This window comes from Acinetobacter pragensis, assembly GCF_001605895.1.
Classification (GTDB): Bacteria; Pseudomonadota; Gammaproteobacteria; order Pseudomonadales; family Moraxellaceae; genus Acinetobacter; species Acinetobacter pragensis.
This window is the reverse complement of the sequence record NZ_LUAW01000024.1, coordinates 1-57,029: the sequence shown is the minus strand read 5'-3', so window position 1 is coordinate 57,029 and position 57,029 is coordinate 1. Positions and strand designations below refer to the sequence as shown.

59 protein-coding genes and 2 pseudogenes (1 of these 61 running past the window's edge) are annotated in these 57,029 nt (G+C 46.9%); 22 read left to right on the top strand and 39 right to left on the bottom strand.

From position 1 onward, the window contains the following. The 17 genes and pseudogenes from AZH43_RS11465 to cysM all read right to left on the bottom strand — a co-directional run. Positions 1-700, bottom strand: the 5' portion of a protein-coding gene (locus tag AZH43_RS11465) for an NAD(P)/FAD-dependent oxidoreductase (protein ID WP_067669805.1). Its footprint begins 599 nt before the window's first position; only the first 700 of its 1,299 coding nucleotides appear in the window; its start codon is at positions 698-700; its stop codon lies beyond the left edge, outside the window. Between the two features lie 18 nt (positions 701-718). Next, entirely contained in the window at positions 719-3,043 is a 2,325-nt protein-coding gene (locus AZH43_RS11460) for an MMPL family transporter (RefSeq protein WP_067669803.1), read from the bottom strand. Beyond that, positions 3,018-3,599 (bottom strand): LolA family protein, encoded by a 582-nt coding sequence (locus tag AZH43_RS11455; protein WP_406564623.1) that lies wholly within the window; start codon positions 3,597-3,599, stop codon positions 3,018-3,020. The genes AZH43_RS11460 and AZH43_RS11455 overlap by 26 nt, the downstream gene beginning before the upstream one ends. Before the next feature lie 57 nt (positions 3,600-3,656). Next, entirely contained in the window at positions 3,657-4,076 is a 420-nt protein-coding gene (locus AZH43_RS11450) for an acyl-CoA thioesterase (RefSeq protein WP_067669801.1), read from the bottom strand. Between the two features lie 15 nt (positions 4,077-4,091). Next, entirely contained in the window at positions 4,092-5,615 is a 1,524-nt protein-coding gene (locus AZH43_RS11445; RefSeq protein WP_067669799.1) for an HAL/PAL/TAL family ammonia-lyase, read from the bottom strand. A 5-nt stretch (positions 5,616-5,620) separates the two neighbouring features. Then, positions 5,621-6,535, bottom strand: coding sequence for an LpxL/LpxP family acyltransferase (locus AZH43_RS11440; protein WP_067669852.1), 915 nt, complete (start codon positions 6,533-6,535; stop codon positions 5,621-5,623). A gap of 17 nt (positions 6,536-6,552) precedes the next feature. Next, positions 6,553-7,287, bottom strand: a complete 735-nt coding sequence (locus AZH43_RS11435) for a glycosyltransferase family 2 protein (protein ID WP_067669797.1) — start codon at positions 7,285-7,287, stop codon at positions 6,553-6,555. 15 nt (positions 7,288-7,302) lie between these two features. Then, positions 7,303-8,964, bottom strand: coding sequence for an AMP-binding protein (locus AZH43_RS11430; RefSeq protein WP_067669795.1), 1,662 nt, complete (start codon positions 8,962-8,964; stop codon positions 7,303-7,305). 57 nt (positions 8,965-9,021) lie between these two features. Beyond that, positions 9,022-9,576 carry a COG4648 family protein gene (locus AZH43_RS11425; RefSeq protein ID WP_067669793.1) on the bottom strand — a complete coding sequence of 185 codons (555 nt, stop codon included), beginning with the start codon at positions 9,574-9,576 and terminating at the stop codon, positions 9,022-9,024. Further along, a complete protein-coding gene (locus AZH43_RS11420) occupies positions 9,573-9,821 on the bottom strand; it encodes an acyl carrier protein (protein ID WP_067669791.1) in 249 nt (82 codons plus the stop codon). The genes AZH43_RS11425 and AZH43_RS11420 overlap by 4 nt, the downstream gene beginning before the upstream one ends. Positions 9,822-9,830: 9 nt before the next feature. Continuing rightward, entirely contained in the window at positions 9,831-10,091 is a 261-nt protein-coding gene (locus AZH43_RS11415; protein ID WP_067669789.1) for a phosphopantetheine-binding protein, read from the bottom strand. Further along, positions 10,075-10,888 (bottom strand): annotated as a pseudogene (locus AZH43_RS11410) (lysophospholipid acyltransferase family protein). Before AZH43_RS11410 ends, AZH43_RS11415 begins: the two are co-directional and overlap by 17 nt. Beyond that, entirely contained in the window at positions 10,882-11,505 is a 624-nt protein-coding gene (locus AZH43_RS11405) for a beta-ketoacyl synthase chain length factor (protein ID WP_067669785.1), read from the bottom strand. Before AZH43_RS11405 ends, AZH43_RS11410 begins: the two are co-directional and overlap by 7 nt. 194 nt (positions 11,506-11,699) lie before the next feature. Then, positions 11,700-14,003 (bottom strand): RelA/SpoT family protein, encoded by a 2,304-nt coding sequence (locus AZH43_RS11400; protein WP_067669783.1) that lies wholly within the window; start codon positions 14,001-14,003, stop codon positions 11,700-11,702. A 27-nt stretch (positions 14,004-14,030) separates the two neighbouring features. Further along, positions 14,031-15,428, bottom strand: a complete 1,398-nt coding sequence (gene rlmD, locus AZH43_RS11395) for a 23S rRNA (uracil(1939)-C(5))-methyltransferase RlmD (protein WP_067669781.1) — start codon at positions 15,426-15,428, stop codon at positions 14,031-14,033. Between the two features lie 6 nt (positions 15,429-15,434). After that, positions 15,435-16,253 carry a 3'-5' exonuclease gene (locus AZH43_RS11390; protein WP_067669779.1) on the bottom strand — a complete coding sequence of 273 codons (819 nt, stop codon included), beginning with the start codon at positions 16,251-16,253 and terminating at the stop codon, positions 15,435-15,437. 35 nt (positions 16,254-16,288) lie between these two features. Next, entirely contained in the window at positions 16,289-17,209 is a 921-nt protein-coding gene (cysM, locus tag AZH43_RS11385) for a cysteine synthase CysM (RefSeq protein ID WP_067669777.1), read from the bottom strand. A gap of 154 nt (positions 17,210-17,363) precedes the next feature. Between cysM and AZH43_RS11380 the strand changes: the two genes are divergently transcribed. The 5 genes from AZH43_RS11380 (at position 17,364) to rsfS (ending at position 23,368) form a co-directional block, all read left to right on the top strand. Then, complete coding sequence (locus AZH43_RS11380; protein WP_067669766.1) at positions 17,364-20,174, top strand: GacS-like sensor histidine kinase; 2,811 nt, start codon at positions 17,364-17,366, stop codon at positions 20,172-20,174. A 132-nt stretch (positions 20,175-20,306) separates the two neighbouring features. Beyond that, complete coding sequence (locus tag AZH43_RS11375; RefSeq protein ID WP_067669764.1) at positions 20,307-21,095, top strand: crotonase/enoyl-CoA hydratase family protein; 789 nt, start codon at positions 20,307-20,309, stop codon at positions 21,093-21,095. Positions 21,096-21,182: 87 nt separating this feature from the next. Then, positions 21,183-22,058: an NAD(P)-dependent oxidoreductase gene (locus AZH43_RS11370; RefSeq protein ID WP_067669762.1), complete on the top strand. Its 876-nt coding sequence runs from the start codon at positions 21,183-21,185 to the stop codon at positions 22,056-22,058. Between the two features lie 38 nt (positions 22,059-22,096). After that, the gene (locus AZH43_RS11365) at positions 22,097-22,876 is read left to right on the top strand and encodes a hydroxypyruvate isomerase family protein (RefSeq protein ID WP_067669759.1); all 780 of its coding nucleotides are present in this window, start codon (positions 22,097-22,099) and stop codon (positions 22,874-22,876) included. A 90-nt stretch (positions 22,877-22,966) separates the two neighbouring features. Then, a complete protein-coding gene (gene rsfS, locus AZH43_RS11360; protein ID WP_067669757.1) occupies positions 22,967-23,368 on the top strand; it encodes a ribosome silencing factor in 402 nt (133 codons plus the stop codon). 56 nt (positions 23,369-23,424) lie between these two features. Here the strand turns inward: rsfS and AZH43_RS11355 are convergent, their stop codons facing one another. From AZH43_RS11355 to AZH43_RS11330, 6 genes and pseudogenes are all read right to left on the bottom strand, one after another. Continuing rightward, the gene (locus tag AZH43_RS11355) at positions 23,425-24,045 is read right to left on the bottom strand and encodes a hypothetical protein (RefSeq protein WP_067669851.1); all 621 of its coding nucleotides are present in this window, start codon (positions 24,043-24,045) and stop codon (positions 23,425-23,427) included. A 27-nt stretch (positions 24,046-24,072) separates the two neighbouring features. Beyond that, entirely contained in the window at positions 24,073-25,386 is a 1,314-nt protein-coding gene (locus tag AZH43_RS11350) for an ammonium transporter (protein ID WP_406564622.1), read from the bottom strand. A gap of 334 nt (positions 25,387-25,720) precedes the next feature. Then, positions 25,721-26,113: pseudogene (locus AZH43_RS11345) on the bottom strand (MFS transporter); the annotation flags it as partial. 197 nt (positions 26,114-26,310) lie between these two features. Then, positions 26,311-27,765 (bottom strand): NAD(P)(+) transhydrogenase (Re/Si-specific) subunit beta, encoded by a 1,455-nt coding sequence (locus tag AZH43_RS11340; protein ID WP_067669751.1) that lies wholly within the window; start codon positions 27,763-27,765, stop codon positions 26,311-26,313. Positions 27,766-27,768: 3 nt separating this feature from the next. Beyond that, complete coding sequence (locus AZH43_RS11335) at positions 27,769-28,089, bottom strand: proton-translocating transhydrogenase family protein (protein ID WP_005012553.1); 321 nt, start codon at positions 28,087-28,089, stop codon at positions 27,769-27,771. A gap of 11 nt (positions 28,090-28,100) precedes the next feature. After that, on the bottom strand, positions 28,101-29,228 hold the full coding sequence (locus AZH43_RS11330) for a Re/Si-specific NAD(P)(+) transhydrogenase subunit alpha (protein ID WP_067669749.1): 1,128 nt from the start codon (positions 29,226-29,228) through the stop codon (positions 28,101-28,103). Between the two features lie 923 nt (positions 29,229-30,151). On the opposite strand from AZH43_RS11330, the gene AZH43_RS11325 reads away from it, so the two are divergent. Next, a complete protein-coding gene (locus AZH43_RS11325; protein WP_067669748.1) occupies positions 30,152-31,078 on the top strand; it encodes a DMT family transporter in 927 nt (308 codons plus the stop codon). Positions 31,079-31,106: 28 nt separating this feature from the next. On the opposite strand, the gene soxR is transcribed toward AZH43_RS11325, so the two are convergent. After that, positions 31,107-31,595 carry a redox-sensitive transcriptional activator SoxR gene (gene soxR / locus AZH43_RS11320; RefSeq protein WP_067669746.1) on the bottom strand — a complete coding sequence of 163 codons (489 nt, stop codon included), beginning with the start codon at positions 31,593-31,595 and terminating at the stop codon, positions 31,107-31,109. Positions 31,596-31,686: 91 nt separating this feature from the next. Between soxR and AZH43_RS11315 the strand changes: the two genes are divergently transcribed. Beyond that, positions 31,687-32,112, top strand: coding sequence for a RidA family protein (locus AZH43_RS11315; RefSeq protein ID WP_067669744.1), 426 nt, complete (start codon positions 31,687-31,689; stop codon positions 32,110-32,112). 1 nt (position 32,113) lies between these two features. After that, a complete protein-coding gene (locus AZH43_RS11310) occupies positions 32,114-33,313 on the top strand; it encodes an MFS transporter (RefSeq protein ID WP_067669742.1) in 1,200 nt (399 codons plus the stop codon). Between the two features lie 9 nt (positions 33,314-33,322). On the opposite strand, the gene AZH43_RS11305 is transcribed toward AZH43_RS11310, so the two are convergent. The 3 genes from AZH43_RS11305 to AZH43_RS11295 all read right to left on the bottom strand — a co-directional run bounded on the left by AZH43_RS11305 (position 33,323) and on the right by AZH43_RS11295 (position 35,678). Next, positions 33,323-33,961, bottom strand: coding sequence for a hypothetical protein (locus AZH43_RS11305; RefSeq protein ID WP_067669740.1), 639 nt, complete (start codon positions 33,959-33,961; stop codon positions 33,323-33,325). Between the two features lie 360 nt (positions 33,962-34,321). Further along, the gene (arsB, locus tag AZH43_RS11300; protein WP_067669738.1) at positions 34,322-35,356 is read right to left on the bottom strand and encodes an ACR3 family arsenite efflux transporter; all 1,035 of its coding nucleotides are present in this window, start codon (positions 35,354-35,356) and stop codon (positions 34,322-34,324) included. 1 nt (position 35,357) lies between these two features. Next, the gene (locus tag AZH43_RS11295) at positions 35,358-35,678 is read right to left on the bottom strand and encodes a metalloregulator ArsR/SmtB family transcription factor (RefSeq protein WP_067669736.1); all 321 of its coding nucleotides are present in this window, start codon (positions 35,676-35,678) and stop codon (positions 35,358-35,360) included. An 82-nt stretch (positions 35,679-35,760) separates the two neighbouring features. Here AZH43_RS11295 and arsC point away from each other — a divergent pair, with 82 nt between their 5' ends. Beyond that, complete coding sequence (gene arsC, locus AZH43_RS11290; protein WP_067669849.1) at positions 35,761-36,189, top strand: arsenate reductase (glutaredoxin); 429 nt, start codon at positions 35,761-35,763, stop codon at positions 36,187-36,189. A gap of 65 nt (positions 36,190-36,254) precedes the next feature. On the opposite strand, the gene AZH43_RS11285 is transcribed toward arsC, so the two are convergent. The 4 genes from AZH43_RS11285 to AZH43_RS11270 form a co-directional block, all read right to left on the bottom strand. Continuing rightward, the gene (locus tag AZH43_RS11285; RefSeq protein ID WP_067669734.1) at positions 36,255-36,929 is read right to left on the bottom strand and encodes a hypothetical protein; all 675 of its coding nucleotides are present in this window, start codon (positions 36,927-36,929) and stop codon (positions 36,255-36,257) included. Between the two features lie 50 nt (positions 36,930-36,979). Then, positions 36,980-37,591: a TetR/AcrR family transcriptional regulator gene (locus tag AZH43_RS11280; protein ID WP_067669732.1), complete on the bottom strand. Its 612-nt coding sequence runs from the start codon at positions 37,589-37,591 to the stop codon at positions 36,980-36,982. Between the two features lie 236 nt (positions 37,592-37,827). After that, complete coding sequence (locus AZH43_RS11275; RefSeq protein ID WP_067669730.1) at positions 37,828-38,238, bottom strand: hypothetical protein; 411 nt, start codon at positions 38,236-38,238, stop codon at positions 37,828-37,830. Positions 38,239-38,444: 206 nt separating this feature from the next. After that, the gene (locus AZH43_RS11270) at positions 38,445-39,845 is read right to left on the bottom strand and encodes a methylenetetrahydrofolate reductase C-terminal domain-containing protein (protein ID WP_067669728.1); all 1,401 of its coding nucleotides are present in this window, start codon (positions 39,843-39,845) and stop codon (positions 38,445-38,447) included. Positions 39,846-40,189: 344 nt separating this feature from the next. On the opposite strand from AZH43_RS11270, the gene dusA reads away from it, so the two are divergent. Then, positions 40,190-41,212 carry a tRNA dihydrouridine(20/20a) synthase DusA gene (dusA, locus tag AZH43_RS11265; RefSeq protein ID WP_067669725.1) on the top strand — a complete coding sequence of 341 codons (1,023 nt, stop codon included), beginning with the start codon at positions 40,190-40,192 and terminating at the stop codon, positions 41,210-41,212. 142 nt (positions 41,213-41,354) lie between these two features. Here dusA and AZH43_RS11260 read toward each other — a convergent pair whose 3' ends face one another. Both AZH43_RS11260 and coaBC read right to left on the bottom strand, forming a co-directional pair. Further along, positions 41,355-41,732 carry a cytochrome b562 gene (locus tag AZH43_RS11260; protein ID WP_067669847.1) on the bottom strand — a complete coding sequence of 126 codons (378 nt, stop codon included), beginning with the start codon at positions 41,730-41,732 and terminating at the stop codon, positions 41,355-41,357. 160 nt (positions 41,733-41,892) lie between these two features. Further along, positions 41,893-43,167 carry a bifunctional phosphopantothenoylcysteine decarboxylase/phosphopantothenate--cysteine ligase CoaBC gene (coaBC, locus tag AZH43_RS11255; RefSeq protein WP_067669724.1) on the bottom strand — a complete coding sequence of 425 codons (1,275 nt, stop codon included), beginning with the start codon at positions 43,165-43,167 and terminating at the stop codon, positions 41,893-41,895. Between the two features lie 112 nt (positions 43,168-43,279). On the opposite strand from coaBC, the gene radC reads away from it, so the two are divergent. After that, positions 43,280-43,981 (top strand): RadC family protein, encoded by a 702-nt coding sequence (gene radC / locus AZH43_RS11250; RefSeq protein ID WP_067669722.1) that lies wholly within the window; start codon positions 43,280-43,282, stop codon positions 43,979-43,981. Between the two features lie 69 nt (positions 43,982-44,050). Next, positions 44,051-44,962 (top strand): bestrophin family protein, encoded by a 912-nt coding sequence (locus AZH43_RS11245; protein ID WP_067669720.1) that lies wholly within the window; start codon positions 44,051-44,053, stop codon positions 44,960-44,962. A 105-nt stretch (positions 44,963-45,067) separates the two neighbouring features. On the opposite strand, the gene AZH43_RS11240 is transcribed toward AZH43_RS11245, so the two are convergent. After that, positions 45,068-45,919 (bottom strand): PHP domain-containing protein, encoded by an 852-nt coding sequence (locus AZH43_RS11240; protein ID WP_067669718.1) that lies wholly within the window; start codon positions 45,917-45,919, stop codon positions 45,068-45,070. 46 nt (positions 45,920-45,965) lie between these two features. On the opposite strand from AZH43_RS11240, the gene AZH43_RS11235 reads away from it, so the two are divergent. From AZH43_RS11235 to mnmC, 4 genes are read left to right on the top strand one after another with little or no spacing between them, the layout of a single operon-like run. Beyond that, positions 45,966-46,577 carry an inner membrane-spanning protein YciB gene (locus tag AZH43_RS11235; RefSeq protein WP_067669716.1) on the top strand — a complete coding sequence of 204 codons (612 nt, stop codon included), beginning with the start codon at positions 45,966-45,968 and terminating at the stop codon, positions 46,575-46,577. A gap of 28 nt (positions 46,578-46,605) precedes the next feature. Then, positions 46,606-46,908 (top strand): YciI family protein, encoded by a 303-nt coding sequence (locus tag AZH43_RS11230; protein WP_067669711.1) that lies wholly within the window; start codon positions 46,606-46,608, stop codon positions 46,906-46,908. 5 nt (positions 46,909-46,913) lie between these two features. Further along, positions 46,914-47,405, top strand: a complete 492-nt coding sequence (locus tag AZH43_RS11225) for a hypothetical protein (protein ID WP_067669709.1) — start codon at positions 46,914-46,916, stop codon at positions 47,403-47,405. Positions 47,406-47,456: 51 nt separating this feature from the next. Further along, entirely contained in the window at positions 47,457-49,373 is a 1,917-nt protein-coding gene (mnmC, locus tag AZH43_RS11220; protein ID WP_067669707.1) for an FAD-dependent 5-carboxymethylaminomethyl-2-thiouridine(34) oxidoreductase MnmC, read from the top strand. A gap of 70 nt (positions 49,374-49,443) precedes the next feature. Here mnmC and AZH43_RS11215 read toward each other — a convergent pair whose 3' ends face one another. After that, positions 49,444-49,758, bottom strand: a complete 315-nt coding sequence (locus tag AZH43_RS11215; RefSeq protein ID WP_067669705.1) for a rhodanese-like domain-containing protein — start codon at positions 49,756-49,758, stop codon at positions 49,444-49,446. A 91-nt stretch (positions 49,759-49,849) separates the two neighbouring features. On the opposite strand from AZH43_RS11215, the gene AZH43_RS11210 reads away from it, so the two are divergent. From AZH43_RS11210 to AZH43_RS11200, 3 genes are all read left to right on the top strand, one after another. Further along, entirely contained in the window at positions 49,850-50,338 is a 489-nt protein-coding gene (locus AZH43_RS11210; protein WP_067669703.1) for a YajQ family cyclic di-GMP-binding protein, read from the top strand. 30 nt (positions 50,339-50,368) lie between these two features. Beyond that, positions 50,369-50,878, top strand: a complete 510-nt coding sequence (locus AZH43_RS11205; RefSeq protein ID WP_067669701.1) for a DUF4442 domain-containing protein — start codon at positions 50,369-50,371, stop codon at positions 50,876-50,878. A 156-nt stretch (positions 50,879-51,034) separates the two neighbouring features. Further along, entirely contained in the window at positions 51,035-51,526 is a 492-nt protein-coding gene (locus AZH43_RS11200; RefSeq protein WP_067669699.1) for a nuclear transport factor 2 family protein, read from the top strand. A 100-nt stretch (positions 51,527-51,626) separates the two neighbouring features. Here the strand turns inward: AZH43_RS11200 and AZH43_RS11195 are convergent, their stop codons facing one another. The 3 genes from AZH43_RS11195 to AZH43_RS11185 form a co-directional block, all read right to left on the bottom strand. Beyond that, positions 51,627-51,992, bottom strand: coding sequence for an acyl-CoA thioesterase (locus tag AZH43_RS11195; RefSeq protein ID WP_406564621.1), 366 nt, complete (start codon positions 51,990-51,992; stop codon positions 51,627-51,629). Positions 51,993-52,064: 72 nt separating this feature from the next. Continuing rightward, positions 52,065-52,496 carry a thioredoxin TrxC gene (trxC, locus tag AZH43_RS11190; RefSeq protein ID WP_067669695.1) on the bottom strand — a complete coding sequence of 144 codons (432 nt, stop codon included), beginning with the start codon at positions 52,494-52,496 and terminating at the stop codon, positions 52,065-52,067. Beyond that, a complete protein-coding gene (locus AZH43_RS11185) occupies positions 52,497-53,399 on the bottom strand; it encodes an alpha/beta hydrolase (RefSeq protein WP_067669693.1) in 903 nt (300 codons plus the stop codon). Between the two features lie 123 nt (positions 53,400-53,522). On the opposite strand from AZH43_RS11185, the gene AZH43_RS11180 reads away from it, so the two are divergent. Both AZH43_RS11180 and AZH43_RS11175 read left to right on the top strand, forming a co-directional pair. Beyond that, positions 53,523-53,858 (top strand): TIGR01244 family sulfur transferase, encoded by a 336-nt coding sequence (locus tag AZH43_RS11180; RefSeq protein WP_067669691.1) that lies wholly within the window; start codon positions 53,523-53,525, stop codon positions 53,856-53,858. Then, complete coding sequence (locus tag AZH43_RS11175) at positions 53,851-54,273, top strand: beta-lactamase hydrolase domain-containing protein (RefSeq protein ID WP_067669687.1); 423 nt, start codon at positions 53,851-53,853, stop codon at positions 54,271-54,273. Before AZH43_RS11180 ends, AZH43_RS11175 begins: the two co-directional genes overlap by 8 nt. Before the next feature lie 154 nt (positions 54,274-54,427). Here AZH43_RS11175 and AZH43_RS11170 read toward each other — a convergent pair whose 3' ends face one another. Further along, on the bottom strand, positions 54,428-56,110 hold the full coding sequence (locus AZH43_RS11170) for a hypothetical protein (RefSeq protein ID WP_067669682.1): 1,683 nt from the start codon (positions 56,108-56,110) through the stop codon (positions 54,428-54,430). Positions 56,111-56,255: 145 nt separating this feature from the next. On the opposite strand from AZH43_RS11170, the gene AZH43_RS11165 reads away from it, so the two are divergent. Then, on the top strand, positions 56,256-57,029 hold a 774-nt coding region (locus AZH43_RS11165; protein ID WP_148660148.1), incomplete at its 3' end, for an FAD-dependent oxidoreductase.

Sequence of the window (57,029 nt, the reverse complement as noted above, 5' to 3'; positions counted from 1 at the left end):
ATGAACGGCCATCAGCAAACGGAATCAGCCAATACCAAGCGCGCGGATCTTTTTCATGCACTGCAATTAAGATTTTTTCGCGGTCAAATTCAGGATCATCTAAAATGCCGTCTTCAATATGGGTGAACACTGCACGGCGCACCGGAAAATCTGACGGGCTCTCCAAGTCTAAAAATTTCGGCAAAATCCGGCCAAAACCGCTGGCATCCAGCAAAAATTTGGCCTGAATTTGATAGTCTTGACCCTGCTCATTTTTTACCGTTAATACGGGATGCGCTGATTCCACATCCACAGCGCTGACTTCATGGCCGAAATGGACATCTGCACCCATTTTCTGCGCTTGCTGCGCCAGCAGATGATCAAAGTCGGCACGGCGCACTTGCCATGTTGTGCCCGGCCCTTCTGAAAATTTTTGAGTAAAATCGTAGAAACTGCGCTGCTTGCCTTTTAAAAAGGATGCGCCATTTTTAAACTGAAAGGCGCATTCATCGACATGCGTACGGACCGTTTCCAATAAGCCCGCTTCTTCCAAAAAGACCATACTTTGCGGCAATAATGATTCGCCAATTGAAAACCGCGGAAAATACTGTTTTTCAATCACCGTAACCTGATAGCCCTTTTGGCGAAGCAGCGCTGCTGCTGAACTGCCTGATGGCCCTGCACCGATAATCAAAACGTCTGTTTGCTGGATAGCGCCCATTGCACTGTACCTTCTTCTTCAGCGCTTTGGCTGATATTGCTGAACCACAGCATGCTTTGCATCAGAGGATGTAAACAGTGTGGCGTAAATAAATGAAAAAATGACGCCCAGCAGCACGGTTAAGCCAAAGCTGTGTATGGCGTAAGTATGGCTGAATGACAGTAAGCCAAATCCGAAAAATGTCGACATCATGCACAGGAACAGCGCCATGCCGACCACTTGCGGATGATCATGCCCGTGACGGTAAAAAATCGCATAGTCCACCCCAATTCCGATAATCAGAAAAGTGCCCATGATGCTGAACAGATTAATCTCGACACCCAGCCATACCTGAATCGCAAAGGCCGTCATCAGCGCCATGCTAACCGGCAGCACCAGCGGGAAGATGGATTTTTTCCCATACATCAGGCCTAAGCCAATGGCTAAAATGACCAAAGCAATGATCAAGAGGCGCTGCGCATGTTCCCGATGCTGCTTAAACAGTTCAGAGAGCTGATTCACGGGGCGCAGCAGCTGCGCATTGGCATGGCTGAGCTGCTGTACTGCATTCACATCATGCACATTCTGCAGCATCACCAGACGTTCGGTTGGGCTCATTTGCAAAAAGCTTAAGGGATGATGCTTAAACAGCGCATCCGTCAGTACAGGCTGATCTTTTAAGCTGGCTTGCCAACGCAGCACATCCGCTGGATGCAGCTGCAGGGCGTTTGCATATTCGGTTAATGCTGTCTGAGGTATGGCCTGCAGCATTGCAATATCCTGCTTTTGCTGCTGTACCGGCGGCAGCCATTGGCCTAAAGCCTGAACGCCATCCAGCTTGCCATTTTGCTGCAAAACAGAAAGCTGCGTCAGCAGCTGCTGTTCATTGCGCTGTAATTCGGCCGGAGTTTGGCCGCGCACGACAAAATAGTCACTGCCCTGCTGCTGCATAAAACGGGAGCGTACATATTGATCTTCCTGCTTTAAGGATTGATCCATGCTTTGCAGATTACGAATGTCATCATTGCTTTTCAGAAACAATAAGCTGCTGCCTGTGACCAGTAAAATTGCTGTCATCATGGCATAGCGCAAAGGCTTACGCGCCTGTACATAATGGCGCGCTTTGCCTATGAAGCTTAACGTCCGTATCGCGGGTTCAGCATTCAATGCCGGCAGACGCGGCAGCAATAAAATACTGGTGATCCACGCTGCGCTCAGGCCGACCATCGAAAACACAGCAATCTGCCTAAAGCCGGGAAAGGGCGTAAAGCTCAGCACCACATAGGCCAGCAAGGTCGTCATCAACCCGACAAACAGGCTGGGCAGCAGCGGCTTAAGGACAGCAAATCCGTCCAAATGCCGATGCTGCGACTGCATCGCCATAAAGTAAAAGGAGAAATCGACGCAGACGCCAATCAGGCTGGCGCCAAATACCAGCGTCATCAAATGGATTTCGCCAAAAATCCAGTAGGTCACGGCAAAGGCCACCAAACTGCCGGTACCGACCGCGACCATTTCAGTCAGCATCGGGCGGACAGAGCGGAAGCCAAACCAAACCAGCAGCAAAATGCCGAGGGTTGAACCCACACCGATGGTGGATATTTCTTCCTTAGCCGAGTTGGTGCCGAATTGCGCGAACAGCAGTGTCCCAGTCCAGTGCGGCTTGACCTGCAGCTGGCTGAACTGCTGATTCATCTGCTGAATAAAGGCGGCCGTCTGTTCCTGATATTCAATATTGTATGGACTGCTTTTCAGCTGCAGCACCATCAAACGGGAAATGCCTTGATCATCTCGAATGGTGGCAAAGCCTTGCTCAAGATTGATATCCGAGCTGCCCTGCAGCGCGCTTAAGCCCATGGCGTAGCGCGGGAACAGCAGCAAAGGGTCCTGCTGCAGCAGATCTGCAGTTACCGGCATGCCGGGGCTCATCAGCTGCAGCAGGCTCTGCTCGCTCAAGGCCGCATAGTCCTGCTGCGCCAGCAGCGTCCGGTCATTTTCCGCCAGCAGTCCAGCTTTGTGCTGATACAGCGCTTGGGAAAATTTGTCGTAATCCAGCTGCGGCTGTACAGGCTGAAATAAATCGCTCTGATCCGCCTGTATTTTCAGCGCAGCTGTAGCCCGTGCTAACTGCTGATCATTTTTGGCATCCAGCACCACAAAAACTTTGTCATTCAGCTGATCGCTGACGTATTGCTGCGCGCGCTCAAGATCGGCATTCTGATGCGCTTCCGGCAGCAGCGCAAAAATGTTGGTCTGAATGTGAATATCTTTATGCAGCCATGCCGCGCCTAAAACCACAGCAATGATGCAAAGAAAAGCCAGCCAAATGGCGGTAAATTTATTTTGCCAATTGGAAAAGCGCATTTTCCGCCGCCGTTAAAGATTGAGGTTGGGTGCTTTGCTGGCTGAAACGGATGACCGTGCTGTTATTGGCTTTTTCCTGAATAGCGATGCGCTCTACATAACGCTGCCCCTGTGCATCGACACGGACAAACAGTTTTTTAAACAGGCTGCTTTTCGGCGTCAGCACAACATTCCACTGCGCCGGGCTATAGTTAGCAGAAACCACATTAAAATTTTTCGCCAGCGCGGCTTCATTGCCAGACATCAGCTGCAAAAACATCGTCGCTACAGAGCCATACGGCGTTTTATCCACTTCAATTTGGCTGGACGTTCGCTGGGTTTTCTGCACCAGCTTGCGCGGTGTGACCACTAAATCCGCTTTGACAGGGCTTTGAATCTGCCACAGCACGCCTAGATTCTTGCTGAACAGCACTTCGCCTTTCGACACATAAGTCTTATTCAAAGAAGCTAATTTTTTCTGCTGTTCAAAATGGGCACGAACCATGGGCACTGCGCCCAGCTGGCTGAAAATCTGCTTCAATTCTGCATTTTGCGCATGAACTGCCGGCGTGAACATTGCGGCTGAGCAAGTGACACAAAGCATAAAAGATCGATAGTGCTGAAGAATCATATTCTACTCCGCTTTAAATTCAGGCCATGCATTCAGGCAGTCAAACAGAACCTGAGGTGACTGAAAGCACATTTCACGTGTTGAAATCTGCACCGCTACTTGCGTGGTGTAGCCCTTGGTCAGCCTTCTGCCGGATAAGGCATCAAAAATTTGATACTCTATTTTCAGGCGGTTTTCCCACTCTTTCAAAATAGCCCGAACACGGATTTTTTGCTCGAATTCAATGCCCTGCACATAGCGGACATGGCTTTCAATCACCGGCCATGCATAGCCGGAATCGCGCATTTGCGTATAGTTATAGTGAAATTGATCCAGCAGCTTGCAGCGCGCAATCTCAAAGTATTTTAAATAATGTCCGTGCCAGACCACGTTCATGGTATCCACATCATGAAAAGGCACGTCAATGATGACATCTGCATGCATGGCAATATCCTGTGCTTATACAGCAATGCTGTTTAAAAGTTCTAAATTTTCAAACCGGTTGACCAGCGCCTGCAGTTCGTTCTGTAAAGGGCGATCTTCCTCTACATAGTTGAAGCTCTGAAGCACCCAGTGTTTAAATGCTGTTAATACAGGACTGAGTTCTGTATCCGCGCCTTTAAGCTTGACCGCCTGAACCGCTGCGCAGCTGAGCGCCGCCATGACCTGTTCGGTTAAAATAATCACGCGGCTGGCATCGCGGGCGGCAATAGTGCCCATGCTGACTTTGTCCTGATTATGGCATTCTGTTGAACGGGAAAAAATTGATGCCGATAAGGTCTGTTTCAGCGCTTCTGCAGTCCAAGCAGAAACTCCGATCTGTACGGCTTTAAAGCCATGATTTAACGGCAGGCGCTCTGGGCTTGAACCGGTCAAATTGCGCGGCAGGCCGTTATTCATTTTGTAGTCCACCAATTGCGCCAGCTGGCGGTCCATCAAGTCTGCGATATTGGCAATCATGATTTTCAGGCTGTCCATGGCTTGCGCAATATGGCCGCCATAAAAATGCCCGCCATGCAGCACACGCAAATTCACAGGGTCAATCAGCGGATTGTCATTGCTGGAGTTCAGTTCATTTTCAATAAACTGGCGCAGCCACACTTTTGAATCTTCAAACACGCCAATAATATGCGGCGCACAGCGCAGCGAATAGCGGTCCTGCAGGCGCGAACTTTGATGCGCCGTCTGCACTTCACTGTTCAGCCAAACACGCAATTGCGCCGCAATTTGCTGCTGCCCCGCATGCGGTTTTTGCGCAAACAGCACTTCATCAAAATGGCTCGGGTTGCCTTGCAGCGCCAAGACATTCAATGCCGTCACCATGGTGCTGGTCAGGGAAATCTGTTCTGCTTTTTTATAGTTCAGGCAGGCGATGGCGGTCATGACTGCTGTACCGTTCATCAGCGCCAAGCCTTCTTTGGGACGCATCACCAAAGGCTGCATGCCTTTTTCTGCATACACTTCGGCAATCGGTACAATCTTGCCTTGGTAATACACATCGCGCTCACCCACCAGCGCGCCGGCAATATAGGACAATGGGGTTAAATCACCGCTGGCGCCGACCGAGCCTTCCGATGGAATGACTGGAATCACATCTTCATTCAGCATCCACGCCAAACGCTGCAGCAAAGCATGCGAGACGCCCGAATAACCGCGCGCCAGCGAGCATAAACGTACCGCAACCACTGCGCGTGCGGTAATTAAATCCAGATTCTGCCCCATGCCGCAGCCATGAAAACGCGACAAATGCAGCGGCAGCTCATTGACTTGATGCGGCGGAATTTCTACCAGACAGGAATCGCCATAGCCGGTGGTCACGCCATAAATCACGCCTTCGTCTTGCAGCAGCTGATCAAGAAAATCGGCACCGCGCTGGATCAATGCCTGCCATTCTGCGGAAGCCGGCAAAGCCACTGATTTTTCTTTGCGCGCGACAGCTATAACGTCTTCAATGCTGAGCGGTGTTTCCCCAATCGTTAACACAAGACTTATCCTTTATTCCAAAAATTATAAAAATTAAACCACTGATACGGCGCGCGCATGCAGTGCTGTTCCAGCAATTGCACATATTGCCGAGTCGTCTGCTGCATGGCCTGCATGCGCGTTTTGCGCGGCCAGTTCAGCTGCTCGGCAACCTGATGAATATGCACTTCAAAATGATCCTGCATCCGATAGCAAAACACAGCCAGCACGGGCGCTTTCAATAAGCTGGCAAGAATCCATGCGCCTTGCGGCCACAGCGCCTGTTCTCCTAAGAATTCTACAGGCTGCACGCGGCCAGACTGCACTGGCACACGGTCTGCCGCCACAATCACCCATTCGCCCTGATCCAGCTTATCCTGCAGAATTAATGCAGTCTCAATCCCTAATTCATCCACTGAAACCAAATTCACATCGGCATGCGCATTCAGCTTTTTTAGAAATGCATTGAATTTAGTGGCATGCTTTTGATACACCAGCACATTGATTTTTTGCGCATGCTCAGACTTCACCGCGCGCAGCAGCTCAATGTTGCCAAAATGCGACACCACAATCACTGCGCCTTTTTGATAATGCTCGCGGAAATGCTCATGACCATGCAATTGCAGTTCCTGCTCGGCAACATTGCCCAGCCAGCCTTCCACCTTATCCAAAATGCATTCACCAAATTGCATGAGATGCGTATAGGTCTGGCCCATATGCGGTTCAGACTCAAAGGGTGAATCTGTTCCTGCAAAATGATGCAGTTTTTTGAGATACAGCAGTGATGCCTGACGTACAGTATTGGAAAACAGCCAATACCATAAAATCACAAAATACAGCACCAGCCTGCACAGCCAGCGTCCACCCAAACGGTAAAAGCCGAGCATCAGCATCAGCGGCAGCATGCCGCCACGCTCTTTCATGGCGCTCCATTTGGGCATATTTTTTTCTGACACGCTTAGTTCTTCACTTTCTGATACAGCAGCTTAGGCAAGCGCAGCAGCATGCCGCCCAATAAGCGGCTGTGTGCGCGCGCCATCCCCAAATTATCCCGCCAAACATTGAAGTGTGAAATGCCGTTTTCAGGATAAATCACCCGCGTCGGCACATTCACAAAAGGCACATTGTCCCATTTCAGACGCACCAGAATTTCCGAATCAAAACCCATGCGCGGCTGAAATTTAGCGCTATTCAGCACTTTGACCGTTTGCTCCAGCGGATAGATCCGAAAACCGCACATACTGTCTTTAATTTCAAATGATAGGCTGTTGATCCAGACCCAAATATGCGTGGCGTAGCGCCCATACAGGCGCTTTTTCGGCACGGATGCATCAAACACTGGCTGGCCAATAATCATGGCGTCAGGATGTTTCTGAGAGGCATCTAAAAAACGCTGCACATCATTCCAGTCATGCTGGCCGTCAGAATCCAGCTGCAGCGCATGGCTATAGCCTTGCTTGAAGGCATGCTGCAGCCCTGTCATCACAGCCTGCCCCTTGCCTTGATTCTGTGCATGCTCAACCAAATCCACCAGCGGATCATGAGCCGCCAGCTGATGAATCAAGGCCGTACAGGCCGCATCACTGCCGTCATTCACAAGAATAATAGGCAAATTGAAAGCATTCAGATGCGCCACCAGCGCTTCCAAATAGTGCGGATGGTTATAGACTGGAATTACAACACAGTGTTTCATTCTCTTGCTCTCATCTTAAGCATCCGACACGTTAAACAATAAACGCCCAGAGGCCACGGTCTTCCCTTGATTTTTCAGCTCAAAACTCACTTTATGCGCCTTACGGCTTAAGGACAAATCTGCACATTGATAAGGCCGAATTAAATCTTGGAATTTCAGCTGCTCAAAGCCATTGCACCACAGTAAATCCGTCCAATGCTGCTTGGCAAAATACTGAATAAAACCGATTTGGCCAACACCGGGATAAATAGGAAAATTCGGAAAATGCCCTTGAAAGCACGCCAGCTCAGGAGTGAACTCCAATCGGTAAGCGATCTGCTCTTCTTGGCGCTGCTGCGCCAAAACCACGGGCAAATGCATCGGTTGAAATAAGGATTTTAAATACTGTTGATTCAATTTTGATTGGGAATTTTGCGGCATTTGCGTTAAGAAACGCCACTGGCGCGGAATGGCAATGCTTTCCAGTTTTTCGGCTAAGCGCTTTTTCAGCTCTGCCGTAAATGCAGCTTTGCCTTTTTGCTGTAAATCCAGACGCGCCTCATCGCTCAGCACGGCAACCGCCGCTAAAATTTGACGGTGATCTTTTTCATACACCAGCGCATGGCACTGCTGCACAGCATCCAGCTCGGCAATTTTGGCTTCTACTGCATCAAGGCTCAGGCGCTTTTCTTCCAGCTTGATAATGCGGTCTAAGCGGCCCAGCAAGCGAAATAGGCTCTTTGGATTTCCCGCCTCGATCAACTCAATTTTATCGCCCGTCAGAATCCATTCATTGCTGAACGCATGATTGGTTTTCACTGCCAATTCCTGCTGCGCTGCGGTCTGAATATCGACATTGGCAAAAGGCATCCACAATGCCTCATCTGCCTGACGGTAGGCAATGCCGCCAGTTTCAGAGCTGCCGAACACTTCGGTAATTGGCCTATTCAGAAATGGGCGAACGCCTGAATCCAGCTTGCCGCCAGAGGAATACACGGTTATGCAATCCTGCAGGACCACATCTTTCGTCCACCGCTTTAACAAAGCTGGACTGGAAATCACATAATTCGGCACATTCAAATGTGCAATCTTTTTTTGAATATCGGCGGCATCTTCAGGAAAAGCCACTTGGCTTTGATAGAAACTGCGCCCGCTGGCCAAAGGCCACAGCAATTTAAACAGTAAACCATAAATATGCTGATGACTGACCGTTGCAATCGCCACGGCTTGCTCAGGCAAAGCAAAGCTGGAGTCCAAACCGCAAACTTCATTAAACAGCTGCTGCAGTGTGCGCGGAATTTTTTTCGGCTGCCCTGTAGAACCCGAGGTATAAAAATACACCTGCGCTTGGCTTAAAAATGCATCATCAAAAGTGAATGCACTTTGAGGGGTATCTGCGGTCAGCGGCAAACGCTTTAGAAAATAAATTTTCTGTCCGGACAGCTCATTTTCTAAATCGCTGACACGGTTCGGCGGCAGCAGCACTTGCTTGCCGGCCTGCAGTGCGGCAAACAGCAGCACTAAAAACTCATAACTGTCTTGTTCCCACAGCGCCCAAACCGGTTCATTCAGCTGGCTGATCTGCACCGCCTGTTCAGCAGCATCGCGCCAAAAATCCTGAAAAGTGATCAGGTGCAAATCCGCATGAATGCACAGTGTGCGCGAAGAATTTAAATGGTGCTGAAAATGACAAGACATAAAATTTGTTTCTAAACCGTATTTCTAATATCTGGAGTAAATGTTGTATTAAAACAGCTATTTTTGCATCTGATGCAGCCGCTGCTGGCGCTTGCGCAGCAGAAACTCGCCCAGCAGCAGAATTCCCATCAGCACATATGCAATAAAACCGTTATACAGCACCCAAATTTTCATTGGGGCAAAAAAAACCGTCATCAGCGCGATGGCTGCATTTACACAAAAAAAACCGCACCAGACTTTAGTCACTTGACGCGTCCATGCTACCCCTTCCGGCGGCAAATCTGGCTCTGCCAAACGAGCAAAACGCTCAATCATGGAGGGCGGTTTAACTAAAGTCATTGTAAAAATAATCAAAGCGCCGATATTCATAAATACCGGATACAGTTTCAGCCAGGCATGGTCTTTTAAAATCAGGCTCAGGCCGCCGCAGAGTATGGCAAAACCGGTCAGCGGCCACAGCAAAGCATTGCCTTTACTGAACAGCCGGATCACGCCCAAGGCAATCAATAACGCGCTGACCCAAACAAATTGGCCATGCATTAAACCGTATCCGACAAAAAAGGGATAGAGCATCAATCCGATGACGGCTATCCCTTTTAAAACCGCGTTCATTCAGCAGACATATTCTGAATAACAGCAACCACATCCTGAACGGTACGGACATTTTTAAAGTCTTCAGGATTGACCTGCTTGCCGGTGAGTTCTTTAATTTTCACGACCAAATCAATCGCATCAATACTGTCCACATCCAAGTCAGAAGCTAAATTTGATTCCAGCTGAACATCTTCAGGCGCAATTTCAAACAGCTCGTCCATCCATTCACGCAATTTTTCTAAAACAGTTTCTTGTGCAAGCATAGCAACCTCTTATGCTGTTTTCTGTGCTTCAACCAAAGCCACCAAGCTTTGAATTGACTTAAAATGTTCTTTGGTTTCTGCTGACTCTGCATTCAAATGAATGCCGTAGCGCTTCTTTAATGCCAAACCTAATTCCAAAGCATCAATTGAATCCAAACCTAGACCGTCGCCGAATAAAGGCGCGTCTGTGTCGATATCGTCAATACTAATGTCTTCAAGGGCAAGCACATCAATAATCATTTGCTTTAATTCATCAGCAAGATTGCTCATTTTAAGGATAACTCTTGGTTAAAAAACCGCTGTAATTGTTGATTTAACAGACGTACATTTTTTGGATTGACTGTAACATCCTCCAATACGTCTTCCACTCGAACCGCATCCAGCACTTTCACTTGAATATGAAACGGCTGTTCTGGAATGTGATACCACTTTTCATTTTTTGTCAGTGTAGATGGTGTACATGTAATCAGTACAGGCCGTATCGGCACACCCGCACGCAGCGCAATATTGGCTGCGCCGCGCTGAAATTCATTCAGCTGCGCATCTTTGGCTGTACGCGTGCCTTCAGGAAAAATCAGCAATGACGCCGCTTTGTCCTGCTGCAGTTTATGCACGCAGTCCTGAATAAACTGTTCAGAGCCGGCATTTAAAATATAGCCTGCACTTTGCACCGGGCCTTTGGTGAATGGATTTGACCACAGCGCCTGCTTCACAACACAATTCGCCTGTTCCATTAAACCAATTAAAACCACCACGTCAATCAGCGTCGGATGGTTGGCAATGACCAATTCCTGATGGCTGCGCTGCAGCTTATCCAAGCCTTCGACCTCATAGGTCATAATGCCCAGTTTCACCATCATTTCGGTAAAGCCTTTAAAGCTGTGCTTAATGATTTTTTGCGTACGCTGTGTGCGCAGTGCGGGGGCTTGGGTACTCAGCCGGACCAAAGGCGCAATTAAACCGCCGATGGCCACACCGCCCACGCCAAAACTGGCAAAGCTGAATCCGGTTGCCCCTACGCGCCATGCATAGTTGGCTTTTTTCTTAAGGTCATTGAATTTCAGCATTTGGTCCACGCGCCGCATTCACTTTGGCTGTCATGCTGCCAAAAGTCGTAAAAGTTTAAAGCCTGTTTAAAATATGCTGTTTCAGTATCAGAACTGCCCGGCTGGAATGCTAAATTTGCCGGCGTTAATGACACCAAAGCCGCCATTGCAAAAACGGGAAATGGCTGATGCTCAATATAGATTTCAGGCAACGCCTCATCGTAATACACCAGCAGAACCTGACGGGCTTCCGGGTTTGTTTTCAACCAAGCATAGGCTTCAATCAATCCATCACGCCATGAACCCGCCAAACTGGTGGCTGGCGCGGCATCCTGGCATAAAATAGAATATAAGCCGGAAACCGCATTGTGTACTGAAGTCGAGAATTGAGTCGGCGACGGCGTTTGATCATTCAGCACATCTTCTAATATTTTTAGGGTTTTCGACTCATCGCCATATTGTGACACCCATACAATATAGTCAGCTTGAGCCCCGTCCAGCGCCTGCATAGCGCTATTCAACGCCAGCTTCGCCAATTGAGACAAGCGGCGGCGCTGCATCGGCGGAATGTGCTCTAAAGCAGGAAATACGCTATCTGCCCGGCTAATCGTCAGCCGAGACACATTCATTAGCACCATGCGCAGTATTTCCTTACCCTTTTCAATTCGAGTGTCATATTTTTGCGAATTATAGCACCGGCGATATTTTTTTTACAAAAAATAAGTTGAACTTTCTTAATATCATATATTTAGGTTTATTTAAGACTTCGTTACTGCAGAATCTAAAGGATAAAAAGCCTGCATTCCGCAGGCTTTTTAATACAGAACTTTTATCAACTGCCTTGAATCAAGCGGCGCGCACTGATGATTCCCGGCTGCTGCTCTAAACGGGCCAGCAAACGCGACAGCTGCGCCAAACCTTTCACTTCAATCAGCAGTTTCATATTGGCGATACCGTCAGCTTCTGAGATGGTATTGACCTGCCGGATATTGATCTGATCGGAGAAAATCACTTGAGTCAGATCTTTCAGCAAGCCGCGGCGGTCATAAGCTTCCACCACAATCTGCACGCTTTGACCCCGAGTCGGCTGCATTTCCCAATCGGCTTCAACAGCGCGTTCCGGTTCCTGCGTAATCATGCGCACATAATCTGGACATGCTACCTTATGAATACTCACCCCGCGGTTTAAAGTAATATACCCAGCAATCGACTCACCATGGACAGGCTGACAGCACTGAGCAACATGCAGTTCCACATTATCCAGGCCGTCAATTAAAATGCCGTGCGCAGACAGTGTATGGCTGGCGCGCGGATTCAATGCAGGTTTCAACACCAGTTCAGGTTCATCCTGATCCAGATGCATATGGCGGTTCACCTGATTCATTAATGAATGCAGGCTGACATCACCGCTGACCAGACTGATCAGAATATCTTCACCCGTTTTCACATTGAAGTGATTGCAGTAATCATTCAAATCAATGCTTTTTGGATGAATGGCCAAGCGCGACAGTTCTTTATTCAGAATTTCACGGCCCACTTCCAGGTTTTTGCTGCGGTCTTGCTGCCTGAACCAGTGGCGCAGCTTGTCACGCGCACGCGAAGTTTTAATATAACCCAAAGAATTGACCAGCCAATCACGGTTTGGCTCACGGTCTTTCTTGGTTAAAATCTCAACTTGTTCACCTGTTTTTAAGGTATAGGTCAGAGGCACATAACGCTGATTGACCCGCGCTGCATAACACTTGTTTCCGACTTCGGTATGCACGTGATAAGCAAAGTCCAATACCGTAGAACCGCGTGGCAGTTCTTTAATATCTCCGTCCCGGCTGAACACATAAATTTTTTCAAAACCTTCAAAATCTTGAATTTGCTCAAAATTCTCTTCAGATTCATCATCTTTATGCGCGCTGGCGTCATTGCGCTCTTGATAGTGTTCAAGTACGGCGCGCAACGAATGCAAGCGGTGATTGAATGACTGATCGGTCTGCTTGCCGCCTTCTTTATAATTGAAGTGCGAACATACCCCCAGCTCTGCTTCTTCATGCATCGCTTTGGTACGGATCTGAACTTCCAATGATTTATTTTCCGCAATCACGGCAGTATGCAGTGAACGGTATCCATTGGCTTTCGGATTGGTAATATAGTCATCAAATTGATGCGGAATATGGCGCCAAATTTGATGCACAATGCCTAAGGAGTGATAGCATTCAGGAACAGATTTGACCAGCACACGGACTGCGCGGATATCATACAGCTGATCAAAGCTCAGGTTTTTGCTTTTCATTTTTCGATAAATCGAATAAATATGCTTCACCCTGCCGTTAATTTCAGCTTCAATGCCGTGCTCAGCCAGCTCAGTGCGCAATTTATCAATCACAAACTGAATATACTGCTCACGCTCTAAACGTTTTTCATTCAGCAGAGATGCAATTTCTTTATAGCGTTCTGGCGCCAAGTAGCGGAACGCTAAATCTTCCAGCTCCCATTTCAGCTGCGCAATCCCTAAACGGTGCGCCAATGGCGAATAAATGGTTAGAATTTCACGGGCAACACGCTCTTGACGCTCCCGGGATGCCTGCGTCAGTTCACGCAGGGCATACGTCCGCTCCGCCAGCTTAATCAGTACAACCCGGACATCTTCAGTAACCGAAATCAGCATTTTATAAATGCCGCTCAGGTGCTCACGCTGATTATTATTAAAGTGATCTTCTAAGCGTTTATTCTGTTCAATCAGCTCAGAAAGCTTACCCATCGCCAAAGTGCCTTTGACCAAGCTGTGCACTTGTTCTCCGAATTTTGTCAGCACTTCGTCTAAAGGCATGACGCCTTCGCGCACAGAGCGGTAAAGCATTGCAGCGGACAGCGTATCTTCATCGACATGCAGATGCGCCAAAATATCCGCCATTTCAATACCGGTATAAAAGGTATTGGAACGGTGGTTGACCGTAGAGTCTAACTCTCTTTGCAAGGTTAAACGCGCAACTTCTTCAAGCTGCTTGAGGGGTACCCCCAGTAAGCCGCGCACACGATCCAGCCATTCCGCCAAATCATGCAATGCTTGATCGGCATGTTCTACAGTCGCTTCCTGAGACAGTTCATTTAAACGCCCCGGGAGCTGTTCACGCACTGTGACCATACCCTACTCCTACTTTTTTACTCTTCATTATAACTTACAATCATTCGGCTTATTATCTTGTTCGAACAATGCAATCGATTCGACATGACCGGTATGCGTAAACATATCCATCACGCCAGCTTTTTTCAGCAGATAGCCTTGCTGCGCCAATATTCCAGCATCTCGAGCCAAAGTTGCTGGATTACATGAAACATAGACTATTCTTTTTGCACCAAATTTGGGCACATAATGCATAATTTCTTCTGCGCCTGAACGCGGAGGATCAATCAATAATGCATCAAAACCCTCTTTTGCCCAAGAATGATGCGAAAAGTCTTTTGTTAAATCTTGTGAATAGAAGCGCAGCCAGCCGATGCCGTTGTTTGCAGCATTTTCCGCACCGCGCTGAACCATTTCCTCACTGCCTTCTACCGCAATGACTTCGCCTTGCGCACCAACACAGCGCGCGAGCGGAAGAGAGAAATTTCCTAATCCGCAAAATAAATCCAAAACCCGTTCACCTTGCTTCAATTGAAGCAATTCACATGCCAGCTTGACCATTTGCGGATTTATTGTTGAATTCACCTGCGTAAAATCCAATGGATTAAAGGCAAAATCGACATTAAATTCATCCAAACGGTAATGCAGGCGCATGTCTGAACTCTGGCCATCGGCGCGGACTAAACTGTCAGGCCCCGCAGGCTGCAAATACAATTGCCAGCCTTTCTGTAACGCAAACTGCTGTAATTGGTTGACATCTGCGTCACATAATTTTTCTGTCTGGCGGATTACCAAGGCAACATCCTGATCACCCATCGCCAATTCTATATGACCGACAGCCCCTTTGCCTTTTAGACTTTGGATTAACTGTTTTAAATCCGTGATAGGGCCAAATTTTTGGTCCAGCACCAAACAGCGGTCAATTGAGGTCAGCTGATTACTTGAATTTTCACGAAATCCGACAATCAATTTGTCTTTTTGCGGCAAATAGCGCACGCCAATGCGCGCTTTACGGCGGTAATCTTCACGTGAAGAACGTAAAGGCGCCAGCCATTCTTCTGGTTCCAAGCCTGCAAAATGGGATAAATGCGACTTCAGCACATCCTGCTTTAAGCGGATTTGCTCATCGGCATGAATATGCTGCATATTGCAGCCGCCGCATACGCCAAAATGCGGACAGGCCGGCTCAGTCCGCATTTCAGAGGCAGCGCTCAGCAGCTCAATGCTGTCAGCTTCTTCTAAGCGTTTTGCTGTATGGGTAATGCGCGCGCAGACGGTTTCGCCCGGCAAGGCATAGCGGATAAATACTTTTTTGCCGTGCTTTTCGAGCGGATGGTCAGGATGCGACCCGTAATGCGCAATGCCTCGCCCCTCATGTGAAAGCGACTCAACCTTAAAAATATAACTGGGCTGCTGGGCTTTTGCGGGCTTGGCTTTATGTTTCATGCTGACCTAATGTGTGGGAGATGGAAAATCAAATTGAGTGAATTCAGTCTGCTGTGAACTTTCACGCCAGACCGATAAAAATTCAGCATGCTGCGGCAGAGTCTGCAGATACTGAATCGTGCTTTGCACCAGATGCTGATGATCTATCAATTGCAGCTGGCCTTTGAGCAGCAGCCAGCGCAGGTAAATCAGCCAAGTATTCAGCACATCGCCTTCACAGTAGCTGGTCAAAGCCTGCCACTGCTGCGTGCGGACATATTCAGGCACATGGTAAGCGCCATCACCGCGCTTGCCGGGAAAGCCCAGCAAATGCGCGGCGTCATCCAGCTTTAAAAAATGCCGCCCATGAAACATGGCCATCACATCCATTAAATCGACATGCCGGTGGTGATATCTGTTCTGATAGTTATTATAGCGCTTTTGCGTATCAATCTCGCCCTGATCAAATAAACTTGGTGCAGAAAGTCCATGATACATGGCGCGGAACAGGATAACCGGCAAATCAAATTGTGAACCATTCCAACTGACTAGCGTCGGATGGCGCTTATCAAAAATAGATAAGAATTTACTTAAAATTTCGGCTTCGCTGTAATGTTCACGGCTGAAAGAAAACATCCGCATGCCGTTTTCATCCAGCCATAATCCCGAAATGCAGACAATTTCATGCAAAGGCAGGCGCTGAAAATCCGTTCCGGATTCCTGACGGCGCAATTTGGCCAATGCCGCTTCCAGATCTGTTTCCGGCAAATCCAAGCCATACAAATGCGCCCCCGATTTTAGATCGGTCAAGGTTTCGATATCAAAAGTTAATACAGGTAAACGCATAAGTACTCTCTTTCCTGAGGCTAGTCAGAATTCAATTATTCCGGATCAACCACAGAAAAAAGGCCGGTGGATAAATAGCGGTCACCGCGGTCACACACGATGCAGACAATCACCGCATCTGGATTTTCTTCTGCCAATTTAATAGACGCCCAGACTGCGCCGCCTGAAGATGTTCCTGCGCTGATGCCTTCCGTGCGCGCCAATTTGCGTGCAGTTTTTTCCGCTTCAATTTGCGGAATATCCATAATGCGGTCTACACGCGACGGATCAAAAATAGTCGGCAGATATTCTTTCGGCCAGCGGCGGATACCGGCAATATTCGAGCCTTCTGACGGCTGCAGGCCGACAATTTGCACATCCGGGTTTTGTTCTTTCAAATACTTTGAAATGCCCATGATGGTGCCGGTCGTCCCCATAGAGCTGACAAAATGAGTGATTTTGCCGCCCGTCTGCTGCCAAATTTCAGGCCCGGTCGTTAAATAATGCGCTTCTGAATTATCTGGGTTGCCAAATTGATTCAGCACCAGCCCCACGCCATCCTGCTGCATTTGCGCCGCCATATCGCGGGCTTCTTCCATGCTGGAAGATTCAATCAGCTCTGCGCCATAAGCACGCATCGCGTCTTTACGCTCTTGGCTTGAACTGGCGGGCATAATCAGCTTCATCTGATAGCCGCGCATGGCTGCCACCATGGCCAAAGCAATCCCTGTATTTCCGCTTGTCGCTTCAATCAACGTATCGCCCGGTTTAATTTGCCCGCGTTTTTCCGCCTGCATAATCATATTATAGGCTGGCCGGTCTTTGACAGAACCTGCAGGGTTATTGCCTTCCAGCTTGGCTAATACTGTTGCTTGAGTGTGACTTGCCAGACGCTGCAGACGCACCAAAGGAGTTTTTCCTACATAGTGGTCTAACAAAAATTCGTCTGCTTGAAAATCAGTGGATGTGTTACTCATTATTCGCACCTATATCGAGGTGCGCCTATTGTATGAAAAAATGACTTTTCCTGCACCCATTTGAACGGGCTTTTTCGCGAAAGTGATTAAAGCGCAGTCAGTTTCAAATAATCCATGCTAATATGCGGTGCATAAGGAATAAACTGCTTGCATCATGTCAAATATCAACAAAAAGCTTTTTAAACGCCTGCACTTAAACCATGCCTATGGACAATTGATTGCACTGATTTTTGTGCCGATCACGATTTTGGCTTGTGTCGGCGCAGCTTTGGTAATGACTGAAACTTCGAATGCCGCCAAAGCGGAACAGCGTCAAATGGCGATCGCCATTTTAACCCGCTACCAGCCCACAGCTGAAAATGCGCTGAATATTTTACTGCATTCCCCGTGGCAATTTGATCAGGCGCGCGCCAGCGTGCAAAGCATGCTGAACGAAAAGCATCTGAACCGCGCAGCGATTATCGACAGCAAAGGCATTAATCGGCTGAATATCGGTCCAGAAGAACAAGAAACATGGCCCGCAATCAACACCAAAGCCAACTTTATCGGCCCTATCCGATTTAATAAAAGCAATGTTTACGCATCAAAAATCAGTGATGAAACCAATACGCCCTATTGGCTGCTGGTTGAACTGGATAATCAGCCCTTAGAAATTGCGCATTACCGCGTTCTGATTGTGTTGGTCGCGACAGGTTTACTCACCTTGCTGCTGCTCTTGCTGTGCTTGAACTTTTATTCACGGCGCTGGATTGCGCCGATGTATGAAATCCGCATGCAGCTGCAGCGCCTGAATGCTGACACTTTAGATCAGCACATGATTATCAACAGTACCGGAGAACTGCGGCTGCTTCAGCGCGACATCGCCAATGTGGTCAAACGCCTGCATTTCAGCTTTTTGGAACTGCGGGAACACACCGAACAGACTGAAGATGACTTGCGCAGGACTTTAGATACCTTAGAAGTTCAAAACATCACCTACCGTCAGGCGCGCGACCAAGCGATTCATGCCAACCAGTCTAAATCAGTATTTTTGGCCAATATTTCACATGAGCTGCGCACACCGCTGAACAGTATTGACGGCTTTATTCATTTGCTGCTGCGTCAAGGCAACCTCAGCAATGAACAGAATCTGTATCTGCAAACCATCCGCAAATCTTCTGCGCATTTATTGGCGCTGATCAATGATGTTCTGGATTTCTCCAAAATTGATGCCGGCAAACTGGAGCTGGAAACCGCCCCGTTTGATTTAGAAGAAGCCATATTTGATGTGATGGACATGCTGTCGCCGCTGGCGGCGCAAAAGCACATCAACATGACTTTCTATTATGCGGACAATGTGCCGAAACACATCATTGGCGATGCTTTGCGCTTTAAGCAGATTTTGACCAATCTGATTTCGAATGCCATCAAATTTACACCCGACGGTGAAATCATTGTCCGCGTGCGCATTGAACACGATGACATTGGGCAATGCCTGCTGCATTTCAGCGTTCAGGACAGCGGCATTGGCCTGAGCGGTACAGACCGTAAAAAACTGTTTGAGTCCTTCTCGCAAGGCGATGCGTCAGTGACCCGTCAATTTGGCGGCACAGGCTTAGGCTTGGCCATTTCAAAACAGCTGGTCAGCCTGATGCAAGGTCAAATTGGCTTTGAAGACAATCAAGAGCGCGCACCTACCGAAAAAGGTTCAACCTTTTGGTTCACAGCCATGTTTACGGTGGATGAAGATCAAGAAGAAACGGCATTGCCGCAGTTTGATAATATTCAGGTGGTGTCTTATTTAGCCCACCCGGCTACCGCAAATGTGCTGCGCCATTATTTAGAAAATTATGCCGTACAGCATATTGAAGCGCAGTCCATTTTAGATTTGTTCAGCCGTTTAAATCAGTTGAAGCATGCTGAAAATACATGGCTGATTGTCGACCACAGCGGCGATACTGAGGCCATGCTGAAAGAAATCCGCACCCGCTATACCGGAAATTTGGCGGTTTACGGCTATCAAATGCTGCTCGACCCCAACATGCTGGCGGAATACCGCGCGCGCCCGCTGTATCAGCCGCTGAGCCGCAGCGCACTGATTCAGTTATTGGGCAATCAACCTTTATTTGATGCAGAAGAGCATGAAGACTTCAACGGGCAAGGCCTGCATATTTTGGCCGTGGATGACCATCTGCCCAACCTGATTGTGCTTGAAGCGTTGCTGTCCGAGCTGAATGTCACCACGACCAAAGCGCTGAGCGGACAGGAAGCCATTGAAGTGATTCAATCGCGCTATGAACACGGGCTAAAGGGCTTTGATCTGGTCTTCATGGATATTCAGATGCCGGTGATGTCGGGTGTAGATACCACACGCGCCGTCCGTTCACTGGAGTCAACTTTTGAAAATCATAAGCGCCTGCCGATTATTGCGCTGACGGCGCATGCACTGTCAGATGAAAAGAAAAAGCTGCTGCAGGTCGGCATGGATGATTATGTCACTAAGCCGATTCAAATGGATCAAATCATTCAGATTTTAACCCATTGGACCACAGAGAGCTTCAAAAAAGTTCCAGCGCTTGAACGCACAGCAGTCATCGATGCGCTTGACCCGAAAATTCTGGATTGGCAGCAAAGCCTGCATTTAGCGGCCAATAAAGAAGATTTAGCCACTGATTTGCTGAAAATGCTGAACGACAGTTTTGAACAGGAACTGCATGAAATCGAACAGCTGATTGAACTGGAAGATTATCCGCAGCTTGAGCATGTGCTGCACCGCCTGTACGGCGCCACCCGCTATGTCGGGGCTCCTGCACTGCAAGAGGCTACTGGCGGCTTTGAGCAGTTTGTCTCCACTCTGCGCAAAGAACGCCGAAAAGCGGACGAAACATTTGTACATGAAATTTTAAACCGCTTAGATGAACTCAAAACCGTGATTGCGCAAGTGCGGCATGCTTCGCAGCAAATTCTGAATAAATTAGAACAGTAAAGCAGAGCCGCGGCAGCACGTCATTTTTGAGCGCAGCAGCGGCCGGCATGCAGCAAATTGTGACTGCCCTGTCATGAATAGATTCATGCCGCATGCTATGCTCAAACAAGTCAAAAATAAGAGTTTTCACATATGGCACTGGTTAAACTGGAAAAAAATAACGGCATTGCGACAGTCACGTTGAACCGCCCGGATAAACGCAATGCAATGAGCTTTGCGTTACTCAAAGAACTGGTGCGTATGGCCAATTTAATTAAAAAAGACCGTTCAATCCGCTGCGTTATTTTGACCGGTGAGGCGCAGGTCTTCAGCGCCGGTATTGACCTGTCCGATTTAAACGATCCGAAAAATACCGCCTATGCCGCATGGGAACTAATCAAACCAGGGCAAAGCCTTTTTCAGAAAGCTTTCTTAGTCTGGCAGGAATTGCCTGTTCCGGTTATTGCAGCCGTTGAAGGCTTTTGTTTTGGCGCAGGCATGCAGCTGGCTTTGGCGGCGGATATCCGCATTGCCCATCCAGACACGCAAATGTCCATTATGGAAAGCCGCTGGGGGCTCGTGCCGGATATGGGCCTGACCCGTTCGATCAAAGGCATTATTGGACTGGATTTAGCCAAAGAGCTGTCACTGACAGCGCGCATCTTTGACGCCCGCTATGCCAAAGACATTGGCTTGGTGACGCATTTGGCTGAATCACCGCTGGCACAGGCGCAAGCTTTGGCCGCCGAAATGCTGAACCGCTCCCCTGATGCGCTGGCAGCGGTCAAGCGTGTACTGGATGCCATGGAGCATTCTCCCAATAAATCACTGCGCCTAGAAAAAATCTGGCAGTTAAAACTGCTGCTGGGCAAAAACAGCAAACTGGCGCGAAAAAAAGACAAGAACCCAGAAGTTCAGTTTCTACCGCGTCAGTATCAGTAAAATACATATCATTCGCCAATCGAAAAAGTCAGCAAAATTTAAAAATCTGCTGACGGCAAAATTGACAATATAAAGCAGAGGGACAGCATGAATTTTGACCGCAGCAGCAAAATTGCATTCTTAGGCATGGGCCTGATGGGCAGCCGCATGGCCGCCCGCTTAATTCAAGCAGGATTTGAGGTTGCTGTCTGGAACCGCACCGCAAGCGCATGTGACGAATTGGTCGGCCTTGGCGCAGCTCAGCTGGCCCTCAAAGATATTGCAGCATATCCGCTCATTCTGACCTGCTTGGCGGACGATAAGGCAGCGGCTTCTGTGTATGCGCAAATTGAGCCTTTTTTACAAGCCCATCAGGTCATTGTCGATTTTTCCAGCCTCTCTGTTGCACAAACGCATCTGCTGGCGCAGCAAGCTCAGCAGAAAAATATTATTTGGATTGACTCCCCGGTTTCCGGCGGCACAGCCGGCGCTGAGCAAGGCACGCTGGTCATTTTCGCTGGTGGCAATGCGCAAACCATTCAAGATTTAACGCTAATGTATAATGTTCTGTCACAGCGCGTTACCCGCATGGGAGATTCAGGCACAGGCCAAGCGACTAAAATCTGCAACCAGCTGATTGTTGCAGCCAACAGTACCTTAATTGCTGAAGCGGTGGCCTTAGCGGGTCAGGCTGGTGTCAACACAGCCCTGCTTGCCCCAGCGCTGGCTGGCGGATTTGCGGATTCCAAACCCTTTCAAATTTTAGCGCCCCGCATGGCGTCACATACATTTGAACCCGTACAGTGGAAAGTGCAAACCTTGTCAAAAGATTTGAACAATGCCCTTCAGCTGGCGGCATCGCATCAGCTGCAGATTCCTGTTGCCGAGCTGGCGCTGCAGCAGCTGCAGCATCATCAAGCCAATGGTTTTGCAGAAAAAGATCTCGCCACTGTAATTCAGCATGTAGAAAAACAAGAATCCTGATAAGCTGAATTTTCCCCCTGCCGTACAAGGAGTCATGCATGATCAAACTCGCTGTCAATCTCTCCATGATTTTTACCGAAGTGCCGCTGATTGAACGTTTTGCTCTGGCGCGCGCGCAGGGATTCAGCCATGTTGAAATTCAGTTTCCTTATGAGTTGAGCATTGAGCAGATTCAAACCCAGCTGACGGTGCATGATTTGACCCTTTGCCTGATCAATGCGCCTGCAGGCGATTTAATGCAAGGCGGCAACGGTTTGGCGGGCATTCCCGGCAAAGAGATTGAATTCCGCCAAGCTGTTGATCAAGCCATTGTTTACGCCAATGCGCTGCATGTCCCGAGCGTGAATATTTTGGCCGGCCGGCAGCCTCAGGATGCTGATCTGCTCCCTTGCCTCAACACTCTTTCTTCCAATCTAAAAATGGCCTGTCAAATGTTCAGCGCGCACGGCATTCAGCCTGTATTTGAAATGATTAACGGCACGGATATGCCGCGTTTTTTGATACAAAATATCGCCCAGGCGCAAGAGATTTTAGAAGCGGTTAGACATCCTGCATTAAAAATGCAATATGACTGTTACCACATGGCCATGATGGGGGAAAATATTTTAGAAGGGCTGGAAGAAAATATTGATTTTATTGGACATATTCAATTTGCCGATTGCCCTGCCCGCCAAGAGCCAGACACCGGAAAAATAGATTATGCACCGATATTCAGCTGGCTGAAGCAAAGCCGCTATGCGGGCTATACAGCTGCAGAATACCGTCCGAGCCAAGCTTCTGAAAATACTTTTGCTTGGAAAGACAAATACTTCACATAATCTTCAGGCCTGATTTAAGCGCTGATTTGAAATTCGTCGCCAAAACAGCTATATTAGAGCATGAATAATTGTCAGGAAATCATACCCTCCATGAATTTAGAACCATCGCCCAGCGCTTCTAATTCTCACGACCTAACTCTCAATACCCAAAAGAAAGACGTACAGGCTTGTCTTGAAGTTGTACGTGAAGCACTTGCAGATGTAAAAGCAAAAGAAATTGTTGAGCTGGATGTCAGCTCAATCAGTAATGTATCTGACGCAATCGTGATTGCCAGCGGTACATCTACCCGCCATATTAAATCTCTTGCAGACAATGTTGCTGAAGAAGCCCGAAAAGCTGGCTTCCGTCCTATTGGTGTTGAAGGCGAACGTGATGCTGAGTGGATTCTGATTGACCTCGGTTTTGTTGTTGTGCACGTTATGCTGCCGGCAGCCCGAAAATTCTATGATTTAGAAAGCCTTTGGCGTACAGCCCCTGAGTCTGTAGCTTAAGCAAAAGATAAAAAAGAAGCGGTCAATTTTGACCGCTTTTTTTATAGCTGCATTTTTTACAGCAGCTGATGCAGATCAACTTCCGGAAATTGGGTTTTAATTTTCAGTCTAGTTTGCGCATAGACTTGATCTGCGCGCATAGGGCCATAAAATTCACAAAATATTTCATATACCGCCGTAATGATGGATGCATAGCTCGACACCGGCAGCTGTACAGCAAATTCGGGCACGCTGATCCGTTCATTTAAACCTATTGCCACCTCATTTCCCGCCAAGTGCTGTTTAATTTCCTGTTCAAAATCGTCCAAATCTTTTACTGAAACCGCCTGCAGGATATAAGCTAGAAACTGGCTGAATGCATCGGTAATTTCTCCAGAAATCAGGACTTCTTCAGCCCGTTCCTGTTTCTTACTCTGCCTGCCCTGCATCAATTCCTGTTTTTCCAATTCAGATAATTCATACAGCACTTGGCGCAGCATGTCCTTGCGGTAATAGCGCAGCTCTTCTGTGGTGCAGATCTCACTAAGAAAACGGTTTAAAACAAATGCTGGCTTTTCACTGTACTGCTGCTCCCAATGCCCTAAAACCCGTTCCAGCATAGTGCCATCAAAATACTGCTGCAGGCCGCGCTCTATCGCTTGGCGGCGCTGCATTAAATTCAAAACTTCAGTGCTCATCATGCGCTCCTCCTGACGGCTCTTAGATTAATGACGCTTGGTTATGCCATCTGTTTCAAAAGTGACATCTTTCTGAAACTCAGGATAAGATAGCTCTGCATGTTCGGTGTAGTCCAGCCCGCGCTGTTCATGCTGCTTGCTGACCCGCAGGCCGCCCAGCAGCTTATCCAGCACCTTAAAGACCGCAAAAGCCACGCCAAATCCCCAAAGAAAAGCAGTCATGACGCCTAAACACTGTATGGAAATAATTGCACCATTGAACATGTTCTGCTCAAAGAATATTCCCGCCGCAACTGTGCCCCAAGCGCCGCAGAACCCATGTACCGCAACAGCATCCACAACATCATCAATTTTCATTTTTTCCATAACAGCAGGCACAACGCTGACCAGCAAGCCAGCAATCAGGCCGGTGCAAATGGCAAAAACCGGCGTCATGCTGGCGCATCCAGCAGTAATCGCCACCAAACCGCCCAAAGAGGCATTGATGGTGCTGCGGATTAAAATAGCTTTTTTACGGACCAAGCACAGCACCATATACGCGGCTGCAGCAGCACAGGCTGCCAAATGGGTATTCAGCGCAATTCGGCCAATGCTGACATTGGCTTGAATCGTTGAGCCTGCATTAAAGCCGAACCAAGCCAGCCACAAAATGAAGCCGCCCAGCGCCACCAAAGGTAAATTATGCCCCGGTAAATAATGGCTTTTTCCATCACGGCCAAAGCGGCCAAGACGCGGACCTAAAACCAGTATCCCCGCCAGCGCGACCCAGCCGCCAATCGAATGCACAACCGTCGAGCCGGCAAAATCGATAAAGCCCAAAGCCTTTAACCAGCCTTCGCCGCCAAACAGGCTGCCCCATGCCCAGCTGCCGAACACAGGATAAATTAAGCCGCTGACAATTGTCGCGCTCACCACATACGCCACAAAGTGGATCCGCTCCGCCATCGCGCCGCTGGCAATGGTGGTTGCCGTGGCAGCGAACATCATTTGGAAAAACAGCAAATTCCAGTTCCAGTCATCCAGATCATTCGGCGCAAAATGGCTCTGTCCAATATAGCCGCTCTGGTTCACACCAAACATAATGCCAAAGCCAATCAGCCAAAACACCAGCCCGCCTAGGCAAGTGTCCATGTAGTTTTTCATCAGCACATTGACGGTATTTTTACTGCGCACTGAGCCGCTTTCAATCAGAGCAAATCCTGCCTGCATAAAAAAAACTAAAATCCCCCCTAAAATGACCCAAACACTGTCTAATGAAATACGGATGTTTTGAATATTTTGAACAGTATTTTCTGCAGCTATCGCAGGCGCCGCGCAAATGAACAGCAGCCCGATTAGCATTGCTTTTATTTTCATGAATGATCCCCCCAAGGATGATTCATGATTAGCAAAATCAGTGCCACAATTAATTTGAACTATTACATGATCATTCCATTCTGATGCGGGAGCATGTTCAATATCTGCCTTTTACTTCAAATTTTATCGCTTAAAATATTCATAAAGTTCAATCTCTTACATTTTCAACTCTACTGTATTAAAAGCCTTGCCAGCGCGCAGCCTGCACCAAAGATGGGTAAATATAAGCTGCATTTTAATCATTTAAGCCCAGAAAAGATAAAACCGCCCTTAGGCGGTTGACATCATTGGCAATGAATCCATTGATGAGTTGGAACTATTAAATACGGGTTTCCTGATACATCCGTTTGCGGTTTGGCAAACGCTTGCACAAATAAAGGCTTGCCAACAAACTGCACGTCCCCGCAAACATCAGCCAGAGTGCGGGCATGCTGGAATCGCTTGTTCGTTCAATCAGATAAGTGCTCATCATTGGCGTAACACCGCCAAAGAGCGCCGTCGCTAAACTGAAGGCCAGAGAAAACCCAACGGTACGTACACGCGGCGGCATTGATTCCGCCAAAGTGGCAACCATACTGCCGTTGTACATACCAAAGAAAAATGAAAAGTACAATAAAACAATCAACAAATTGGTAAAGGTCGTATGATTTACCAGCCAATTTAGCGCTGGAAAAGCAGTAAAAATTGCAAGAATGGAAATGCCGACCACAACAGCTGCCAGCAAGCTGTCTAAGTTCCATTAGCTATTCATCCATGTGAATTGGCTAAGGTTGAGCCAGATAATAGCTCAAATAATGAAGCTGTTGAATAATGACATTCAGCAGCTGCATTAAATGCCGTCCATCAAAAAACCGCCCGTAGGCGGTTTTTATAACTTCAGTATATGGCATTGAACAGCTTAGGCGGGGCTTAGTGACCGCCGCCATTGATTGCCTTGGTCATATCTTCGACCACTTTCTTCGCATCACCAAAAATCATCATGGTTTTTTCATTGTAGAATAAGTCATTGTCTAAGCCCGCGTAGCCAGTCGCCATAGAGCGCTTGATCACCATAATGGTCCGCGCTTTATGCGCTTCCAAAATCGGCATGCCGTAAATTGGCGATGTCGGATCATCTTTGGCTGCTGGGTTGACCACGTCATTCGCGCCAATCACCAAAACTACATCCGTTGCAGGGAAGTCTGAGTTGATCTCATCCATCTCTAAGATGTCTTCATACGCCACGTCTGCTTCAGCCAAAAGTACGTTCATGTGGCCCGGCATACGGCCGGCAACAGGGTGAATCGCAAAGCGGACTTTAACACCCTGCTCTTTTAAGATTTCACACAGTTCTTTCACCGCATTTTGCGCACGGCCTTGCGCCATGCCGTAACCCGGCACAATCACAACGCTGTCCGCATTTGACATCAGGAAGCCTGCATCATCCGCAGAACCTGAACGGTGGTTGCGCTGCGCTTGCTCGCCTTTATCCGCTGCAGCCACCGCAGTACCGCCCATGGCTCCACCAAACAGTACGTTGATGATTGAACGGTTCATCGCTTTGCACATAATGTAAGACAGAATCGCGCCTGATGACCCCACCAGTGAGCCTGCAACAATCAGCATATTGTTTTCAAGCGTGAAACCAATGCCTGCCGCTGCCCAACCCGAGAATGAGTTCAAAAGCGAAACCACAACCGGCATATCGCCGCCGCCAACTGGCGCAATCCACACCCAGCCAAATGCCAGCGCAAGCGCGGTCATTGCCCAGAATGCATTCATATTGCCCGTCGTGAAAAAGTAAATACCGCAGGCCAGCATCGCCAGAAAGATCAACGCCTGAACCGGTTTCACCCATGCGCCTGAAATGGTTTTCGCCCACTTTTTCGCAGCCAATTTGCCATAAGCAAATACAGAGGCAGTAAACGTGATCGCACCCACAAAACAGCCGACAAACAGTTCAAACAAATGAACGCTGCTCATATGCGCATGCTGTACGCCCGCCGCTGTTAAGGCGCTTTCATTTTCTGCAAATAGCGCAGTCAATTGGTTGTTATGCAAAATGGCAGCAATGGCAATCAGAACCGCGGCCAAACCCACCAAAGAGTGCATAAGCGCCACAGTTTCCGGCATTTGCGTCATTGGAACAGTCCGTGCGCGGGCAATACCCACCACAGCACCCAATACCATAGCGCCGCCAATCATCCAAACAACCGGGTGATCCGCCACAAAAAAGGTCGTGATCACAGCAATCGCCATAGCGATCATGCCGTAGCGGTTACCTTGAATGGCAGTTTTAGGGCCAGATAAACCGCGTAAAGTCAGAATGAAAAGCACGGCGCCAATCAGGTAGAACCAATCCGCATATTCTCGAATAAATTCCATGTCTTAGCCCTCTTTTTTCTTTTGCTTCGGCTTGAACATTTCAAGCATGCGCGCTGTAACTGCGAAACCGCCGAAAATATTGATGCTTGCCAAAAACACAGCGACGGCACCTAATACGCTAACAACATTAATGCTTTGGAACTGCACATTCGCTTCGACCAAGCCCGGAATGCCCACAGTCTGCAGCATTGCACCGACCACAATAATCGAAGACAGCGCATTGGTCACCGCCATTAACGGTGTATGCAATGCAGGGGTAACACCCCAAACCACGTAGTAACCAACGAAGATGGCTAAGACGAAAATAGTAATAGTTTCAACCATGATGACTCTCCTTAACCACGCTTCAGCAGGACTTGGCCGCTATGAGTTACTAGAAGGGCTTTTTGAATTTCTTCTTCTGGATTAATCGCGAAATTTTTATCCGCATCAAACAGCGTATCTAAGAAATTAAAAACGTTGCGCGCATACAGTGCCGACGCTTCTGTGGCTACGGTAGACGGCAAGTTCGGAATGCCTAAAATTTTCACGCCATTTTCAGTAAATACCGTCTCACCGCATTTTGAACCTTCCACGTTGCCGCCGGTTTCTACAGCCATATCTAAAATGACTGAACCCGGTTTCATTTTGGCAACGGTTTCCGCCTTAATCAGGCGCGGCGCATCTCGACCCGGCAGCAATGCAGTGGTAATCACGATATCGGCATTGGATACCGCTTTATCCACAATGATCGCCTGATCACGGATATAGTCTTCACCCGGCATCCAGCCATAGCCATTTTTAGCGGCATCAGCAGCTTTTTGCTGCTCTTCCGGCGACATTGGCACATCCAGCCATTTACCGCCCAGAGACTCAACCTGATCACGCGCTGTAGGACGCAAATCAGTTGCTTCGACAACTGCGCCTAAACGTTTTGCCGTTGCAATCGCTTGCAGGCCAGCTACGCCGACGCCCATGATCACGACACGCGCAGGCTTCACTGTACCGGCAGCCGTCATCAGCATTGGGAACATGCGCTGATACTCAGCCCCTGCCAAAAGCACAGACTTATAGCCTGACAAGTTCGCCTGAGACGACAGCACATCCATATTTTGAGCGCGGGATAAAGTCCGCGGCAAAAGTTCCAACGCAAATGCAGACACTTGCTGAGCCGCAAATTGGTCTAGCTCTGGATTGCGGTATGGGTCAAACATTGCAATGACTGAACTGTTTGGCGCAAGCTTTTGAATTTCACTGCCTTGCGGCGAGCGAACTTTCAAAATAATTTGACTGCCGGTATAAGCATCATCTGTAATTTTGGCGCCAACCTGTTCATATGCGCTATCGATATAGGCAGCTTTAACACCTGCACCGCGTTCGATAACTACATTATGACCAGCGCTGATCAACTTTTTTACTGTCTCTGGCGTCGCAGCGACGCGATTTTCACCGACGACAGTTTCGGCTGGAATTCCGATCTGCATGAGCGTTCCTCAAGCTAATTTTTCTTAAGTAAGCACCGTAAAAAACGATGCCTCCCCTCAGGTGTGTTCTTGTTGAATTTTTGGATTCTAATGGAACTTTTTTAAATTACCACCCAATATTTATTTAATAAATACCCATATTTTGAACTGATGATTCATAAAAATTATGATGTGATAAAGTACTTATTCATTTTTATTTTTAATGGTATGAATATTTTTTATGCAAAATTGATTTTTTATCGAATCTTGATTGCTATTTTTTCATCAGATTTGGCACAAATTGGCTATCGCAGCCGAAGGGGTTGATGATTCTGACAAGTTCGTCCTATCAACAACGATCAGCGCTGCCGTTGTAAATACCCCCAACCCCTATCTAATGCAGTGCATTCAAAAGCCCCTTACTCCAGCATTGGCTTTGCTGACAATAAATCTGGTTTTTGCGTCTGCCGGATTTGACCTAAAATATGGTCTTTTGTGTCAATTCTGCCAATATCCTGTGGCGGTCCTTATTTGGCAGCAATTTATTCATTTGGGCGTTTTATATTCATTTTTCTTATGCTCCTTAAGTCTAATTAGATAAAAAATTAATAAAAAAATATTTTTTTGAATATTTTGCACCATGATGAACCTCTGACTGTTTGTTGATCTCGCCGCTCAAACGCATCATATTGGTGCATAAATAGATATTTAATATTCAACCTGAACACCCAAGGTTAAATTAATACTTCAAAACCAGTGCCTTAATGATCTTAATTGCGGATGAAACCCTGCTGTTGATGACCCTATTCAATTGAATACCGATAAAACCCTTATATTTTCCTATGCCTTTTTGGAATAGCCCCTATGATTATTTTACATTTCAACTTTTAAACGGCAGCTTTTATACTGTCCGGCAATAAAGCTTCTGCAAGAATGATAAGAAGATGCCGCTATTTTTAACACGGACTCAGTTAGGCTCGCTCTGCGCAATTTGCGCCGCGTTCTTGTTCAGCACCAAAGCCATTTTTATTAAACAAGCCTATGCGCTGTCGCCTCAAGTCGATGCCACTGTTCTGATGGCGCTCCGCATGAGCTGCGCTTTGCCATTTTTTCTGCTGATCACGTGGTTCAGCCGTAAAAGCTATGCAGATATCCATTTAAAAGACTGGTTGCTTCTGATTCTTGCCGGCCTATTGGGCTACTATTTTGCCAGCTGGCTGGACTTTAAAGGCCTAATGTATATCAGCGCGTCACTCGAACGGATTATTTTATTTTTATATCCAACCTTGACCGTCATTGCATCCAGCATGATCTACAAGCAACGGCTGAGCCTGCAAAGCATTTTCGCGATTGCGCTCAGCTACGGCGGAACCGTCATTGTGATGCTGCAGGAACAAAGCCACACCCCGCATGAAAGCAATTTCTGGCTGGGCGCCAGCCTGGTATTCGCCAGTGCCGTGGCTTTTGCATCCTATTTATTGATGACGCCTAAACTCATTATGAAATTCGGTTCTTGGCATTATAACGGCTTGGCGCTGAGCATTGCCTGCGTGGGCACCTTGGTGCATTTTTGCTTGGCGGTGCCTGAACCGCTGCATCTGCTTCAGCAGCTGCCGCTCAGTATCTGGGGCTATGGCGCTGCGCTGGGCTTCTTTGTCACCGTACTGCCGACTATTCTGATGATGCAAAGCATTGCCCGCTTGGGCGCAGCGCAATCTGCAATGATTGCCTCTATTGGCCCAATTTTAACCATTTTACTGGCCGTCGCGTTTTTAGATGAACATCTGAATATGATGCAATGGTTCGGCTGCCTGCTGAATATCATAGGTGTTCTGATGATTACCATCTCTAAGAAGAAGCTGTCCAGCTAATGCATGTATGGACAGACTGCACCGGCTTTTAGCCTTCTGAGCTGTCTGCCGTAATATTGTTTAAATTCATCAGGACTTGCTGAAAATGCGCGCCGGCAGAATCCTGCCCCAGCTGATCATCCGGATTGCGCAGCGGACACTGTTTAAGCGACAGGCAGCCGCAGCCAATACATTGATCCAGCTGCAGGCGGAGTTGCAATAAATGAATAATCTGCTGATCTAATTGCTGCTGCCAGCGCTGCGACATCTTCTGCCAGTCCGATTTGGCCGCAGCTTTATGTTTCGGCAGCGCCTCAAAAGCGGCATGGACCTGCTGCAGACTAATGCCGACCTGCTGCGCAATTTTAATAATCGCCACACGGCGCAGCATGGAACGCGGATAACGCCGCTGATTGCCCGAAGTGCGGGTGCTCCAAATCAGCTCCTTTTCTTCATAAAAGCGCAGCGCGCTGACACTGACGCCGCTTCGGGCCGCCAGCTCACCGATGTTCAGCCAAACATTTTCAGATTCCGGCATCTTCTTCTTGACCTCAAGTTAACTTGAGCTTTGATACTAACAAAATTCGATGCTTATGAAGAAAAAATATGCCGAGCTGCAATAGCGCTTCATCCATACCGTACGTACATTTTTGAACCCGGACACACTGTATAATCCTCAGCCTTATGGGTATAGTCACGTAGCGGTTATCCGCCAGATGCAAAAAGTTGTGCATATTTCTGGCCAAGGCGGTGAAAATTCCCAAGGACAACTGCCTGAACATTTTGAACAGCAGCTGCATCAAGCCTTCAGAAATCTCCAGCTGGCGCTGCAGGCAGCCGATGCACAGCTTCAAGATATTGCGGTGCTCAGAGTGTTAATCACCGATTATAATCCGCAGAAACATCAGCTTCTGATTCAACGGATGCAGCAGCTTTGGACAGACCAAGGATTTCCTGCATGCACCTTAATTCCAGTACCCTGTCTGGCTTTGGCCGGCATGCAGATCGAGATTGAAGCAACAGCATATTGCCAGATACAACCCGGCAAGGATTAACATGAATACACCTATGGACATCAGCCACAATAAAGCCTTGCTCATGCTTATGGCCGTTGCCTGCGGCCTATGCGCAGGCGCCAACTACTATTGCCAGCCGCTGATCAGCTCTATCCAGCACAGCTTTCATGCGCCTCAATCTCAAGTGGCGTTAACGGTCACCTTTGCACAGATGTCCTATGCCCTAGGGCTGCTGTTTATTGTTCCTTTGGGCGATATTGTAAATAAGACTAAATTTATTCCGCTATTAATGCTGGGGGCAGCCATTGGCTTAGGCATTTGCGCTTTGTCCGTGAACTTGCCGATGCTGTGGGCCGGCACAATTATTGCCGGTTTATTTTCTGTTGCCGCGCAGATTCTGATTCCCTTGGTTACCCTTGCCGTGCGTCCCGAAAAAATTGGTGAAACAGTCGGATTCCTTATGAGCGGCTTACTGGTGGGCATTTTGCTTTCTACCAGCCTTTCTGGCCTGCTGTCGAATTTAATTCACTGGAAGATGATTTATATCCTCAGCACCATCCTCATGCTGGTGATCGCCGCCATTTTGATGCGCCAGCTGCCGCATGTCAGCACCACGCGGATGAGCTACAGCAGCATCTTCAGATCAATGGGCCAGCTGCTGCAGAAAGAACGGCGCTTGGTGTACCGCGCTTTCATCGGCGGCTGCGTATTTGCCGCCATGAGTATTCTATTTTCGACCATTGCCATGCTGCTGACTGCGCCGCCCTTTTCTTTGGCGGATGTTTGGGTGGGCGTGCTGACCTTGATTGGAGTCTTTGGCGCGCTGTCTACGCAATGGGTCGGAAAATGGGCTGACCGCGGCTACAATGCCAAACTGACTTGGGCCGGCTGTTCAATTATGGCTTTGAGCTGGCTGCTGCTCTATCTTGGCGGCCATTCCCTGATCAGCTATACCCTTGGCTACGGACTTATCAGCCTCGGCTTAGCGATGGTGCACAGCTGCAATCAGAACATTATTTTTCAGCTGAACCCAGCAGCCCGTTCACGCATTAATTCTATTTATATGACCGCTTACTTTATTGGCGGCGCCTGCGGTTCTGCATTAGGGGTTTATGCATGGCATCATGGCGGCTGGGCAACAGTTTGCCTGACAGGGCTGGGATTAATTGCCGCGGCGGCTTTTTTCGCTTTGCTGGATCAAGGCTATTATCGGCGCCAAGTTCAGCGCAAACAGCGCTAAGCCCAGCTGCTAGCACACTTGCGCGGACGGATAGAACGGGTTTCCCAAATCCATCGCCTGCGCATTTTCCAGCAGCAGTAAAATAATGACCGGCATCAATGCGCCAAGCACATTGCAGCTGTCCTGCAGATATTTGCGGTTCATGGCGCTGCCATAGCTTACACCGCCTTGCACAAGCTGATGATGCAGGGCTTTGAGCCGGCCAAACAGCAAAGTTAATAAGGCGCCAGTATCACGGCGCGTCATGGCTTCGCGGCAGTCGCGCTTTTCTTGCGCCAAGCCGGCCTGACACCGCGCCAAAGTCATTTTTTTATTCTGAAAATCCCAAAAATCTTGATGAAGGTGATTTTGATTCAGCAGCGCCTGCACCGGCTGGCTGAATTTTTCCCAAACAATCCGCTCTAATTTTCCCTCGGCGTCCTTTTGAAACAGCATTTGCAAAAATGACTGCAGGCCTTGTTCAAACGGAGCGGCATCCTGTGCATATACAGCATTCAAGGAAACCCATAAACTGATGTACTGCAGATCTAAATCATTATGCAAATCATTGGCCTTTTTCAGCCAGCTGAGGCCGCGCTGAATGCGCAAATTAAATGCCTCCGTATTATCCGCTTTATTTATTTTAAAAATTTCTTCCAGCAACATCATGTTCTTCTTCCTTATTTATTGTTCTGATCTGTGCAGCTTAAATTTTTTACCGCAATACCCAATCTTAAAACAGGCGAAAAGGCGCCTAAGCAGTCTAAATTTAATTTTATTATTATATTTCATCAAATTAAATAGCATTCGACTTTAGTTAGGTTTAATTAGTGCTGTTTAAGCAGTCATGCGATTCCTGATTTAAATGACTGGGACTGGACTCATAATGCATCGCAATCAGTCAAGAACAGACAAAAAGCCGCTTTTGTAAATTGCCATGTATTCAATTGATGGCAAAACCTCCTGAATGGGCGCGTTATTTCGGCTTCAGCATTTCATAGTAGCGCATGATGCTGATTTTAAAAATTCTCAGTGTCTAAAATTCTTTCGCAGCCACAATGAAACACTGACCAATGCAATAAGCACGGGAACTTCTACCAATGGGCCAATAACCGTTGTAAATGCTACAGGTGAAGCTAATCCAAAAGTTGCGATAGCCACCGCAAGCGCCAATTCAAAATTATTCCCTGCTGCGGTAAATGAAATTGCTGTGGTCTTTGAATAATCATTTCCCATCCATTTGCTCATAAAGAAGCTCAGGAAGAACATCACCATAAAATAAATCGTCAGAGGAATGGCGATTCTCAACACATCCAAAGGCAGGCTTACAACTTCACCGCCTTTCAGGCTAAACATGGCGACAATCGTCAACAAAAGCGCAAGAAGGCTAATCGGGCTAATTTTCGGAATAAACTGAGTCTGATACCAAACCAGGCCTTTTTGCTTGACCAAGATCAAACGGGTCAAAAAACCGAGCAAGAATGGAATACCTAAATACACGAGTACCGCATGCGTGATCGTCCAAAAACTTACATGAATGACTTGCGCTTCAACTCCAAAAAATGGCGGCAAGAATGTCAGGAACAGCCAAGCATAGGTACTAAAAAACAGAATTTGGAAAATACTGTTGAACGCAACCAAAGCCGCGACATATTGGTCATCGCCGCATGCAAGGCCATTCCATACCAGCACCATGGCAATGCATCGAGCCAGCCCGATCAGGATCAAACCGGTCATGTATTCAGGATAGGAATGCAGGAAAATAATCGCCAACCCAAACATTAAGCAAGGCGCTATCAGCCAATTTTGAACCAAAGATAATGTCAGCGTACGTTTATCCTTGAACACTTGCGGCAAAGCGGCATAGTCCACTTTTGCAAGCGGCGGATACATCATCAGAATCAGCCCAATCGCAATAGGAATATTCACTGAATCAATACTTAGCTGATCTAAAGCCACAGCGGCCTGAGGAAAGAAAAGGCCAATGCTGACCCCCAGCGCCATCGCAATAAAAATCCATAGCGTGAGGTTGCGGTCTAAGAATGAGAGCTTCGATGCGGACATGCTATTGCCCGCATTGAATTGAAATAGAAGAGTCAATGCGGTTAGGCGCTTCATTAATTTGATTTTTCAGAACATCCAGAACTGCATTTGCCCATGCCGGTAAATTCGGGTTCAATCGGTAATACACCCATTGCCCTTTGCGCTCGTCCAGCAGAATGGAAAAGTTCCGAAGCAATGCCAAGTGCCGGGAAATCTTTGGCTGATTCAGTTGCAATTGCGCAGTGATCTCACAAACGCAGACATTCGCCCTAGCCAAAATGAGCTTTAAAATATCCAAACGGGTCGGGTCGGAAAGACACTTGAAGAAATCAGCTTGATCCATGATTGATCTCAAAATATTTACTATTGCGAATATACGCATATCCATATATAAATACAAGACTGTCGAGAAGAGCGCAAATTTCATGTCATCAAAGATTCGGATTTACCATAACCCTGCGTGCGGAACGTCAAGGAATACATTGGCTTTGATTCGGAATACAGGACAAGAACCGGAAGTCATTGAATACCTGAAAACTCCGCCCAATAAAGCGGAGTTAGTCCATTTAATTGAAAATTCGAAGCTCTCGGTACGTGAAGCGCTGCGTAAGAATGTTGAACCTTATGAAACCCAGAAATTAGATCAGCCGCATTGGACAGATGAGCAATTAATAAATTTCATGATTGAATATCCTATTTTAATCAATCGTCCATTTGTCGTGACTGAGCTGGGAGTTAAGCTGTGCAGGCCATCAGAGCTTGTATTGGATATTTTGCCGGCTCCCCAGCTGGGCGCACTCAGCAAAGAAGACGGCGAGGTCATTATTGATCAGGACGGGAATAGATTAAAGTAAGATTCTCTAACAGAGTAAAACTTATTCCGCAGAAGCCTACCATTGATGAGGCTTCTACTTTTAGATTAAGCGCTTTTTAAGCGGTCACTTCTTTTATACAGCCAAGCCAGAATCACCGTCGGCACAATAAAACCCACGGCGACCAAGAGGCCATGAACCACAGAAGCATAAGGTTCTGCCAGCATGGCCACATGCTTCATCGGTGACGTCCACGGCGACATTTGCAGTGCAAGCAGCCCGATAAAGCACAGCTGCCAAGCAATGTTCTCTCCTGCTTTGGCATGCTGTACATAGGCATAAGCCAATAAAGCGGCAGCAAAACCGATTTCAAAGACCCAAGACCAAACGCCCCATTTCCCCCATAGCCCTAAACCTAAGTATTGCTGTGCATAAGGATACAGCGCCATGTCTACATTATGCATAGGCAGATCTGCAGCAAAATGCAAGAAGCAGGACAACGCCGCTACAGCCGCAATCCGCTTATCTTTAAGGAAAAATGCGCCCCAGAACAATGACCAAATGACTGCCATCAGCAGGGAATGATCCCAGTCAATGAACGTCAAATCAAAATACAAATACGGCAAGGCCTGCAAATTCGGCGTCACCTTTTCAATGCCGAGCGCCACTAAAGTGCCGTTAATTACATCCAAAAAGCCTGCACCTAAAATAATCGGCACCAAAGGCACATCGCGATATTTGGCTTTCAGCGCCATACCGACTGCAAAATGTCCAAAATACATATTCAGCTCCAATTTTAATTGAACATTCGTTCAATCAATACTTAAATTTTTTAGCCTGCTGGCGACCACAGCATTACAGTCTGGGCAATCATTTGCGCGCGGGTTTCAGGGCTGGCCATATCGCAGCCGATATTCAGGTTAAACAGCCCAGCCAGACCATACTGTAAATTCAAAGCCATAAATTGCTGCGCGGCCAGGCTGAAATCCATCAGCCGGACATTCCCCTGTTCATGGCGCTGCGCCAATAAATCCGCCAGCCAATGCTCGCGGGTTTCAAACAGTGCGCTGATCATATGAATTTCATTCAGCTGCATATTTTCGCTTTCACGCATCATAATTTTCAGCAGTTCACGATGCTTGGAAAACAGCGCCACACTCATTTCGCAGAGCGTATTCAGCACATCGGCCAACGGCGCCTGTTCTAAATCATGATTCACCTTGTTCAACACTGACAGCGCCTGCTGCACGCCTTGCGCCATCAGCACAGAAAATATTTCCTGCTTTCCGTCAGGGAAATGATGGTACAAAATACCGTCCGACAGCCCTGCCCGGCGCGCCAAGGCGCGAATAGACGTTTTGCTGTAGCCTTGTTCCGCAAACAGCGCAAGCGCTGCATCCAGCAATTTTTGTTTGGTTTCTTGAGCTTGATCGGCACGGGACATTAAATACTTTACTCTTTTATGCAATTTACTGAACAATTGTTCAATTAAATTTAAGCACTTTTCAAATTCGAAAACAAGTCCGAATCAATGGATTTTGGCACCGAAGACTGCGTAATAATTCCACCTTCCGCTCAAAACGCTGATCTCCTCTCTAAGTGGCTTGATCAAAAAAAAACAGCCTTTAATGCGGCTGTTTTCAGTATCTCGGTTAAGGGTATTTGTCACCAGCAGGCCGCTTAATTTGGCGTTTCCATGATTAAATGCTGATAGCTTTCCAGCTGGTCCTTTTCATCAAAAACCAATTCATAGGACATTTTTTTACCATTAAAAACGGTTTCTGCGGGAGTGCCGATCAGCTCCCATAAGCCAACCGTAGCAACATCTGCCGCCCCATGCCAAAAAGCGCGCCCAATTTTGCTTGCTGTCGAGTAACCTTGAGTAAATGTGTAAATTTCGTAGCGTTTTCCATTTTTATATTCAGAGGTCACTGGCGCGCCAAACTCGGCCACCACCATGTTTCTGGATATACCTTGCTGAATCATCTGTGTATTTTTCTTGGTCGGCTGCTTGCTTACCATCACCACAGAACATCCTGATGTAAAAATAAGACAGGCCGCCAGACCAATCCCACAAAAAGCTTTATACATATCCATCCCTTATTTTCAGCTGTATAGATTTATAATTTTTAAGATCCATCTTTAAGAATATTAATAATTTATTCATTGTTATGCACTTATTTCAGACGGATATCCATCTGATTTTAAAATGGCGCATTGAGTCAACTTTCAATGCAAATGCAGGACTTACTCAATTAAAACGGCACCCGAATACCGCGCTGAATCAGCAGCGCCGCTTAAGCCTGCGTTTTAAACCAATTTTTCCAAGAGCTGGTATTGCGGGTTTCAATTGCTACGCTTGGAATCAATTCCATTTTCAGAATATCGGTTTGATGAACAGCTTTCGCCAATCGGGCTTTGACTGAGTGAATGCATTCACGGTCACCAAATTCACAGCGGTCTAAATGCGTTCCGCCGCAAGGCCCATTGGCTAAGCCTTTGGGACAGGTTTCAGGGCAAATATACAGCGTTTCTCCAAGCCTGCATTGACCGCAGCTTTCACAGCCCACCACACTGTGCTTGCTGATAAATTCCGTTTTCAGCAGCGCTTCTTCCGCAAGAGGCCTGTTCCACAGTTTTGCATTAAAAATTAAACTGCCCACGCCTTTGGCAATTCTTGAACTGAACATGAGTTCATGCATGGCATGCATTTGCTTATATTTCATTACATGAGAAATGGGCGCAGCATGGTTCACACTATTTACTTCAGGCTGCAGCTCCTTCCCTGTTTCCAGCTGCCACAATGCCTGCCAGCGCTGTTCGCATTCATTCAAGCTTAGGCTTTGCAGGCGGAACAATGCTTCTGTCAGTTTTTGCTGCTCATCAGCCTTGTGGCACGCTGACAAATGCACACCGGCAAAACCCAGATGCCGGCAAATTAAAATCTGCAAAGCGCAGCGTTCGTATACCTTGCATTCTGCCAGATGCTTATCCTGTACATGCTCTTGTTCCAGCAATTGCAGCACATGTGGGGTCAGCACAATACCGGCGACTTTTTGACGCGCCATGAATTTAGCCCGGGAAAAAGTTAAAGGCATAACGCAGGCTAAAATGGGCGGCCGATAGTGTTTTTCATCCAAGAATTGCTTGGCAAGCTTCAAAGCATCTAAATCGCAACCCAACTGCGTAATGATATAATCCGCACCCGCTTTGAGCTTTTTTTGCAATTTAAAATACTGCGCATCACGTTCAGCCTGCGCATATTTAAACGGATTAAACGCCACGCCAATGTTAAAGAACGGATCACGGCGGGCCGCCATCACCATATTCACGGACTCTAAATAACGGCTGCGCAGCGCAGCGTTTTCAGCCCCGTCATTGTGCTTTTTCAGCTTATCTCCACTCAGCAGCAGCAGGCTGCTGTGCCCTTTTGCCTTCGCCTGCTCTAAAAAAGTTTCAAATTCTGCAATATCCCGCCCTTTACCGGAATAGTGCAGCAGCGGATCTGCTTCTGGAAAATGTACCGCCGCATCTAAAGGCGCAAGGTCATCATCCGACTGAACCCGGTCAGCCAAAGTCATAAATGCAGGGAAACCGGCAAGCTCAGAACATGCCGGAACAGCCGGCTTTACCGCAGGCAAATATTCAATCAAAAAGCAGAACTGGCGCTCTTTCAGGCAGTTATAAAATAAAGGCATAAATCTCGGGAGGTGAAATTGCAAAGGCAAAAAATAAAGCGGCTTAAATTATAAAAGATTAAGATGAAAAGAAAAACCTTGCTCTAAGGTGTGTAAATGAAACCCATATAATCAATCGCTTGCTAAGCTTATGACTCCAGTAAGAATAATTGCAAGCAAACTCAGTCCAGTATGAGCGCAGAGCTTGAGAGAATAAGCCGGCAATAAAACTGGGAAAAAAATGATGATTTTATGATAGTATGGCCTCCGATTTTGAACAGGCTTTTCTGTTCCTCTTGAATCGCATTCTCTTCTTCAGGCTCAGCCAATCCTATTTTTTCTGTTTAATCGAGGCGTAATTTTTAATGATGAATCTCACGGCCATTGAAAATAAACTTCAACCGCGCATCAGTGTCGCCCCGATGATGGATTGGACCACCAAAGATTACCGCTTTTTTGCACGCCTGTTTAATCCCAACGTAATTTTGTATACCGAAATGGTGACAACTGGTGCAATTTTATTTGGCGATGCCAAACGCCATTTGGATTTCAATCAAGAAGAGCACCCCATTGTACTGCAGCTGGGCGGTTCAAGCCCAAAAGACTTAGCCACCTGTACGCAAATGGCACAGGACTGGGGCTATGATGAAGTGAATTTAAACGTCGGCTGCCCAAGCGACCGCGTGCAGAACAATAAAATTGGCGCCTGCTTAATGGCAGAGCCGGATCTCGTGGCTGAGTGTATTGCCGAAATGCGCAATGCTGTAAATATTCCAGTCACCGTAAAACACCGTATCGGCATTGATGAGATGCAGTCCTATGAAGAGATGCTGCACTTTGTGGATACTGTAGCGAAAACCGGCTGTGACAATTTTATTGTGCATGCGCGGATTGCCCTGTTAAAAGGTTTATCCCCCAAAGAAAACCGTGATGTTCCGCCCCTGCGCTATGAAGACGTTTACCGCTTAAAGCAGGATCGTCCACACTTAATGATTGAAATTAACGGCGGCATTAAAACTTTTGCTGAAACCCAACAGCACCTGCAGCATGTCGACGGCGTAATGATTGGCCGAGAGGCATATCATAATCCCTATCTGCTGGCAGAATTGGACCAATTGTGGCATTTAGAAGCGCCGGACCGCTTTGATCTTTTAGATCAGATGATGCCGTACATTGCTCAGCGCGTGGCTGAAGGCGCTCCGCTGTCGATTATCACCCGCCATATTTTAGGCCTGTTTCAGAATTTGCCAGGCGCACGCAAATGGCGTCAGGCGCTCAGCGGCGGCAATGCAAAAACATTAAAAGATATTGAAAATGCCATTCTCAACATGAAGGCCACCCTGCGCCGTGCAGAAGATGAAGCGCAGGAATATCAATCTTCACTGTAATTATTGCACTGCAAGAAAAAAAGCCAGCGGATTCATCCGCTGGCTTTTTTAATTTTGAATTGAATGCCTCAGGAAATCATCTGCACTTCTACAATGAAGCTTCATCTTATTTTATACGGATGAATTCAGCTGCTGTACAGCCTTACTGCTTATTGTAAATTGCATGCCCTCGGTCTTTAACGGCTGCAATGTTTTTGCCTTGCGCTTTGGCCTGATCCAATTGTCCGGCCTTCACCAAAGCGCTGGTCTTATCAATTTCTGCCACCAATTGATCAAACAGCATATCTGAACTCGGCGCTTTGGCATCTTTGGTTTTCAGTTTTACTTTTTTTGCATCCATAGCCGCTGATCTCATCTGATCCAGCGCCTTTTGCGCATCCTGCTGATTGCCGGCTTTATTAAAGGCTTTAAAATTTTTACCCAGCGCCTGCATATTATGCTCAAGCGTATCGGCAAAACTCATGCTGCTGAATGACAGCAGTACAGAAAACATGGCTGTGGCTAAAGTTTTTTTGATCATATGGATGTCCTTTTTAAGATCGTTTAAACCTGTGGCTAGGCGGATGTATTGGTTTTTTAATCTTGCATACTCAGCATTAAACATAGATGAAAATGCATAAAAAATGCAACGGAATCGCTGCATTTTGGTTAAAGGCTTCAGTTTTCAATATAAACGCGGCTTAATCCAGATCTGCGTCCCGCGGATCATAGTGGAGCGCATCATGAATGGCTTCAACCAGCTGCTGCGCAATCTCCTGCTTCGAGGCTTTTTCCAAATCGCGCTGCGGCAGGTGATACTGTTCGGCAAAGAACACAATCATGGCATTTTCATCGGAAGCGAATCCGATATCCGGACGCGATACATCATTGCAGGCAATCATATCCAGCTTTTTCGCCACCAGCTTGCCCGCAGCATATTCTTCTATATTGCGGGTTTCTGCAGCAAATCCCACCATAAACGGGCGCTTTTCCTGCTGCGCAATTGTGGCCACAATATCCGGGTTTTTCACCAGCGCGACATGCAGCTCATCGCCGGCTTTTTTAATTTTATGTTCCGCCACCTGCGCCACGCGGTAATCAGCAACCGCCGCCGTGGCAATAAAGATATCACAGCCTTTCTCCAGCTGATCCATGCTCTGTTCCAGCATCTGCATGGCAGATTTGACATTGATACGGCGCACACCATTTGGCGTATCTAAGCTGACGGGCCCTGCAATCAAGCTTACTTTTGCGCCCGCAGCATAGCAGGCTGCGGCTAAAGCAAAGCCCATCTTGCCCGTGCTGTGGTTGGAAATATAGCGTACCGGGTCAATGGACTCACGCGTCGGGCCAGCGGTAATCACCACATGCTTGCCTGCCAGCTGGCCAAATTTTTCCGCAATTGCACGCTGCGCGCGGTGGAAATATTCTGTCACTTGCTGTGCAAGATCTTCAGGTTCAGGCATCCGGCCTAAACCGACATCACCGCAAGCCTGTGAACCCGCATCCGGCATAATCACATGCACGCCGTCTTCAATCAGCGTGTTCAAATTGCGCTGTGTCGCCTTGGCGGCCCACATTTGCTGGTTCATTGCAGGCGCAACCCATACCGGCGCTTTGGTCGCTAAATACAAAGTCGACAGCAAATCATCTGCCAAACCTGCAGCAAATTTCGCCAAGGTGTCGCAGCTTGCCGGTGCCACCAGCACTAAATCCGCCCAGCGCGCCAGCTCAATGTGCCCCATGCCGGCTTCGGCTTCTGGGTCCAGCAGTTCAGTATGCACTGAATTGCCTGAAAGCGCCTGAAAAGTCAGCGGTGTAATAAAGGCCTGCGCGCCTGCCGTCATCACCACACGCACATCAAAACCTGCGTCTTTTAAGCGGCGGACTAAAATAGCGCTCTTATAGGCAGCAATACCGCCCGTAACAGCCACAATAATATTTTTGTTTGGAATTACACTTAAATCAAAACTCACGAACAGGCTACCTATCTGTTGCAGTGGCGCTCACAATAGCATTAAATATGCCCTTACCCAAGATTCAACGTGGAAAAACCCACGATACTGATAATAAAAAAGTCTAAAAATCATGAATTTCTCAATTAAACATTGGCCAGAACAAGAGCGCCCGCGTGAGCGCCTGCTGCGCCAAGGCGCACAAAGTTTATCTGATGCAGAACTGCTGGCGATCTTTTTAAGGTCCGGTTCTCAGCAGCATTCTGCCGTTGAATTGGCGCGCTTGCTGATTCAGCATTTCGGCAGCCTCAGCCCTATTCTGGATGCCAAGCTTGAAGATTTAAGCCAATTTCATGGCATCGGCGCGACCAAGTACGCACAGCTGATGGCAGTGAAAGAACTTGGAAAACGCTATATTGCGCATCAATTCAGCCAAACCTCACTGCAGCTGGATACCTCGGTTCAGCTGATGAATTTCCTGCGTTTTGAGTTTTTAGCAGAAACTCAGGAGGTCTTTGGCGTGCTGTGCCTTGATGCACATTTAAGAAAGATAAACTTTAAAAAACTGTTTTTCGGATCAATCAACAGCTGTGAAATTTCTATCAATCAGCTGCTGCGCTATGCCATACAGCAGCATGCCAGTGCGGTTGTAATCGCGCATAATCATCCTTTTGGCAAAGCCGAGCCTTCGACTGCGGACCTTGATCTGACCCAGCAGATTCAGCGCGCCTGCAGCCTGCTGGAAATCCGCTTGATTGATCATTGCATTATTTCCGCAGAGGGCCATTTTTCCTTTGCCGAACACCGCCTGATCAGCCCGCTGAATTCTATATAAATCATATATTGACAAAGGCCTGAGCAGACATGAAGATCAGTCCAAATAATTTATAAAGATATTTATCACATGATTGTGCGTGACCAACCCAGTATATTTAAGCTGCTGTTTTCATGGCGCGGTACAATTTTGCCCAAAGTTTTGCCTCCGTTAGGCTTTGTCATGCTGCTGTCTGCCGTGATTGGCGGGCTGTCCTATATCAATATTTTCCATTTCCCTGAATTGCCGCTGGTCGGCTTTACACTGATTGGCGTCGTGCTGTCTATTTTTTTAGGCTTTAAAAACACTGCCTGCTATGACCGCTGGTGGGAAGCCCGCCGCCTGTGGGGAATTTTAATTGCGAATTCACGCCATTTTGACCGCGACTGCCGCATGCTCAGCCAAGGCCGCCGTGAACGGGTCATTCAGCATGTCATTGTCTTTGCTAATGTGCTCCGTGACCGCCTGCGCCATCAAACTGCCAATCCAACAGAGCTGGTGCAGACCAGCGGCATGAGCCAGCAAGCCCTGACACAGCTGTATCAGCAGGCCAATGCCCCGCAATACACCCTGAGCCTGATTCAATGGGAACTGATGCAGTCCCTCAAGGACGGCGAGATTTCAGACATTATTTATGCGCAAATGAATCAGCATGTGATGGAGCTCAGCATGGTGCAAACAGGCTGTGACCGCATTGCGACCACGCCGCTGCCCTTCGCCTATTCAGTGCTACTGAACCGCACGGTGTATTTTTTCTGCTTTATGCTGCCGTTCAGCTTGGGTTCGACTTTAGGTTTAGCCACCCCGCTGCTGGTCGGTATTCTGGCCTATACCTTTTTAGGATTGGATGCGCTCAGCTCAGAAATTGAAGAGCCTTTCGGCACGCAAAGCAATGACTTGCCGCTGGATTCCATGGTCCGCACCATTGAAATTGAATTGCTGGGTACACTGGGCAAACCGACACCGCCGCCGATTCAGGCACAGGACAATAATCTTCTATAATCCCTCTGCGCCTCCCTTTCTTGCATTTCGTTTTAAAGCAATGCTTGAAACTCATTCAGGGAGGAAAAACCCTCCTTTATAAAGGAGGGTTTAGGGTATCAAAAATCAACGAAAACTTTCCCAAATGCCTGTTTGCCCCTCATTTACACGGGGAATGTTCCCTAATTTAATCCACGGCATGTTGCCGCCATGAAAATCACTGCCGACTGATACTTTCAATCCATGTTCCGCAATCATGCGGTCCACCATTTGCCGTGTTCCCAGCGGCTCCACCGCCGGCGGCAACTCAACAGCATCGCCGCCGAATTGAGCAAAGATTTCGATCAGATAGCGAATATTGGTCGCGGATAAATCATAACGGGTCGGATGCGCCAGCACGGCAAAACCGCTGCTGGCATGAATCACTTGAATAGTTTCTTCCAGCCCCAGGCCATCAAATTTAACATAAGCCTTTTTGCCTTCTTTTATGTATTTGTCAAAAGCCTGCTGCGGGCGGCTGACATAGCCTTTTTCAACCAAGACTTTAGCAATATGGGTTCGGGTCACCCGGTCTGGAATGCCGTCAACTTTTGCAATGACATCAGCATAAATATCCTCACCAATCAATGGGATCAATAAATCACAGATCTGTTTGGCGCGGATTGCCCGAATTTGCTTTTGCTGTTCTAACAGCGCCAAAAGCGGTGCTGGATTTTGCATATTCAGCGCCACAATATGCACGCCATAGCTCTTTTTGGTCGCAGGGCGCGACCATTGGCTGGAAATTTCAACGCCGGAAACAAGCGTAATGCCTACTTCTTCAGCAATATCTTCAGCTTGGGTTAAGCCATCCATCGTATCGTGATCAGTCAGAGCAAGGGTATGAATGCCAATTTCTTTGGCCGCACGCACCAGCTGTTCTGGAGACAAAGTTCCATCAGAAATATTACTGTGTGTATGTAAATCTACGCCGTGCATCACTTATACTATGTCATTTATTTGATCAGATACCAGATACTCTAACATGAAAGCACTTTTAGACTTTGTGCCACTCATTATTTTCTTTTATTTATATAAAACTGTAGACCCCAAAGATACTGATCATCCCTTGCTGCAATTGATCGGCTCTGCCGGCGGTGTCGATAATAATAATATTCTTGTCGCAACCACTGGCCTGATCATTTCCATGCTTGTGGTTTACGGCGCTTTGTTCTTTATTCAGAAATTCCGCTTAGATAAGCAGCAATGGATTGTGCTGTTTATGACCGTTATTTTTGGCGGCATTACCTTAATGCTCAGCGATGACTTTTATATCCGTTTAAAAGCTGTTTTGCTTAATCTGGTCTTTGCGGGCGCATTCCTGCTGTCACCATGGTTCGGTAAAGATAAAAAGCCGCTGATTAAGCGCTTATTTGGCCCAGTGCTGGATTTAACCGACCGTGGCTGGATCAAGCTGAACTATGCATGGGCGGCCATGTTTGTCGTCATGTCCAGTTTGCATGTTTTCTTTGCCTATTTATATGCCGGCGGAAAATATTGGGGCGAATTCACCGCATTTGGTGACATGATCGTGATGTTTTCCTTTATCATTATTCAGTTTATTGTCTTGCGTAAATACTTTAAGACTTCTGAATAAAACTTTCGGTAAAATTTAGAGAAATCACATGCCATTTTTCGTTGTAACATGTACAGATAATGAAGGTACAGTTGAAAAACGCCTTGCAGTGCGCCCGCAGCATTTGGAACGCCTGCAAAAACTGGATGATGAAGGCCGCTTAGTCGTTGCTGGCGCAATGCCAAAAGATCCTAGCAATCCAGCAGCCGGGTTTTACGGCAGTACAATTATTGTCGATTTTGATTCTCGCGAAGCTTTGGATGACTGGCTTCAAGAAGAACCGTTCCTTAAAGAAGGGGTTTACGGCCATATTGACGTAAAACCTTTCAACAAAGCCTTTCCTAAAGGATAAGTGACATGCGCGCCGTTGTTTCCAGCTTACTGGGCCTCTCAATTCTTTGTACCACTGTATGGGCGGTTGAACCCTCTCCTGCTCCTGCTGTAGCCCCTGCTGCGCAAGCAACGACTTCAACACCGCTGCCGGCGAATAAACCTAAAATTCTGCCTGTTTCCGCAGCCGGCAACCCCAATGCGTTATTGGCGGAAGAAAAACCCTTAACCGCTGAACAATTGGCAAAGAATAAAGTCTTGCAGGATGCCAAAATTAAAGCGCTGGTCAAAGATCAGCACTCGCGCCTGCAGCAGCTGGAAAAAGCCAATTTAGAAGCCTTATCGCAAAATCAGGAACTGCAGCTGAAAAATGATAATCTGGGCGTTCAAGTGCAGGTGCTGCAAAGTGAACGCAGCGCGCAGATGTTCCTGTATGGCGCAGCCACTATTGCGGTCGGCGTATTGCTGGGATTTTTGATCGCCAGCTATGTCTACACCAAGCGCCGCCGTCAATGGTAAGCCGCTGCAAGCTCTCATTTTTGTACCTGTAACCATGTAAAAGGCTGAGCCGTGGCTGATGCAATTCAAACTGCCGATCTCGAATGGAAAATTATCGACAGTATAGAGATCCCTCTCTCTAAACAATTTGGCGATACCTATTTTTCCAAAGACAATGGCTTGCAAGAAACACGCCATGTGTTTTTAAACGGCAATGATTTGCCTGAACGGCTCGCGCAGCTGCAGGATTTTGAATACTTCAGTGTCGGTGAAACCGGCTTTGGCACAGGGCTGAATATTTTGGCGCTGTGGCAGCTGTGGCAGCAGGTGCGTCCAGACAATCACAGCCGGCTGCATGCGGTTTCAGTCGAAAAATTTCCGCTGTCTAAAGCCGATTTAATCCGGGCCCTGAATGCATGGCCTGAACTGCAGCCTTTGGCGCAGCAGCTGATTGAGCAGTATCCGCTGCCGATTGCAGGCTGCCACCGTTTAAATTTTCCAGATGAGCGCTTTGCTCTTGATCTTTGGCTGGGCGATGCGCATGACGTTTTCCCTGCCATGGAGCGTACCCAGCAAATCAATGCATGGTTTCTGGATGGTTTTGCACCAGCCTGCAATCCGGATATGTGGGAAGAAAATGTGCTCAGCAACATTGTGTACCTGTCGGGCATCGGCACCACGTTTTCATCATTCAGTGTCGCAGGCGTGCTGAAGCGCGGCTTAAAACAGCATGGCATCAGCATTACGCGTCCGCGCGGTTTTGCTCATAAGCGTGAAATGCTGAAAGGTATTTGGCTTCCGCCTGAAACGGATAGCCAGCCGGCAGATGAAGCCAACGCTCAAAAAAAAACTCAGTTAAACGCTCAGCCTGTTTTTAAACAGCGCCGCATTGCGATCGTGGGCGCGGGTATCGCAGGCCTAAGCTGCGCCTGGGCTTTTGCTCAGCGCGGCCATCAGATCACCCTCTATGACCAGTCAGCGCCTTTGGCGGGCGGATCAGGCAATCCTCTCGCGCTTTTAAATCCGAAGCTCTGTCCCATCGCGCAAAGCGCAGATCATCTGATGACTCTGACATGGCAATATGCCCTGCGGCACTATGCCAAATTTACAGCCTTCCGGCCCATTCAAGTCCGCCAATTGGCGCTGAAAAAAGCGGAAGAGCTGCTAGATTTAGCTGCACAGTATCCGCTAGGCATTCTGCAGGCAGAAACAGCGCAAGAAAGCAGTTTTGCCTCCCCTTATCCCAGCTTAAATTTAAAGCTGGCTGGCGCGGTATATCCGCACCAATTGCGTGATCAAATCCTGCGGCATCCGCTGATTCAATTTCGGCAAGCCGAAATTACGCAAATTCAGCCGGCATGCTCTTTACAGGCTGCCGCTCCTATTGCGCTCTTTCAGGCGGATCAGCGTTTAGGAGACTACGATCATGCTATTGTCTGCGCCGCCCGTCACAGCGCTCAGTTCTTCACGCAATATCCTGCCCTGAAGCCCATCCGCGGGCAAGTCAGCTGGGTCAGCAATACAGCGCAGCCACTCCCGCAAGATACCGCTTACAGCTATGGCGGCTACTGCATGCAGCTGGATGCAGAACATTTGATTCTGGGCGCATCATTTTATCCAAACCGCAGTGATGATGCGGTGCTGCTGGAAGACCATGTGCATAACTACGAACTTATCCACAGTGTTTTTCCTGCCTATGCGCAATCTCTGCCAGCACCCGACACTTGGCAAGGGCGGGCATCTGTGCGCGCGCAAACTCAGGATTACTTCCCTGTGCTGGGAAAAATGCAGAATGATCAGGAAATTTATACTTTTGCCGGCTTAGGTTCGAAAGGATTCCTCTACGCGCCTTTATGCAGTGAAGTTATCGCGGCGCAAGTCTTGGGAGAAGCCTGCCCGATTCCATCAGTATTGCTGAAAAAACTGAGTGCGCAGCGTTTTCAGAAAAAGATTAAAGCCAAGAAGCCTTATTTTAAATCCGAGCTGTAATCATCGGCATGAATGATTGCGCTGCTTTTTTTTGATAGGCCATAAAAAAGCGCCTTGCGGCGCTTTTTCCTCAGCTGCCCTGCTCTAGGGGCAAGCCTGCATCACGAGCGGCGCGTGTGCCGCCCATTAAAATGACATATTCACGTGAGCTGTCAAAACCCTCTAATTTCTCAGCTGCACGTGGCGCTTTGCTTCCGCCACCACATAAAATGTAAATGGGCTGATCCGTCGACACCTGAGTTAGGCTGCTTTCTGAAAGACCGCTAATTGGCTGGTTCACAGCGCCTTTAACATGTGCTTCAGAATAAGCATTTGAATCGCGTACATCCCAGATAATCGCATTTTCTGGGAACTCAAATGTTGTAATTTCTTGCTTACGGATCATTGTGCACTCCTTTGATGTAAACAACACTTGGCAAATGAAGAAAACATCCCTAGCATCTCAGATATTCTTTCCATTTGTAAAGGTCTAATCCATGCCATCTTTTGATATTGTTTCAGAATTAGAAGTTTTTGAAGTAAATCATGCAGTTCAGAATACTCAAAAAGAAATCGCGACCCGTTTTGACTTCCGCGGTCAGGATGTTTCGATTGAACTGAATGAAAAAAACAAAGAAATCAAAATTTCTACAGAAAGTGATTTCCAGTGCGAACAAGTATACAGCATGCTGGAAGGACATTTCTTTAAGCGTAAAGTCGATATCCAAGCGCTTGACCCGCAAAAAATGACCGCTTCAGGTAAAAATGTCATTCAAGTGATTAAACTGAAAGATGGACTTGACTCCGATACTGCAAAAAAAATTAATAAAGCCATTAAAGAAAGCGGCATTAAAGTGCAGTCTTCTATTCAAGGCGATAAAATCCGAGTAACGGATAAAAAACGCGATACATTGCAGCAAATTATGGCGTTCCTAAAAGAACAGCAATTTGGCGTGCCGTTACAGTTCAACAATTTTAAAGATTAAGGCAGAGAACTCTGCCAAGCAGAGGGACACATGGCGCAGCGCAACCGCTTATCCAGACTGGTGCAAACCACATCTAAATTTCCGCAGGGCATCCGCACTGCGCTATGGTCCAAAGCCTTTGGGCGCATTGTGCCCATGGTCGGCACAGCCAAAATCCGCTATGAACAAGTGACGCCATCACTGGTCAAGGTCAGTCTTGCCAATCATAAAGCCATGCAAAACCATATCGGGCAAGTCCATGCCTGCGCCATGCTGCTGATTGCAGAAACGGCAACCGGTTTTGTCACAGCGATGAATGTGCCGGACAGCGCTATTGTGCTGATTAAAAGCATAAAAGCTGATTTTAAGCGCCCCAGCAAAGGCGCCATGAAAGCGGTTGCTGAATTGACAGCGGAGCAGCAGCAGCTGATGCAAAGCACAGATAAAGGCGAAACTCTGGTGTCCGTAATCATCAGCGATGAATCCGGTGAAGCGCCGGTAAAATGCGAAATGCTTTGGGCTTGGGTATCAAAGTCGCATTTGCAAAAATCAAAGCCGTAAATGCTTAGCGGGTTTTTATAAAAATGTAAATAAAACTTACCTTTAGGTAAGTTTTATTTTTACTGTAATAGCACTCGAATAAAACACAATGCTTCTAGATTGAAATCAAGCGGCAGCTCAGCATAGCTGGATATTCCAAACATATCGAACATCCTCATGAAAAAAATAATCTTGGCATCCGCCTTGCTCGTTTCTATCCTGCTTTTTTCTGCATGCAGTCAAAATCCTATTTCAAATACAGCAGCATCAGCAGCAAATACCGCTCAGGCAAAAGCTGAACAGAATAAACAAATTGTGATCGACTTCTATGAAGGCGTATTTTTAAAGCATCAGGTGAAAAGCTATGCAGACCGCTATATTGGCGCTCAATATATTCAGCATAATCCACATGTGCCCGATGGAAAAGCGCCTTTTGTGAACTTCTTTACCCAGCACTTTAAGGACCATCCAGAAGCGAAAAGCATCATTAAACGGGCCGCTGCCGAAGGCGATCTGGTCTTTTTGCATGTGCATTCGACAGAGCATGCGCAAGATCAAGGCACTGCTATTGTTGATATTTTCCGTCTTGAAAATGGCAAAATTGTAGAACACTGGGATGTGCAGCAAGATGTTCCTGCTGAAAGCGCCAACAGCAATACCATGTTCTGATTGAAGGCAAAATCATTGTTTGCTGAATAGACAGAATATAAATACAGCAATAAAAAAAGCCAGTTTACTCACTGGCTTTTTTTATTGCTGTACAAGTCATTTAAGCGATTTTAGCTGCAAACTTTTCTTTTGCTTCATCTGGAATCTGACGCTTAGCGCCTTTGACATCAACGGCAACAAAGGTAAATACGCCTTCAGTCACACGGATGGGGTCACGTGAACTGTCATGGCTATCCCACACTTCAATTTGCATTTGAATTGAGGTATTTCCGACTTTCAAAATCTTTGTATAGCAGCTGATGACATCACCGACTTTCACCGGCACTAAAAATGTCATTTGATTAATAGAAATTGTCGCGCAGCGCCCTTTGCTGAAACGTTCAGCGTGAATTGCACCCGCCAAATCCATCTGTGACACAATCCATCCGCCAAAGACATCGCCGCTCCAGTTAGTATCTGCAGGCATTGCGATGGTTTGAAGGGAAAGCGTTCCCTCCGGTTTTACATGAGAATCTGACACTTGAACTCCAAGCCCTGATTATTGATGGGCAGTTAATTGTTGATCCAGCCACTGCTGCAGTTCGCTGGATCGCAACGCACCGCTTATTCTAGCAATTTCATTGGTTTTATTCATTAGAACCAGTGTAGGAATGCTGCGAACGTTAAAAGCGCTGCTCAGGCGCGGATTCTCTTCCGTGTTGATCTTGGCAAAGACTACATTCGGATACTGCTTTGCTGCCTGAGCGAAATGCGGCGCCATCATTTTACAAGGACCGCACCATTCTGCCCATAAATCTATCAAAATAGGCAAATCACTGCTGGTGATATAGCTGCTGAAATTCTGTTCATTTAATTCTATCGGCGCAAGCGGAATTAAATTTTGATGGCATTGTCCGCATGCAGGGCTTGCTGAAAGTTTATCTTCAGGCACACGGTTCTTAGCGCCACAGTTCGGGCAAACAACAATCATTTAGCCATCTCCAATATGCTTATTTAAAAAGTCTAATTGAACAGCGACCGCTTTTTCAAACCATTTTCCATGATAAATATCAAAATGCTGCATTTCCCACTCATTATAATCGACATAAGGCGCAATATTGGTCGCCGCTTCCCGGCTGATTTCCAAAGGCACAATGCTGTCCTGCCGCGATGCTATATATAAAACTGGGACGGCAATCCGCCTGAGGTTTTGAATCGGCCGGTAACGGATTAAATTAAAAAAAACCCGTGCAGGAATTTCACCGCTCCAATAGCAATCAGGATGCAGGATGGATTGATAGCCTTGATATGCATCAGCAGCGGCGACAAAGCACAGTTCCTGATCAGATTCAGCCACCACAGGCAGTGTTCGGGGAAGCATCGCGACTTTAGCCCCCATATAATCCTGGCTGGAAATTTTTAAAGCTTTCGGCAGCAGCGCCAGCGGATATTGCTTGGCGCTCTCCGCCCCATCAACAAAAGGATTTAAGGCGATTACAGCCTGAATGTTTTTATTTTCTGAAGCAATATCTAAAACATAGCCCGCGCTTAAGGAAATGCCCCACAGCACAATTTTCCGGCTGTCTATCGATTTTCGCTGCGCGACATGCATCAGCATGGTTCGCCAGTCTTCCAGCTGCGCTTGAATTGAAACCAGCTCCCGCGGGCGTCCTGTGCTGCCGCCCCAATAACGGTAATCAAAAAGCACAACTGCATAGCCCGCCTGCGCAAACCGCTTCGCAAATTGAACAAGCTTGAACTGCCGTAAGCAGGCTAAGCCATGTGCCATAATAATTACGCCAGACTTATGTTCCGTCTTTGGCCGGTAAAAATCTGCGGCAATAACGTCTTGTCCGCTTTTTACATACAGAGGTTCGACTGTATAAGCATGCATACGTACTCCATGCATTATTGAATGGTTATAATTGTTTATAAAAATTTCAATACATCAAACGCATATCGGTGCTTAATGCTATCATAAAGCATAGTTGTATTTTTGAAATTAAGGAGTGACAGAATGAGCGAAAATGTTGGCTTTGCAGGTCAAATCGCCCCTGAACATGTAACCCAGGTTGTTGAAAAGGGCTTTAAATCCATTATAAACAACCGCCCTGATATGGAAGGCGGACCAGAGCAGCCAACCAGTGCTCAAATTGAAGAAGCCGCTCGGGAAGCCGGCATTGATTATGTATATCAGCCTGTTGTTGCTGGTCAAATCAATGAGCTGGATGTCCGGACATTTGCCAATCATTTTAATGAACTGCCAAAACCAGTTCTAATGTTCTGCCGTACAGGCAACCGTTCAAACAATCTGTATCAGCTGGCAAAACAAATGGATTTGCTGGATGACTAAGCGCGTCATCCCAAGCTTATTCTTCAGTGTAGCCCTGCTCTTTTCTGTACCGGCTCTGGCTCAAAATGACAGCATTGTCCTGAACAATAATGCGAGCGCAGCTGGACAGATGACAGCTGAAAAATTCAATTCACTGTTAAAGCAGCAAGGCTTTAAATCCGTGATTGTTAACCGGCCAGATCAAGAGCTGGGAAATACAGTGACCGTCAATGAGCTTCGCAGCATCGCTGAAAAATCTCATGTCAGCGTCATTTACCAGCCGGTGATCAGCGGTAAAATTTCTCAAACAGACGTAGCAGAGTTTGCCAAATATTATAATGAGCTGCCCAAACCCATTCTGATGGTTTGTAAAAGCGGCTCACGCTCTTCTTCGCTGTTCAATCAGGCTAAAGCCCAAGGTTTACTGCATGAATAAATTACTGCTGATTGTAATCTGCACGCTTGCTGTTTGCGGCTGCAGCTCTATGAATGTCCGCCCCACCGTTGGCGTGAGTGTTGGGACTTCAATTTAATTATTTATTAAAGCCCCACACGCAATAAAAAAACAGCGCCGAAGCGCTGTTTTTTATTTACAATAAATTTGCCCAAGGCTTACTTTCCGAGCACGGTGATTGCGTAGAATTTGTATTATATGGACTCATGTCAAAGGGTTGAACCGTTTCTGCATCAAAGTCAGACTGAAGCAAGCTCAATGGATAATCATAAGACACATTTAGATTAGGAAAATTATTTGTAGCTGACTTAATATTAATACGTACAGTCTGCCAAGTAGCATAGGTTTTAAAATAACTAATATTAAATTTAAATTGTCCCGATTTATCTGTCGTTGCAGTATAACGATTGCCACTTATTGTTTGAATAGCATCTCCATTAATAGCAGTAGCAATATCCATTAAATTCTGCTGTGCAATACATGCGAATTGATAACGTGAAGCTATTGAATAATTATTCAGTCCTAAAAGTTTGTTTTCTTTTTCTTTAATTTGGCTCAGTAAATCCGCTAAAGATTTGTTAATACTAGTCAATTCAGTACTTTCAGCGACAGTGAGCGAAGCTGGATCTTTTGCACTCAGTACACTTTTTCTTGCCGTTAGATCTGTCTGATTTGTTTTTAAATCAGTAATATCATCCGATATATTTTTCTTATCAATCTCAAAGGATGCTTTGTAATTTTTGCCCAATACATAGTGGCCAGACTTTTTATCGACAACACTTAATTCAATTGTGAAATCTTCATTATCAATTGCATTACCATCTTTATCCACTACCCGTACAGACATCGTTTCCTCATAATCCAAATCTGAATTCACTGAAGCCAATTTTGCAGTTCTACCAAACGATAGGTTTGGAGTAGCTTCAGTTCCTTCTGAGTTCGTTACTCGTACAACTAAATTCTGTAAAGTTTCATTACCATTAGCATCAATAATTGATGCCTGTAAAATGATACCTTGATCAATCAATGCGGCTTGCTGAGAAGCGGTAAGACCATTCTGAATACTGATATTAAAAGAAGCGATACCCACTGTATCCGTAACAGCTTTACTATTAAGTATTATTGCGCCAGAACCCGTAGGATTTAGAATTTTTAAAACAACATCTTTAGCTGATGCAATTGCACCATCATTATCAACAGCTTGAACGGTAATAATTGCATCTCCGCCTTTAACACTTAATAACTGTTTATTTGACTTCATTGTCAAATTATATGCAGGTGTTGTAGCATCTGAACCATTATTGATAACACGAATATTCAAATTTTGAATAGCTTTAGAATTATTCTCATCTGTATATGATGCAGAAATATTTAAGCCATTAGCAAGTAAGTCATTAATCAAGTCTACTGAAACAGATGGCTTAAAAGAAAGTTTGAAGCTAGCATAACCATTTTCATCTGTAATTTTTACCGATGCCCCATTATTAGATAAACCTTTATCACGAACTGCTTGATCTAAAATTAAGCTAAGTGACTTTTCTTTCACTCCACCTCCATTTTCATCAACCAATCGTAAAGTAACATCAACCTCGTCACCGGTTACATCCACAGTAGGCTTACTGCTTTGTATTTCTAAGAAATACTTCTCTGAAATAACAGTATTTTCTTGCCCATTACCGGTATCAGAGCCATTGCCAGTCGAACCATTATTAGAAGAATCTGAATTATAATAACCGTCACTGCCACCGCCGCCGCAGCCAGCAAGCAATACAGCCAAAGTTATAGCTGATAATTTTAAACCAATTTGTTTCTTTGTCATGGAAATCCCCAAAACCCCTCATCAATTTTTCGAACTAGTTATAAATATTTATTGGTGGATATGTAATCATAGTTGTTGCTTTATGTAAACAAAAGCATGAGAAATGTTTTGTGATGTTAGCTTAATAATTCACAAGGAGTTCAATATGTACGACATTATCATTATTGGTGCAGGAACGGCAGGCATTGCGGCTTATAAAGAAGCAATCAAACACACTCAAAATATCATTATCATCAATGATGGCCCTTGGGACACCACATGCGCTCGTGTAGGCTGCATGCCCAGCAAAATACTCATATCATCTGCAAATCGTATGCATGATATTCAGCATGCTGCAGAAGTCGCTTTAAACTTAGAGCCTCAAATCAATACAATAAACGTCATGCCGCATGTAAGAGCCCTACGGGACCGTTTTACAGCGGCCACATTAAAAGACGTCAATAGCTGGAACCCATCACATAAAATTTCTGGACATGCTTCTTTTATTAATGCCGATACAATACAAGTCAACCATTCGACCTATCAAACCAAAGCCTTTATTCTTGCAGTCGGGTCAACACCGTCATTTAATCCTCAATGGAAATCAGCACTTAAAGAGAGGCTGATTACTTCTGATGATATATTTGAATTGCCCGACTTGCCAAAATCATTAGCTGTGATCGGCAGCGGTGTTATTGCCATAGAACTGGCGCAGGCTATGCATAGACTCGGTGTAAAAACCACAATATTTGCACGCAGCCGAAAAGTCGGGACCTTAACCAGCCCAAATCTTCAACTGCTGGCTCAAAAAGAATTACAGACTGAGTTAGACATTAAATTTGAAGTACTGCCAAAGACAGTTGCAAACACACAGGCTGGCGTTGAAATTACATATGAAGAAAATGGGGCTGAATTGACCTTAATTACTGATTATTTACTG

Bases quoted from the DNA above. Each gene is read 5' to 3' on its own strand.
- AZH43_RS11460 (WP_067669803.1), bottom strand. From the start codon at position 3,043: ATGCGCTTTTCCAATTGGCAAAATAAATTTACCGCCATTTGGCTGGCT.
- AZH43_RS11455 (WP_406564623.1), bottom strand. From the start codon at position 3,599: ATGTTCACGCCGGCAGTTCATGCGCAAAATGCAGAATTGAAGCAGATT.
- AZH43_RS11450 (WP_067669801.1), bottom strand. From the start codon at position 4,076: ATGCATGCAGATGTCATCATTGACGTGCCTTTTCATGATGTGGATACC.
- AZH43_RS11440 (WP_067669852.1), bottom strand. From the start codon at position 6,535: ATGCCCAAATGGAGCGCCATGAAAGAGCGTGGCGGCATGCTGCCGCTG.
- AZH43_RS11435 (WP_067669797.1), bottom strand. From the start codon at position 7,287: ATGAAACACTGTGTTGTAATTCCAGTCTATAACCATCCGCACTATTTG.
- AZH43_RS11430 (WP_067669795.1), bottom strand. From the start codon at position 8,964: ATGTCTTGTCATTTTCAGCACCATTTAAATTCTTCGCGCACACTGTGC.
- AZH43_RS11425 (WP_067669793.1), bottom strand. From the start codon at position 9,576: ATGAACGCGGTTTTAAAAGGGATAGCCGTCATCGGATTGATGCTCTAT.
- AZH43_RS11420 (WP_067669791.1), bottom strand. From the start codon at position 9,821: ATGCTTGCACAAGAAACTGTTTTAGAAAAATTGCGTGAATGGATGGAC.
- AZH43_RS11415 (WP_067669789.1), bottom strand. From the start codon at position 10,091: ATGAGCAATCTTGCTGATGAATTAAAGCAAATGATTATTGATGTGCTT.
- AZH43_RS11405 (WP_067669785.1), bottom strand. From the start codon at position 11,505: ATGGTGCTAATGAATGTGTCTCGGCTGACGATTAGCCGGGCAGATAGC.
- AZH43_RS11400 (WP_067669783.1), bottom strand. From the start codon at position 14,003: ATGGTCACAGTGCGTGAACAGCTCCCGGGGCGTTTAAATGAACTGTCT.
- rlmD (WP_067669781.1), bottom strand. From the start codon at position 15,428: ATGAAACATAAAGCCAAGCCCGCAAAAGCCCAGCAGCCCAGTTATATT.
- AZH43_RS11390 (WP_067669779.1), bottom strand. From the start codon at position 16,253: ATGCGTTTACCTGTATTAACTTTTGATATCGAAACCTTGACCGATCTA.
- cysM (WP_067669777.1), bottom strand. From the start codon at position 17,209: ATGAGTAACACATCCACTGATTTTCAAGCAGACGAATTTTTGTTAGAC.
- AZH43_RS11380 (WP_067669766.1), top strand. From the start codon at position 17,364: ATGTCAAATATCAACAAAAAGCTTTTTAAACGCCTGCACTTAAACCAT.
- AZH43_RS11375 (WP_067669764.1), top strand. From the start codon at position 20,307: ATGGCACTGGTTAAACTGGAAAAAAATAACGGCATTGCGACAGTCACG.
- AZH43_RS11370 (WP_067669762.1), top strand. From the start codon at position 21,183: ATGAATTTTGACCGCAGCAGCAAAATTGCATTCTTAGGCATGGGCCTG.
- AZH43_RS11365 (WP_067669759.1), top strand. From the start codon at position 22,097: ATGATCAAACTCGCTGTCAATCTCTCCATGATTTTTACCGAAGTGCCG.
- rsfS (WP_067669757.1), top strand. From the start codon at position 22,967: ATGAATTTAGAACCATCGCCCAGCGCTTCTAATTCTCACGACCTAACT.
- AZH43_RS11355 (WP_067669851.1), bottom strand. From the start codon at position 24,045: ATGAGCACTGAAGTTTTGAATTTAATGCAGCGCCGCCAAGCGATAGAG.
- AZH43_RS11350 (WP_406564622.1), bottom strand. From the start codon at position 25,386: ATGCTAATCGGGCTGCTGTTCATTTGCGCGGCGCCTGCGATAGCTGCA.
- AZH43_RS11340 (WP_067669751.1), bottom strand. From the start codon at position 27,765: ATGGAATTTATTCGAGAATATGCGGATTGGTTCTACCTGATTGGCGCC.
- AZH43_RS11335 (WP_005012553.1), bottom strand. From the start codon at position 28,089: ATGGTTGAAACTATTACTATTTTCGTCTTAGCCATCTTCGTTGGTTAC.
- AZH43_RS11330 (WP_067669749.1), bottom strand. From the start codon at position 29,228: ATGCAGATCGGAATTCCAGCCGAAACTGTCGTCGGTGAAAATCGCGTC.
- AZH43_RS11325 (WP_067669748.1), top strand. From the start codon at position 30,152: ATGCCGCTATTTTTAACACGGACTCAGTTAGGCTCGCTCTGCGCAATT.
- soxR (WP_067669746.1), bottom strand. From the start codon at position 31,595: ATGCCGGAATCTGAAAATGTTTGGCTGAACATCGGTGAGCTGGCGGCC.
- AZH43_RS11310 (WP_067669742.1), top strand. From the start codon at position 32,114: ATGAATACACCTATGGACATCAGCCACAATAAAGCCTTGCTCATGCTT.
- AZH43_RS11305 (WP_067669740.1), bottom strand. From the start codon at position 33,961: ATGATGTTGCTGGAAGAAATTTTTAAAATAAATAAAGCGGATAATACG.
- arsB (WP_067669738.1), bottom strand. From the start codon at position 35,356: ATGTCCGCATCGAAGCTCTCATTCTTAGACCGCAACCTCACGCTATGG.
- AZH43_RS11295 (WP_067669736.1), bottom strand. From the start codon at position 35,678: ATGGATCAAGCTGATTTCTTCAAGTGTCTTTCCGACCCGACCCGTTTG.
- arsC (WP_067669849.1), top strand. From the start codon at position 35,761: ATGTCATCAAAGATTCGGATTTACCATAACCCTGCGTGCGGAACGTCA.
- AZH43_RS11285 (WP_067669734.1), bottom strand. From the start codon at position 36,929: ATGTATTTTGGACATTTTGCAGTCGGTATGGCGCTGAAAGCCAAATAT.
- AZH43_RS11280 (WP_067669732.1), bottom strand. From the start codon at position 37,591: ATGTCCCGTGCCGATCAAGCTCAAGAAACCAAACAAAAATTGCTGGAT.
- AZH43_RS11275 (WP_067669730.1), bottom strand. From the start codon at position 38,238: ATGTATAAAGCTTTTTGTGGGATTGGTCTGGCGGCCTGTCTTATTTTT.
- AZH43_RS11270 (WP_067669728.1), bottom strand. From the start codon at position 39,845: ATGCCTTTATTTTATAACTGCCTGAAAGAGCGCCAGTTCTGCTTTTTG.
- dusA (WP_067669725.1), top strand. From the start codon at position 40,190: ATGATGAATCTCACGGCCATTGAAAATAAACTTCAACCGCGCATCAGT.
- AZH43_RS11260 (WP_067669847.1), bottom strand. From the start codon at position 41,732: ATGATCAAAAAAACTTTAGCCACAGCCATGTTTTCTGTACTGCTGTCA.
- radC (WP_067669722.1), top strand. From the start codon at position 43,280: ATGAATTTCTCAATTAAACATTGGCCAGAACAAGAGCGCCCGCGTGAG.
- AZH43_RS11245 (WP_067669720.1), top strand. From the start codon at position 44,051: ATGATTGTGCGTGACCAACCCAGTATATTTAAGCTGCTGTTTTCATGG.
- AZH43_RS11240 (WP_067669718.1), bottom strand. From the start codon at position 45,919: ATGCACGGCGTAGATTTACATACACACAGTAATATTTCTGATGGAACT.
- AZH43_RS11235 (WP_067669716.1), top strand. From the start codon at position 45,966: ATGAAAGCACTTTTAGACTTTGTGCCACTCATTATTTTCTTTTATTTA.
- AZH43_RS11230 (WP_067669711.1), top strand. From the start codon at position 46,606: ATGCCATTTTTCGTTGTAACATGTACAGATAATGAAGGTACAGTTGAA.
- AZH43_RS11225 (WP_067669709.1), top strand. From the start codon at position 46,914: ATGCGCGCCGTTGTTTCCAGCTTACTGGGCCTCTCAATTCTTTGTACC.
- AZH43_RS11215 (WP_067669705.1), bottom strand. From the start codon at position 49,758: ATGATCCGTAAGCAAGAAATTACAACATTTGAGTTCCCAGAAAATGCG.
- AZH43_RS11210 (WP_067669703.1), top strand. From the start codon at position 49,850: ATGCCATCTTTTGATATTGTTTCAGAATTAGAAGTTTTTGAAGTAAAT.
- AZH43_RS11205 (WP_067669701.1), top strand. From the start codon at position 50,369: ATGGCGCAGCGCAACCGCTTATCCAGACTGGTGCAAACCACATCTAAA.
- AZH43_RS11200 (WP_067669699.1), top strand. From the start codon at position 51,035: ATGAAAAAAATAATCTTGGCATCCGCCTTGCTCGTTTCTATCCTGCTT.
- AZH43_RS11195 (WP_406564621.1), bottom strand. From the start codon at position 51,992: ATGCCTGCAGATACTAACTGGAGCGGCGATGTCTTTGGCGGATGGATT.
- trxC (WP_067669695.1), bottom strand. From the start codon at position 52,496: ATGATTGTTGTTTGCCCGAACTGTGGCGCTAAGAACCGTGTGCCTGAA.
- AZH43_RS11185 (WP_067669693.1), bottom strand. From the start codon at position 53,399: ATGCATGCTTATACAGTCGAACCTCTGTATGTAAAAAGCGGACAAGAC.
- AZH43_RS11180 (WP_067669691.1), top strand. From the start codon at position 53,523: ATGAGCGAAAATGTTGGCTTTGCAGGTCAAATCGCCCCTGAACATGTA.
- AZH43_RS11175 (WP_067669687.1), top strand. From the start codon at position 53,851: ATGACTAAGCGCGTCATCCCAAGCTTATTCTTCAGTGTAGCCCTGCTC.
- AZH43_RS11170 (WP_067669682.1), bottom strand. From the start codon at position 56,110: ATGACAAAGAAACAAATTGGTTTAAAATTATCAGCTATAACTTTGGCT.